The 43,390-nt window shown below is 60.4% G+C and carries 37 protein-coding genes and 4 tRNA genes; 6 read left to right on the top strand and 35 right to left on the bottom strand.

Annotated elements, in window-relative coordinates; genetic code table 11:
- The 7 genes from DXD16_RS08735 to purF form a co-directional block, all read right to left on the bottom strand.
- A partial coding sequence (locus DXD16_RS08735; protein WP_233502690.1) for a transposase occupies positions 1 to 559 on the bottom strand: 559 nt, incomplete at its 3' end.
- A gap of 162 nt (positions 560 to 721) precedes the next feature.
- Positions 722 to 1,186, bottom strand: a complete 465-nt coding sequence (locus DXD16_RS08730; RefSeq protein WP_117634664.1) for a PTS sugar transporter subunit IIA — start codon at positions 1,184 to 1,186, stop codon at positions 722 to 724.
- A 65-nt stretch (positions 1,187 to 1,251) separates the two neighbouring features.
- Entirely contained in the window at positions 1,252 to 1,719 is a 468-nt protein-coding gene (locus DXD16_RS08725) for a PIN domain-containing protein (protein WP_199408196.1), read from the bottom strand.
- A complete protein-coding gene (locus DXD16_RS08720) occupies positions 1,716 to 2,060 on the bottom strand; it encodes a type II toxin-antitoxin system RelB/DinJ family antitoxin (RefSeq protein ID WP_117655825.1) in 345 nt (114 codons plus the stop codon). The genes DXD16_RS08725 and DXD16_RS08720 overlap by 4 nt, the downstream gene beginning before the upstream one ends.
- Before the next feature lie 151 nt (positions 2,061 to 2,211).
- The gene (gene purN / locus DXD16_RS08715) at positions 2,212 to 2,910 is read right to left on the bottom strand and encodes a phosphoribosylglycinamide formyltransferase (protein ID WP_117655824.1); all 699 of its coding nucleotides are present in this window, start codon (positions 2,908 to 2,910) and stop codon (positions 2,212 to 2,214) included.
- On the bottom strand, positions 2,900 to 4,003 hold the full coding sequence (gene purM, locus DXD16_RS08710; RefSeq protein WP_117655823.1) for a phosphoribosylformylglycinamidine cyclo-ligase: 1,104 nt from the start codon (positions 4,001 to 4,003) through the stop codon (positions 2,900 to 2,902). Before purM ends, purN begins: the two co-directional genes overlap by 11 nt.
- Before the next feature lie 156 nt (positions 4,004 to 4,159).
- Positions 4,160 to 5,830: an amidophosphoribosyltransferase gene (gene purF / locus DXD16_RS08705; protein ID WP_117655822.1), complete on the bottom strand. Its 1,671-nt coding sequence runs from the start codon at positions 5,828 to 5,830 to the stop codon at positions 4,160 to 4,162.
- 285 nt (positions 5,831 to 6,115) lie between these two features.
- On the opposite strand from purF, the gene DXD16_RS08700 reads away from it, so the two are divergent.
- Positions 6,116 to 7,345, top strand: a complete 1,230-nt coding sequence (locus DXD16_RS08700) for a putative ABC transporter permease (protein ID WP_117655821.1) — start codon at positions 6,116 to 6,118, stop codon at positions 7,343 to 7,345.
- 90 nt (positions 7,346 to 7,435) lie between these two features.
- Here DXD16_RS08700 and DXD16_RS08695 read toward each other — a convergent pair whose 3' ends face one another.
- From DXD16_RS08695 to DXD16_RS08650, 10 genes are all read right to left on the bottom strand, one after another.
- The gene (locus DXD16_RS08695) at positions 7,436 to 7,855 is read right to left on the bottom strand and encodes a molybdenum cofactor biosynthesis protein MoaE (protein ID WP_233502689.1); all 420 of its coding nucleotides are present in this window, start codon (positions 7,853 to 7,855) and stop codon (positions 7,436 to 7,438) included.
- Between the two features lie 64 nt (positions 7,856 to 7,919).
- A complete protein-coding gene (locus DXD16_RS08690; RefSeq protein ID WP_117655820.1) occupies positions 7,920 to 8,924 on the bottom strand; it encodes a class B sortase in 1,005 nt (334 codons plus the stop codon).
- A 35-nt stretch (positions 8,925 to 8,959) separates the two neighbouring features.
- Positions 8,960 to 9,424 (bottom strand): 5-(carboxyamino)imidazole ribonucleotide mutase, encoded by a 465-nt coding sequence (gene purE / locus DXD16_RS08685; protein ID WP_006235810.1) that lies wholly within the window; start codon positions 9,422 to 9,424, stop codon positions 8,960 to 8,962.
- Between the two features lie 217 nt (positions 9,425 to 9,641).
- Positions 9,642 to 16,022, bottom strand: a complete 6,381-nt coding sequence (locus tag DXD16_RS08680) for a discoidin domain-containing protein (RefSeq protein WP_158606182.1) — start codon at positions 16,020 to 16,022, stop codon at positions 9,642 to 9,644.
- A 543-nt stretch (positions 16,023 to 16,565) separates the two neighbouring features.
- Positions 16,566 to 17,006, bottom strand: coding sequence for a MarR family winged helix-turn-helix transcriptional regulator (locus DXD16_RS08675; protein WP_158550938.1), 441 nt, complete (start codon positions 17,004 to 17,006; stop codon positions 16,566 to 16,568).
- 104 nt (positions 17,007 to 17,110) lie between these two features.
- Positions 17,111 to 17,437, bottom strand: coding sequence for a hypothetical protein (locus DXD16_RS08670; RefSeq protein ID WP_089572607.1), 327 nt, complete (start codon positions 17,435 to 17,437; stop codon positions 17,111 to 17,113).
- A gap of 195 nt (positions 17,438 to 17,632) precedes the next feature.
- The gene (locus DXD16_RS08665) at positions 17,633 to 18,460 is read right to left on the bottom strand and encodes a PTS system mannose/fructose/sorbose family transporter subunit IID (RefSeq protein ID WP_117655818.1); all 828 of its coding nucleotides are present in this window, start codon (positions 18,458 to 18,460) and stop codon (positions 17,633 to 17,635) included.
- Complete coding sequence (locus DXD16_RS08660) at positions 18,460 to 19,317, bottom strand: PTS sugar transporter subunit IIC (RefSeq protein ID WP_089572605.1); 858 nt, start codon at positions 19,315 to 19,317, stop codon at positions 18,460 to 18,462. Before DXD16_RS08660 ends, DXD16_RS08665 begins: the two co-directional genes overlap by 1 nt.
- 72 nt (positions 19,318 to 19,389) lie before the next feature.
- Positions 19,390 to 19,878: a PTS sugar transporter subunit IIB gene (locus DXD16_RS08655; protein ID WP_089572604.1), complete on the bottom strand. Its 489-nt coding sequence runs from the start codon at positions 19,876 to 19,878 to the stop codon at positions 19,390 to 19,392.
- Positions 19,879 to 19,957: 79 nt separating this feature from the next.
- Positions 19,958 to 20,392 (bottom strand): PTS sugar transporter subunit IIA, encoded by a 435-nt coding sequence (locus DXD16_RS08650; protein WP_117655817.1) that lies wholly within the window; start codon positions 20,390 to 20,392, stop codon positions 19,958 to 19,960.
- Positions 20,393 to 20,700: 308 nt separating this feature from the next.
- Here DXD16_RS08650 and DXD16_RS08645 point away from each other — a divergent pair, with 308 nt between their 5' ends.
- Complete coding sequence (locus tag DXD16_RS08645; protein ID WP_158551165.1) at positions 20,701 to 21,483, top strand: GntR family transcriptional regulator; 783 nt, start codon at positions 20,701 to 20,703, stop codon at positions 21,481 to 21,483.
- 217 nt (positions 21,484 to 21,700) lie between these two features.
- Here DXD16_RS08645 and carB read toward each other — a convergent pair whose 3' ends face one another.
- From carB to rpsF, 12 genes are all read right to left on the bottom strand, one after another.
- A complete protein-coding gene (carB, locus tag DXD16_RS08640; protein WP_117655816.1) occupies positions 21,701 to 25,015 on the bottom strand; it encodes a carbamoyl-phosphate synthase large subunit in 3,315 nt (1,104 codons plus the stop codon).
- Between the two features lies 1 nt (position 25,016).
- Positions 25,017 to 26,456 (bottom strand): glutamine-hydrolyzing carbamoyl-phosphate synthase small subunit, encoded by a 1,440-nt coding sequence (gene carA, locus DXD16_RS08635; protein ID WP_117655815.1) that lies wholly within the window; start codon positions 26,454 to 26,456, stop codon positions 25,017 to 25,019.
- 208 nt (positions 26,457 to 26,664) lie between these two features.
- The gene (locus DXD16_RS08630) at positions 26,665 to 27,630 is read right to left on the bottom strand and encodes a hypothetical protein (protein ID WP_117564028.1); all 966 of its coding nucleotides are present in this window, start codon (positions 27,628 to 27,630) and stop codon (positions 26,665 to 26,667) included.
- Positions 27,631 to 27,649: 19 nt separating this feature from the next.
- Positions 27,650 to 29,422, bottom strand: a complete 1,773-nt coding sequence (locus tag DXD16_RS08625) for an ABC transporter ATP-binding protein (protein WP_117655828.1) — start codon at positions 29,420 to 29,422, stop codon at positions 27,650 to 27,652.
- Between the two features lie 184 nt (positions 29,423 to 29,606).
- The gene (locus DXD16_RS08620; RefSeq protein WP_187361906.1) at positions 29,607 to 30,302 is read right to left on the bottom strand and encodes an NUDIX domain-containing protein; all 696 of its coding nucleotides are present in this window, start codon (positions 30,300 to 30,302) and stop codon (positions 29,607 to 29,609) included.
- Positions 30,303 to 30,323: 21 nt separating this feature from the next.
- Entirely contained in the window at positions 30,324 to 31,628 is a 1,305-nt protein-coding gene (gene purD, locus DXD16_RS08615; RefSeq protein ID WP_117655814.1) for a phosphoribosylamine--glycine ligase, read from the bottom strand.
- Positions 31,629 to 31,746: 118 nt separating this feature from the next.
- Positions 31,747 to 33,033 (bottom strand): adenylosuccinate synthase, encoded by a 1,287-nt coding sequence (locus DXD16_RS08610; RefSeq protein WP_055251352.1) that lies wholly within the window; start codon positions 33,031 to 33,033, stop codon positions 31,747 to 31,749.
- A 93-nt stretch (positions 33,034 to 33,126) separates the two neighbouring features.
- Positions 33,127 to 34,524, bottom strand: coding sequence for a replicative DNA helicase (gene dnaB / locus DXD16_RS08605; RefSeq protein ID WP_006235827.1), 1,398 nt, complete (start codon positions 34,522 to 34,524; stop codon positions 33,127 to 33,129).
- Positions 34,525 to 34,742: 218 nt separating this feature from the next.
- On the bottom strand, positions 34,743 to 35,282 hold the full coding sequence (gene rplI / locus DXD16_RS08600; protein ID WP_117655813.1) for a 50S ribosomal protein L9: 540 nt from the start codon (positions 35,280 to 35,282) through the stop codon (positions 34,743 to 34,745).
- A 15-nt stretch (positions 35,283 to 35,297) separates the two neighbouring features.
- On the bottom strand, positions 35,298 to 35,564 hold the full coding sequence (rpsR, locus tag DXD16_RS08595) for a 30S ribosomal protein S18 (RefSeq protein WP_006235829.1): 267 nt from the start codon (positions 35,562 to 35,564) through the stop codon (positions 35,298 to 35,300).
- A 72-nt stretch (positions 35,565 to 35,636) separates the two neighbouring features.
- Positions 35,637 to 36,092, bottom strand: coding sequence for a single-stranded DNA-binding protein (locus DXD16_RS08590; protein ID WP_117655812.1), 456 nt, complete (start codon positions 36,090 to 36,092; stop codon positions 35,637 to 35,639).
- Positions 36,093 to 36,140: 48 nt separating this feature from the next.
- Positions 36,141 to 36,434 carry a 30S ribosomal protein S6 gene (gene rpsF / locus DXD16_RS08585; protein ID WP_006235831.1) on the bottom strand — a complete coding sequence of 98 codons (294 nt, stop codon included), beginning with the start codon at positions 36,432 to 36,434 and terminating at the stop codon, positions 36,141 to 36,143.
- Positions 36,435 to 36,928: 494 nt separating this feature from the next.
- Between rpsF and DXD16_RS08580 the strand changes: the two genes are divergently transcribed.
- The 4 genes from DXD16_RS08580 to DXD16_RS08565 all read left to right on the top strand — a co-directional run bounded on the left by DXD16_RS08580 (position 36,929) and on the right by DXD16_RS08565 (position 39,530).
- Positions 36,929 to 37,019: transfer RNA gene (locus DXD16_RS08580), tRNA-Ser, on the top strand.
- 48 nt (positions 37,020 to 37,067) lie between these two features.
- Positions 37,068 to 37,158: transfer RNA gene (locus tag DXD16_RS08575), tRNA-Ser, on the top strand.
- Positions 37,159 to 37,588: 430 nt separating this feature from the next.
- On the top strand, positions 37,589 to 38,278 hold the full coding sequence (locus DXD16_RS08570; protein ID WP_233502688.1) for a trimeric intracellular cation channel family protein: 690 nt from the start codon (positions 37,589 to 37,591) through the stop codon (positions 38,276 to 38,278).
- Between the two features lie 106 nt (positions 38,279 to 38,384).
- On the top strand, positions 38,385 to 39,530 hold the full coding sequence (locus tag DXD16_RS08565; protein ID WP_117655811.1) for a polymer-forming cytoskeletal protein: 1,146 nt from the start codon (positions 38,385 to 38,387) through the stop codon (positions 39,528 to 39,530).
- Positions 39,531 to 39,659: 129 nt separating this feature from the next.
- On the opposite strand, the gene typA is transcribed toward DXD16_RS08565, so the two are convergent.
- From typA to DXD16_RS08535, 6 genes are all read right to left on the bottom strand, one after another.
- Positions 39,660 to 41,498, bottom strand: coding sequence for a translational GTPase TypA (typA, locus tag DXD16_RS08560; protein WP_117655810.1), 1,839 nt, complete (start codon positions 41,496 to 41,498; stop codon positions 39,660 to 39,662).
- Positions 41,499 to 41,615: 117 nt separating this feature from the next.
- The gene (locus tag DXD16_RS08555; protein WP_089572580.1) at positions 41,616 to 42,065 is read right to left on the bottom strand and encodes a hypothetical protein; all 450 of its coding nucleotides are present in this window, start codon (positions 42,063 to 42,065) and stop codon (positions 41,616 to 41,618) included.
- A 30-nt stretch (positions 42,066 to 42,095) separates the two neighbouring features.
- Positions 42,096 to 42,452 (bottom strand): hypothetical protein, encoded by a 357-nt coding sequence (locus DXD16_RS08550; RefSeq protein WP_117638157.1) that lies wholly within the window; start codon positions 42,450 to 42,452, stop codon positions 42,096 to 42,098.
- 30 nt (positions 42,453 to 42,482) lie between these two features.
- The gene (locus DXD16_RS08545) at positions 42,483 to 42,983 is read right to left on the bottom strand and encodes a bifunctional nuclease family protein (protein WP_117655809.1); all 501 of its coding nucleotides are present in this window, start codon (positions 42,981 to 42,983) and stop codon (positions 42,483 to 42,485) included.
- A 183-nt stretch (positions 42,984 to 43,166) separates the two neighbouring features.
- Positions 43,167 to 43,243, bottom strand: a tRNA-Ile gene (locus DXD16_RS08540).
- A 4-nt stretch (positions 43,244 to 43,247) separates the two neighbouring features.
- Positions 43,248 to 43,323, bottom strand: a tRNA-Ala gene (locus DXD16_RS08535).
- Between the last annotated feature and the right edge of the window lie 67 nt (positions 43,324 to 43,390).

The following is a 43,390-nucleotide window of genomic DNA, read 5'->3' as shown; positions in this document are numbered from 1 at the left end:
CCCCCTCCGCGAACCTAATCGACTCGATCCAGGACCAGTGCGCCCGGGTCCAGTTGCCCTTCCTGCGGCCGGTGGGCGTCCTCTCGTCGAAGACGAGCCCGTGCCTTAGCAGGAACTTGGAGAGCCGCTGCTTCGAGCGCGAGAGGTCGTCCCTCGCGTCCTCGAGCGCCCTGGTCAGGTCGCGGGCGGCCTCGCACTCGTCGTCGGGGACCCACACCTCGACCACGTTGCCGACCGACAGCATGCGGGCGAGGAACTCGGCGTCGTTGCGGTCGTTCTTCCTGCGCCTGTCCGCGCTGGGCTTGATCATCTTCGAGACGGCGCCGACCACGCAGTCGACCCCCAGGCCGGAGAGCCTCTTCTGCAGGTCGAAGCCCGTGACCCCGGACTCGTACACGCACCTGGCCCCGGGGTCCACGGAGCGGACCCACTCCGCGACGGCGCCGGCGTCGTAGCCGAAGGTCGCGGCGCGCACCTCCCCGGTCATGACGTCGAGGGAGACGGCCTTTATCGAGCGGGCGTGGACGTCGAGGCCGACGAAGGTGGTAGTATCGAGCATGGGAGCCCCTTCCATGAATGCGGCGTGGCCGCCGCGGCTGAATTAGACACTCACCATTGTCGGCCTAATCCGCGGTCTTTCATGCAGCAGGGGCTCTCAATGTTTTATGTCCTGCTCATATCGTCTCTGCCGGCAGTTAGGGACAGTCCCCAAGTGCCGGCTTTAAAAGTGGCGGCGGATAGCGTCGACCATGCCTTGGGGCGTGGTCTGGCCGAGCACATCGGCTGCGACGTCCGCGTCCATAAAGATATTCATGAGCGCTTGCAGGGCCTCGACCTGGCCGCCCGGCTCGGCAATACCCAAATTGATGACGATCTGCGCCGGCACGGGGGCACCCATGCCGGCCATAGCATTGAACGTCACGGGCGCGGCGGGCTTTACCACCGCGATATAGGGCTTGGCCACAAACCCCGGGTCGGTGTGTGGGATGGCGATGTTGGCCGCCGGCATGGCAAGGCCCGTGGGATAGGCATCCTCGCGCGTGCGGACGGCGTCGAGCCAACCGGTGCAGATGTAGCCGCGTGGGGCAAGTTCGCCTTCGAGTCGCGCAAACACCTCGGCGGGCGTCGCGCACTCCCAATCAAAAAACACCAGCTCAGGCGTAAACAGTGCTTCGTTATCCGCCATACCGTCCTCCAAAGTTGCATGAGGGCCACAATGCTCAATATGATAGCGAAACGGGGTATGCAAGGTTAGCCGAGGATCCCGATGAGCTCGAGTGCGCGCGCGGGCGTCAAGCATACCTCGGGCATCGTCTCCAACATGCGTCGGTCGCTCGTGACTACGTAGTCAACATCCGCCGTATCGCCCGAGGCGATAATGAGATTGTCCTCGAGGTCCGGCATACGCTTGCCAAGCATGCGTGCCATCTCGCACTCTGCCAACGAAAGTGGAGAGGCCGTTGCTACCTGCATCATATGCTCGATGCAGGCCCATGACGCCGAGGCAAACGACACGCTAATCCCGTTCGCATTCCGCCGGGCTAGACGCCGAGGCAAAATGTAGAACACATCCTTTGCCGTCGTGGGCGCATAAAGAAGGTCGATCTTTCCCGCCTCGGCCAGTTCAACCAATCTCTTCGCTTCGTCGAATGCCCCCTCTTGCAGGTAATAATCGAGCCAAACGTTCGTATCTACAAGCAGGCGTTTTGCCTCGATCATCGGCAATTCGCCTCGATGTCGGCAATCATCGCGTCATACATATCATCTCGTACGGCATCCCAGTCTTCCGCAGATGATCCACCTGGCGCAAAATCCGAAGCGCTTAGCCCCAACGAGGAAAAAGCTAGGCCACACCCCTGCTCGGCCAGGCTCTCCGCACGGGGCGCCTCGCGCTTATCCGCCACCATAAATCCCGGCAACGTTTGATGCTCGACAAGATAGGCCCAAAGCGCACGAATAGCATCGCTCGCCCCCAATCCATTGCGAGTTAGGACCGCGTCGCCACCAGCCTTGAGCATAGGATCGATTCGCGTGTTGAGCTGCACCGTTGCTGTACCCATAGCGGCTCCTCTCTATCTGCTAGCAGTATAGCAAACATGAAAGGCCACGCAAAAGGGCCCCGCCCGCACACGGACGAGGCCCTATCAGATTTCTTGGTTCTGATGAAGCTTTTACATCTCAAGGAAACCAAGGAGACCCTTTTTCAAGCGACTAGCGCGCCGGGTCAACTGCCACCTTGCCGTTCTCCAGCACGTGGATGCGACCGTCGGCAAGCATTTGCACGACCTCGGGATACAGTACATGCTCGATCGCGTGGATGTGCTCCTCGAGCGTGTCGACGTCCCAGCCCTCCTCGACAGCCAGCGCGCGCTGGGCGATGATGGGGCCGTTGTCGTAAATCTCGTTGGCAAAATGCACGGTCACGCCAGTTACCTTGACGCCGCGCGCAAAGGCATCGTCAATCGCATGCGCACCGGTAAAGCTCGGCAGCAGCGCCGGATGCAAATTGACCACGCGATTGGGAAACGCCGCCAGCAGAGGCGTGTGCACCATACGCATGTAGCCGGCCATGACCACATACTCGCAACCGCGTTCGAGCAGCTCATGCGCGATGATCTCGTCGGCGGCAATAGGGTCGGCATAGACGTCCTTGGAAAGCGTGAGCGTCTGGATGCCCGCGCGCTCAGCGCGCTGCAAACCCTTAGCCGAAGGACGGCTCGACACCACAAGCTCAATCGAAGCGTTGAGCTTGCCGGCGGCGATCAGATCGATCAGCGCCTGCAGGTTGGTACCCGAACCGCTGATGAGCACACCGATCTTGAGCGGCTCGTCCGTATCGGTGCCGGTCGGACGGGTATAGGGCACAAAGTCCAGGCCCTTGGCGGCAGCCATCTGCTCGTTAGCGCTCATCGGAGTACACGACCTTACCGGAACCCTCGACGCACTCGCCCACGCGGAACGGCTTCTCGCCCAGCGCGACCAGGGCCTCGGTAACCGCGGCCTCGTCCTCTGGGGCGACGATCAGGCACAGGCCAACGCCCATGTTGAAGGTCTTGCACGCCTCGTTGGGCGCGAGCTCGGCCTGGCGCGACACGTAGGTGATGACGGGCGGAACGTCCCAACCCATCTCGGCGCCGTTGCGGGTGACCACGGCGTCGACGTCGTCGGCGAGGGCGCGGTTGAGGTTCTCGGTGATACCGCCGCCGGTGATGTGAGCAATTGCGTGGACCGGAGCACCACCGCGCAGCAGCTCAAGAATCGGCTTCACATAAATGCGCGTGGGGGCCAGCAGGGCGTCTGCCAGCGATGCGCCGCCGAGCTCCTCGAGCGGACGGCTCAGCTCCTCGGCCTTAGCGGCGGCCTCGGGCGTGCCCGGCTTAATACCGTCGACGCCGATGACCTTGCGCACGAGCGAGTAGCCGTTGGAGTGCACGCCGGTGGAAGGCAGGCCCAGAATCACGTCGCCGGGGCGGACGTTTGCGGGGTCGAGCATCTTGGGACGGTCGACGACGCCCACGGTAAAGCCGGCGAGGTCGTAGTCGGCCGGAGCCATGACGCCCGGGTGCTCGGCCATCTCGCCGCCCACGAGCGCGCAGCCCGCGAGCTTGCAGCCGTCGGCAACACCCTTGATGATCTTTGCCATATGCTCGGCCTCGATGTGGCCAATGGCAACGTAGTCCAGGAAGAACAGCGGCTCAGCGCCCGAAGCCAAAATGTCGTTGACGCACATGGCGACCAGGTCCTGGCCCACCGTCTCGTGACGGTCCATGATCTGGGCGAGCACGAGCTTGGTGCCGACGCCGTCGGTACCGCTGATCAGAATCGGGTCTTCCATATCCTTGAGCGCGGCAGCCGAGAACAGGCCACCAAAGCCGCCGATGCCGCCGATAACCTCGGGGCGATTGGTGTCCTTGACCATCTGCTTAATAGCGTCAACGGCGCGGCCGCCCTCGGCGGTATCGACGCCGGCATCCTCATACGTCACATGCTTGCTGTCGCTCATCTGAGCCTTCCTCTCCCACTACCGTCCGCCGCCCGGGCGCCAAACGGTGCTCATAGTTGCGTTCATTTCGGCGCGCGCCATAACAACGCGCGCCGCTCAATCAACAAAACAGCAGGTGAAACCTACCAAAATAAACCTGTCCCTAAATGGCCGGTTTTAGGCCTCGCCGTGCTCCTCTTCCCAGCTGCGGTCGTCGTATTTCTCGACCACGGCGTCGTCGTCAAAGTGCAGCGGCTTGTCCAGGTTGCGGGGCTTAAAGCCCTCCATAAACTTATCGCGGCCAAAGCTCTCTGGAATCGCCACGGGGTAGCGGCCGGTAAAGCACGCATCGCAGTAGCCGCCCTTGGGCATGACCTTAAGCAGGCCCTCGACCGAAAGGAAGGCCAGCGAATCGGCGCCGATATACTCGCAAATCTCGTCGACCGTCTTGTTGGCGCTGATAAGCTGCGACTGCACGTCGGTATCGATACCATAGAAGCACGGCCAGATGACCTCGGGCGAGTTGATGCGGATATGAATCTCCTTGGCGCCGGCGTTGCGCAGCATCTTGACGAGCTGCACCATGGTGGTGCCGCGCACGATGGAGTCGTCGATGACGACCAGGCGCTTGCCCTCGATGTTGTCGCGCAGCGGGTTGAGTTTCATACGCACGCCCATGGCGCGCAACTCCTGCGTAGGCTCGATGAATGTACGGCCCACGTAGCGGTTCTTGATGAGGCCCTCGCCAAAGGGAATACCGCTCTCGTGCGAATAGCCCTCCGCGGGCGGCAGGCCGGAGTCGGGCACGCCGATGACCAGGTCGGCCTCGACGGGCTCCTCGTGCGCCAGCTGACGGCCCATGTCGTAGCGGCAGGCATAGACGCTCTTGCCGTTCATGATGGAATCGGGACGGGCAAAGTAGACCTGCTCAAAGATGCAGTTAGCAGGCTCTTCGGCGGCAGGCACGCCCTGCTCGGACACAAGACCCTCGGCGCTGATGCGCAAGATCTCGCCGGGACGGACGTCACGGACGTACTCGGCACCCACGATGTCGAGCGCACAGGTCTCGGAGGCAACGACCCAGCCGCCGGCACGGGTGACATGGACGGCGGAGTCGACCGTCGCGGCGCCGTCTTGCGAGGGCAGCTGCGAAACAGAAGCAGCGTCGGCCTGATCCAGGCCCTCGTCCACGAGCTTGCCAAGCACCAGCGGGCGAATGCCGTGAGGATCGCGGAATGCGTAGAGCGCCTGCTCGTTGATGAGCGTCATGGCGTAGCCGCCGCGCACGAGCTCCATGGTCTTACGAATGCCCTCGCGCAGATGGCCTGTACGCTGAGTAAAGTAGCCGATAAGCTTGGTCGCGACCTCGGAATCCGAATTGGAGAGGAACGGCACGCCCAGCTCGATCAGCTGGCGGCGCAGCTCGTCGGTGTTGACCAGAGTGCCGTTGTGAGCAAGCGCGATAATGACGCTGTTGATGGTAGAGAGATGCGGCTGCGAGGCTTCCCAGCTCTTGGCACCGGCGGTGCCATAGCGCACGTGGCCCACGGCCAGCTGACCGGAGAGCGTCGACAGGTCGGCGTTGGAGAACACGCGATCGAGCAGTCCCAGGTCCTTGCGAACCATAACCGTGCCGCCATCACCCACGGCGATTCCCGCCGATTCCTGGCCGCGATGCTGTAGCGCGCGCAGACCAAAGTACGTCAGTCGAGCCACGTCGCGATCGGGCGCCCACACACCAAAAATGCCGCATTCCTCATGCAGCTGGTCGGAGTCCGGATCATACGTCGACATGGCGTTCACCTGTCCCGCGGCACGCTCGGCCGCGCGGATGGTTTCTTGAGACATGGCATCCCCTCAGAGCCTCGTATTTTGGCGTTACCCGCCTTATTATACGCACGGTGCGACGCGCTCCTCAGCGCATGAGCAGCGCTTTTTAAAAGCCCACCGAGCTAATAATCCGTTTTGCGGCCAAACATTTTATCGGTCTGTCCAGCGCAAGCGCCCGCGCCCCCAGATGGCCGCCGCGTCCGCCGTTGGGGATTACAAAGTTGCAATTGGGACGTTCGTCCTGTCTTTTGGCAGGTCGGCGACGTATCCTTATAACCGACAACAAAGCGAGAAAGGTTCTGTATGGATCGAAACGAACTCGACCCCAGCGTCCCCAGCGCCACGGAGGTCAAGAAGATTCCCCTCATCATTAAGGTGTACGCCGTCCTGTGCATCCTATCCGGCGTGGGCACACTCCCGTCGGTCGCTGCCTTTATGTGGCAGGTCATCACCGCGCTCATCAACGGCAACGCCGCCGAAAAGCTCGGCGACAATATGCTGGTCTCGGTTGGACTCATCGTCGCCGGCATCATGCTCTCTGCGGCAAGTGCCGTCATCCTGATCATCTTTGGCCTGGACCTTATCAAAAACCAGCGCCGCAACGCCGCTCGCCTGTCCTATATCCTTATCGCGTTTACCGTCGTCGAGCTTTTGGTTGACGTGATGCTCCAGGGCATCGGGCCCTTCTTGCTTCGCCCTGCCATCCAGCTCGGCATCCTCGTCGCGCTTTCGGCCACCGTCGACCCCACGCTGCGCCAGGAGCGCGAGCTGCAACGCCGCCTGCAGGAGATGCTCGATCGCGACGCCGCCGCCGAGGGCATGCTCGGGCGCGATGAAACCGGCGAAGGCTACATCAAGCTCAACTACTTCAACCTGTTCTGGGTATTCTTTGTCTGCTGCATACTCGGCCTGATCGCCGAGGACATCTGGCACATGACGGTCGACGACCCGGGCGTCTACCAGAACCGCGCCGGCATGCTGTTTGGCCCCTTCAGCCCCATCTACGGATTTGGCGCCGTGCTCATGACCATGGTGCTCAACCGCTTCTACAAAAAGAACCCCATCATTATCTTTTTGGTGAGCGCACTGCTCGGTGCAAGCTTTGAGGTGTTCGTGGGCTGGTTTATGCAGACCTCGTTCGGTGTGGTCTCGTGGAGCTACTCGCATATGAAGCTCTTTGGCATGCCCGATCCGCTCGCCGTCCTTACCGGCGGACGTACCTGCACAGGCTTCGCCTGCCTGTGGGGCCTGGGTGGCCTCATCTGGATCAAGCTGCTGCTGCCGAGGCTGCTCAAGCTCATCAACATGATTCCGTGGAAGAGCCGCTACTCGGCTACTGTCATCTTCACCATCATTATGCTGGTCGATGGCGTTATGACGCTGCAGTCGCTCGATTATTGGTATCAGCGCGTCAACGGCACGGAACCGGATATTCCCGTTGCGCAGTTCTACGGCAAGTACTTCGATAATGACTTTATGGAGAATCGCTTCCAGAGCATGACCATGAGCCCCAAGAATGCGACGCGCGTGTAGCACCCACCGCGCCCAAAACGCAAAACGCCCGCCGGTATCACACGTACCGGCGGGCGTTTTTATAAACGAGCCTTCTATCGACGCAAGCCTCTACGCCTCGCGCTCGACCTCACTCACGCATTCGTTCTTGATGGTGCCAACGAGCGCCTGCAGCGCATCGACCACGTGCGGGCGAATGTCCCCGCCGATGAGCACGAGCATGATGTCGTCACCTACGGCAAGCTCGCCGCTTGCCAGCCACACGCGCACATAGCCGATACCCGGCATCGCGCGCGCGGCCTCGATAGCAGCCTGCACCTTCTGAGCATCGAAGCCGAACATCATGCCGCCCACCTTGTGGCCTGGCGCCACGCCATCGGTCTCGACACCGCGCGCCTCGGACTTGGGAGTCGCGCGCACCACACCGTTATGTGTCAGATACATACCGCACGCAGGTGCCGACGAATCGGCCTTGGCCTCGCGAAGCCAAGCATCAATCGAAGGCATCGTTTTGCCGTTCTCAAGCATCATTTCTCCCTTACCGTCATCGAGTAGCCAATTTGGAACGGGGCTTTTTTAGCTACTCTCGAACAACTTATTCCTCGACCGGTGTGAGCACCATGACGGCACGCGTGTTGCTCAGCGATAACGAACGACAGGTCACAAGCGTTACGACCTTGGTTGCCGAAGCAGCACGATCGGTGGCATCACTCGCCACGGCAGAGGCACCGTCAAGCATCTCGGACAGGTAATTTTTCAGTCCGTCATCGCCCTCAAAATTGGGCGTGCGCGCCTTGGCATACGTGTCCTCGACAACTTTGGTCGCCAGCGGTCGCAGCTTATACGTAGCATCCCGTGTGATGTAATACACAAACTCAATGCTGTCGAACGTCGCCTGGTCGGTGGTGTCCGAAATCACATTGAACATCGATCCGTCGTTCATATGGTGGCCGTAAATCGTGGTCTGCTGGTCGACCATTCCCGGCGCGGTGTCATCACTATCCAAGAAAATGGCACCGGACGCGTTAGATGTACCGTCAAACAGCGTGTTGAGGTATTTGGAGTTGTTGTTGGTCTGCACCACGGGATAGTTGATGTTGGTTCCCGGCACATAAATCCAACCCACAATCTCGGGGTTTGTCTGAGCAAGCGCATCGAAGTCGATAATCGGCACGCCGCTGGCGTCCTTATCGCTTACATATTGCTTCTCGATTTTCTGGTACGAATCGCTCGCCTGCTTATAGCCAATCTGAGCATTGATAAAGATGGCAGCGGCGGCGACAATCAGACCGATGCCCACGATGATGAGCAAGATGGGAATGATGGATCGGCGTTTCTTACGCGGCTGCTCGGCATAGTTGGACGGCGCGTCACTCAGCTGCCTCGTCGTCCGAGCCTGCTTCTTTGCCGTGCCATATGACGAAGGGCGATACGCAGCCGGCGTATCCTGGCGGCGATGGGACGTCGGCGTTACGGAACGCGGCGTGCGCGGCTGCTGAGGAGAGGATGTCCGACCCTGCTGTGCCGCATGGGCAGCACCCGGCTTCGACGGATCGGGAATCTGAGAAGCCTTGAATCGTTTTCCCTGATAGTCGGACATGGCTCTCCTTATACTGCGGTGAAACGGCGGAACGCCTAGGCGTCAGCCATCTCCTGCTTCATCTTCTCGATAACCTTGCGGTACTCGGGGTCGCATGCGCCCAAGATCTGCGTGGCATAGATGGCGGCATTCTTGGCGCCGTTGATGGCAACGCAGGCCACGGGTACGCCCGAAGGCATCTGCACCATCGACAGCAGCGAATCCATACCGCCCAGGTCACTCGTCTTCATGGGCACACCGATAACCGGCAGCGGCGTAAAGGCAGCCACGACACCACCCAGGTGAGCAGCCTTGCCGGCGGCGGCGATAATCACTTTGATACCGCGATCGGCGGCAGTCGAGGCCCACTCGTGGACCTTCGCCGGCGTGCGGTGTGCGCTCGCAATGACGAGCTCATAGGGCACACCGAGCGCCTCGAGCTCGGCGGTGCAGCCTTCCATAACACCCAGATCGGACTTGGAGCCCATGATGATCCCGACAACCGGCTTTTGATCTGCCATAAACAAAGACCTCCTGTTGAGAGCGGTGACGCGGCGAATCCGCGACCCTTAACTGCAAATAATTCAAGTATAGCCGCCGATGCTGATGTGTTCGGCGGGAGACGGAACGCTTTGCGAGATTAAGGCCGAAGGGTCGGAGCTTTCCGCCTACATTCAAAAAGCGTGCCCACCGTCCTTGGGTGGGACGGCGGGCACGCTTGCTTAGCTGTTGCTGGGGCTACTTAGCCTTGCTGCGACGATGGAAGAAAGCGCCGATTGCGGCGATGATGGCGCCAAGACCACCGACGGTCGCGACGGTCGCCGCCGTCTGGTCTCCGGTATTGGGAATCGCCGAGCCGTTCTTCTTGCTGCCCTGGGCCTTGTCGCCTGCGGGCTTGCCCGCCTGGTTGCCGCCGTTCGAGCCATTGCCGGAACCCTGGTTGCCCGAGCCGCCCTGGTTGCCGGAATCGGCATCCTTGAGGCTCTCAATGGCCAGCTTGAGCTGGCCATAGGCCGCCTGGATCTGGGTGTCGGAAGCATTCTCATCACCCAAGACGTCCTCGGCGTAGGTAATGGCATCCGTCAGGGCCTTGACAGACTCGGCCGTCTTGCCCCTGGTGTCAGTCTCCTTCGCCTGCTTGACCAGGGCCTTGAGCTGCTTCTTAGTCGGATTCTCGACCGGGGCCACCGGGGTCTTCTCGAGCGCGCCGCGGGCGCTCTCGAGCGCTCTGAGCGCCTGGTCGACCTCGTCCTGCGTGGCGTTCTCGTCGCTCAAGATGGCGCGGGCGCTCGCCAGGGCGTTCTCGAGCGCCGTCCAGGAGGCCTCGGTGTAGTCACCGGCCTTGAGGTCGCCGGCAGCAACCTCGGCATCAACCTTTTCGATCGCGGTAGCGAGATCATCCTTCGCCACCGGATCGAGGACGGCCGTACCGTAGAACTTGAGCTCTGCCATGCTGCAGTAGGCATCAACGTCGCCTCCGCCGGCGTGAATCACCTTGACGGTCACGTAGCGACCGCGCGCGGCGCCAAAGCTCATCTGTTTCCAGTCGCCACGGTCGGTGAGCACGCGGCCGTCGTTGTCGAAGGCGAACGTACCCATCGACGCGGCGGTGCCCATCTCATAACCGTCGGCAGTGTCGGAGACCAGTATCTCGGCCTCGAAGATATCGCCGTTAGTGCCGCCGTCCTGGCGCGGCAGGAATGTAACGTCGGTGAGATCGTAGTCGCGGCCCAGGTCGACACTCAGATACTGGGGCATACCGGTCCCATGGGCCCAGTCGCTGTGCCAAAGCGTCCGCTCGTCGCCGTCGAGAGCGTTGACGGCGTTGCTGCCCTCGTAGTCGGCCTCACTCGAGAAGCGGGCCACCTTGACGTTCTTGCGGTTCTCGGGCGTGTTGATGAGAATCTTCTCATCGACAGGGCGCATCTTGAGGCCGTCGATTGCCTTCTCGATCTTGACTGTGGCGTCTGCGACATCCTTCTTGCTATAGCTGCCTTGGCCGCCGTCGAGGAGCTTCTGAGCCGCCTCGACCGCAGTGGTGAGAGCTGCATAGGAATCCTTAGTGTAGACGGACTCGCTGTAGCCCGCGGCCTTGGAAAGCGCTGCCACGAGCGCAGAGGTATCGACACCAGCCTTGACCTCGACCTCATAGGATGCGGTCTTGGAGGGGTCGAGTACCGACGCCACCGTGATCTTTGCCTTGCCGGCCTTGTTGGCACGCAGGTAGTAGCTCACGCTATCGCCAGCCTGAACAGCGGAGACGCTTACCACAGAGGGGTCGGAGCTCTCGACCGTCACATAGGGGTAGCCGGCGCTCTCAGGCGTGGCCTTGGCGTCGACGAGCGTAACGTCGCCTTCAAAGAACTCGGTCTGGTTCTTGCCTAGCTCGACACCCTCGATGGCCTCGACACCCTGCGTGTAGTTGAAGTTGACCTCACGCAGTGTGAGCATCTGGTCACCCGATGCCTCAAGCGGCGTGACCTCGACCTTGGTCGCCTTCTTGCCCTTGTTCTCGGCAGAGAGGCCAAAGGCGTAGCGAGCCCGGAAGGAATCGTACTCCCCGCCCGCGAACTCTTGGGTCGAGCCATCCTCGAACGTCACGACAGCCTTGATCTTCTGCACGGTTCCGTTGCCACCGTTGCGGTTAACGACCTCGACACTATCGAGTTTCGACGGCGTCTTAAATGCGAATGTCATCGTGGTGGGAAGCTTCACGTAACTCGGAAGCTTACCCTCGCTGTCCCAGTTGCCGCTCCAGTTCCATAGGAACTCAAAGCCGTTGTCGCCCTCGTTATTATCGAACAGCGCGTTATAGCTCTTCTGCTGGATAAGTTTCTCGACGTTGGCCCCGTCGTCGGTCGTGAGCTCATCGTTGGTCATCGTGATGTTGAAGGCATCCTGACCGTACTCGGCGACCGTTGGCTGAGGAACATCCGGCATCGTCACCGTGCCGTCGCTCGCAAACTCAAGTGCGTCGCATGCCGGACCGATGAGCCAAGATGTCGAGGGCAGTTCGACCTTGCCGGCGGTCTTGGCCTTGAGCTTGAAACTCGCCACCGCGCCGGTACCGTTGTAGAGCTTGCCATCGCCGCGGTTGGCAAAGGCGAGATTGATAGTCTGCGTTCTGTCCGCGAACTGGACCTTCTCGCGAGACAGGTTCTCCATGCCGGCAGTCGAGCCGTCCTGCGCGATGCTCTCGGACACAAACTCGAACTGGTCGCTCTTGAAGTTGACGAGAGCGCCCAGGGCGTTGACGTTCTTGGCGTCGGCCGCATAGACATCAACGGTGATCTCATCACCGGCCTCGACCTCGGTCTTGCTCGGAATCACCGCGAGCGAACCTGCGAGCTTGCCCTTTTGTTTAGTGCCGCCGTCAAGACCCGCCATGGTGAACGAGTAATCGTAGACGTCGTAAACGCCGTTATCGTTGAGGTCGGCGAAGTGGTCGCGGATCTGCGAACCGAACGTCGGGGTATCGGGCTCGCGGTTCTCGAGGCCCAGATAGTTCTTCATGTTGGAGTAGTCTCCGTCGGAGATCGTGGCCTTGTTGAGGTTGGAGCCCACGGCGAAGCCATCCGTGCCGTCGGTCTTGTAGATGGCAATCTCGGACGCGGAGAAGAAATTGCCGACCGAGGCGAGCGGTGTCATGCGCACGTAACGGGCGGCCACGGTGCCGTCAAACGCTACCGTCTTACAATCAGCGGAACGTGCCCAATCGACCTCCTGGCTCGTCCAGTGGACGCCATCGAGACTCGTCTCAACACGCATCTTGGTCACAGTGCCGTTGCCGGCGTCATCGCGCGGATAGTACTCGAGCTTATCGAGCTTGTAAGCGCGTCCATAGTCAACGGTAAGCGCCTTGCCTAGATCGTTGCCACCGGAGTGGAAACCGCCGTCGCCCGACTGGAACTCATGGTCGAAGGCAAGCTCGGCCTTATGGCTGCCGTAAAGTGAGCCCTCCCAGGTGATTTCCTCGGCGTCGGGGACGTTCCGCCACGGATCGAGTGCGGAGTTCGCCTCGAGCACATCGCTCCAGGCGGAGTAACCCTCGGCGTTGCGTGAACGAATCTGGTAGGTGTGCTTGCTATTGTAGGCGAGGTCGGTGTGCGTGAACTCGGCCGCATCACCCACGGCAAACACAGTGCCGTCGACCTTAAGGTCGTAGGAGGTAGCACCATCGACCTTTCCCCAGGTGAGCTTGATGCTCGTTGGGGTCGTGACGTCCTCGGGGGCAGCAAGGTTCGTGGGTGCGGAGAGGTTCTCGTTGAGGCGATCGGCTGTGAGCGTGGCGTCGGCGTTCACGAAACCGCCCAGCTCAAGCGTCTGCGCCGCTGCAGCAACATCGGTCTTCGCGAACTTGACGTAGACCTTGGGGTTCGTGGTGATCTTGGTGTTGTTGAAGCTCTCGCCCTGCTCGGCCTCGGTGCCGTCCGCATCGCTGCCGTAGTGGTTGAGGTTGGGGGTCTCGCTGTAGAAGTAGACCGCCTGGCCGGCCTCGGGGGTCGCGGCGTCAAAGGCCTCCTGCGAGTCGACCTCAACCACGTTGAGTGCGGATCCGCCGTTCTTGGCGACAACGCTCGTGGGCTTGGCGGACACATTGGCCACGAAGGTCGTGGTGCGGTTGGAGTCGTAGCCGTTGTAGCCGCCCTGCGAGGCCTCGGCGGTAAAGGTCGCGGTGCCGCCTGCGGCCTTGGAGCTGTAGACGGTGCTCACATGCTCACCGTAGGAGATATTGTCGATCGTGCCGTAGGAATCGTCCTCAGTCGTGTTGTTTTCGATGGAGGAGCCGTCGTCCTCGTACTGCGTAAAGGTGCCGTCGCCCTCGGTGGCGAAGAACTCGACGATACGCTGACTGCGGTCGGTACCCTTGGTGTTGGTGTCGCTCACTGCCTCGGGGTTGTTGTTCTCGGCGTACATCGGCACGATAGCGTTGGCCTTCACAAACAGCGGCAGCTTCCAAAGCGGAGCCTCGTAGTTGTTGAGAACCTGGCCGCCGCGATACTGCTTACCCGAGAAGTAGTCGATCCAGATGGTGGGATTCTCGTCGGTGCCGTAGTTGGGGAGGTAGATCCCATTGCGAATGTCGTTGCCGTTCTCATCTGCCTGGGTATCCTGATACACCGGTGCCACTAGGAAGTTCTCACCGAACATATACTGGTACTGTGTCGAAGTGCTTGCGGCGTACTCGGAGTTGTCAGAAAGCAGCATGGCGCGGATCATGGGCAGGCCGGCATCGCCGTTACCCGTGTCGATGTTGGCCGCCGAGGCCGCGCTCGTGTAGATATAGGGCATGAGCTGCGCCTTGAGCTTGAGGTAGAAGCGCGAGATGCCTGTGTAGGGATCGCCGTGCGTCATGGGCGATTTACGGTAGGTGCCCCAACCGTCCATGTCAAGCATAGAGGGCGTGAACGTCTTCCACTGGTAGTCACGCGCAGAGATGATGGGGTCGCCGCCAAAGATGCCATCCATGTCGGAGCCGATGTTGGGGTTGCCCGAAAGACTCTGACCGATATACGTGGGGATATGGAAGCGAATGTACTCCCAGTTACCGCCATACTGGTCTCCGGTCCAAATGCCACCAAAGCGCTGCGTGCCGGCCCAACCATCGAGCGTGATGATGTTGGGGCGCTTGTTAGCGCCGGTCGTCACCGTGTCATAAGCTGTCTTGATGCCATTGAGACCAAAGGAGTAGCCAGATCCAACCCAGGCAACGTCGGTCTTAAGGGTAGTGATGCCTCCCGTCTTGACCTCGGCGTCGAAGTCGCGAAGCAGATGCCACGGGGTCTCAGGGTTGCTGTCGGGCTCAAGGTTGGACTGGGTCCACAAGCCCGTGCTCACACCCTTGGAGTTGGCATACTCGGTGAACTTCTTAAGGTTGTCGACATTGGCACGCACAGCGTTAAGGCGGTCGGCCGAGCTCGCTCCGTCGGAGTTGACGCCGCCGGTCTTGTAGTAACCGTTCTGGCCATAGCCGGCGCCGTAGCCGTCGTTCGGCAGGAACCAGCCGAGCGGCATGTCGTTGTCCTCGTAGTCATCGATAACCTGCCGAGCAGAGAACTGGCGGTCGAAATCGGTCGCTTTCATGTTCTCGGTATCAACCGTAGGGCCCTCACCGTTGAGCGTCTCGGCCGCAAGTGTGCCGTCGAGCTTGTAGCCCGTCGACATGCCAGACTCGTACTTAACGTCGCCCTTCTCGCTCGAGGACTTGCTGCCCTTGGTCTCCCACTTCTTTTGACCCGAGGTCGTTGACCAGCCATCACGGTTATAGGCATTAAGATGACCAAGGTAGAACCCGTACTCGGGCAGCAGTACCGGGTTACCGGTCACCTTGTAGTAGTCCTGCAGCATCTCGGTTGCCACGTTCGAAGCGCCCTCGTTGGTCGCCACGAAGTAGTAGGCATCAAACTCATTCTCGCTGTGCAAAGTCGTGACCGTCGATGAGTCCGTGGAACCGAAGTCGTAGGAACCCTCTGCAAACGTGTTTCGGAGCACGCCGTAGCCGTCACTCGTCCAATAAAACGGGTTGGGCGAGGCAACGCCGCCATCGGTCCAGTTGTTCGTGTTGGAGATGGCGATCGTCTGGTTGGTGTGCAGGAAGCGTCCGTTCTGGGTGCCGCCGCCAAAGAAGTTCTCGGACTTCTCCTTGGCGAGCGTCTGGACGGTACCCTTCTTATCAAGGTCGAGGGACGCGGACTCGGAAACCACGACACGGTCGCCTGACTTGATACTCATCTTGCCAGTCGCCTTGTCCAGGATCACGGTCGCCTTTCCGCCGGTGATCTCGATAGTGTCGCCCTTGTCGGCAACCGTCGCACTCGGCTTGCTGTAGGTGTCCGAGGTATCGGGCTGAGCCTGGATTTTAGCCGTGTGGGACTTACTGCGCGGTGTGGCGTAATCGGAAAACTCACCCTTGGGGTCGACGTTATAACGGAAAATACCGTCCTCGAGGAACGTAATACGGCCCTTGATGCCGTCAGCGAAATCGATGTCGACGACATTCGAGGCAGACTGGGACACGGTCGCTGAGTCGACGCCCTTGAGTGGCGTGGCAATCGCCTGCTGGGGATTGGCAAACACGAGCGTCGCTGCAGTGGCAACGAGGACCGCGCTTCCCTTCACCCACCGTTTCGTAAAAATGGAATTCCTGCGCACCTGGTCTCCTTTCTTCCGAGATGCTGAGGTGCCGAGGACGCCCCCCGGCAGCATGGGAAAACGTATCAAACGGGGATGTTCGGTGCATTCCGCACAATGGGGCCACCCGTTACCAAGGGGCCAACTGGTAGTAACCAGATAGCCACCTACTAGGTCATATCAATATATGGGAGCACTTGCGCAACCAAGTTCGGAAATCCACCAGCGGCAGTAAAATGAGCGTCAACGGCAATGTGGGCTTAATAAGCCATACCAATTGGTTCTTCAGTCAAATACCAATCTAGCAAAAATGTACTGTTTATCTGGTATTACACAGACCATACCTTTCCCTCGGGAACTGGGCTTCGCGAAGTTTCCCGAGGGAAAGGCTCAGCCGCCACCCTGCGACCTACCGGGGATTGCCATGACGTACGTTGGCTGATTTGGTTTGGAATGAGATGCTGACGGTAGTCAATGGGCGCAACTGTCCCGGGTGCATTTCAAGATGCACCTAAATGTCTGCCTTTATCCTTATAGATTGTCCAGGTAGTCGTCGGCATCATAGGTAAGGCTATAGGCTTTATTCAGAATGCGCACGAGCTCCTGGGCATCGTGCTCGCCGAGCGCTGAGAGTTGTTTCGAGAGCGATGCCACACTCTCGGCATTTTTTTTCGCCGCGAAATCACGGCCTTCCTCGGTGATGCTCACCAGCACACGCCGACGATCGTTTGGATCGGTCCTGCGCTGAACGTAACCCTTGCTCTCGAGTGAATCCAAGATATGCGACATGCGCGCACGGGAGAATTTCAGCTTCTTGGCAATCTCGGAGGGAATGACGTCACCGTCAATACCCGATAGATACTGTAAAACCGGTGCCTCGCCCACACTGGCGCCGCCGGCAGCACTCAAGGATCCCTTGGCAAGGGAACGTGAGTACACGATCAGTTTTCGAGCGACGTCATCGTAATCCACTGGGGATATTGTCCTTTGCAACTCTAGAAGGGCCATAAAACCGTCATTTGCCGTACATTAGTTAACATTCGCAACAATTATTTATGATACCCCAACGCGGAAGTCTATTGCTCGTCCTTCTTGCGTCGCATAAGCTCCTCAACGTCGATACCCGCGGCCTCGAGCATGCGCTCGACATTCTTTTTGGCGTTGGTCGTGCCAACCTTAAGCACGATCGAAAGCGGAGTGCCCACCACTAGGCACACGATGCCCACGGGGACACCCCAGCCGGGGCCTCCCTGCATACCCCACATCCCCATCAAAAAGCCAATCGCCACGAGCGAATAGCCCAGGCGCAGCCAAACGTTGAGCCGCTGAATAGCATCGGTCTGCATCTTTGCCTCGCGGATCAAGTCGTCGCGCGAAAGGTCGTGTCCATGTTTCTCGTGCATATGGTCCTCCTCGTGCAAAGCGTGCATTATGCGCAAGTGCATCGTTTATCGAATACGTCATCTTTCAAGAGCAATATAGCGGGTGTCGTATAGGCGATGGAGGTCGCTGGCCATATTGCCCTTGAAGGGCGGCGTAAAATCAGAAGGCCGTGCGGTTGAGGCCGCACGGCCTTACAGGGGGTCAAAGGATGATGACTAGTAGCTCAGCGCCGGGTCGAAGAAACCAATAACAACGCCCACGAATGCGATCACAACGAGGATCAGCATCATGACTATGGGGTTGACCTTCTTCTTGGTCATCATGTACCAGCAGAAGATGATGAAGATCATCGGCAGCAGGTGCGGATAGATGCCGTCGAGCGTGTCCTGGAACTTACCGCCGCCGGGCAGCACCAGGTTGGGGCTGCAGGTGATGGAGACCCAAGTTGCGCCCACGGCACCGATGACCATGGTACCGACCATCACGATGGAATCGCGAAGAGCCTTTGCCTTGGGTCCGACCAGTGCCTCGACCGCCTTGCCGCCGAGCTCATAGCCTTGGTTGTAGGCAAAGCGCATGCCAAGGAACATGAGCAGGTTCCACACGACAATATAGAAGATGGCACCGAGCGGAGAGCCGCCGGTCGAGAGACCGAGGGCGATACCGAGCAGGATCGGGATCAGGGTACCGACGATCAGCGAGTCGCCAAGGCCGGCGAGCGGGCCCATGAGGCCGGCGCGGATGCCGTTGATGGCGTCGTCGTCGATGGCCTCGCCGTTTGCGCGAGCCTCCTCGAGGCCGGCGGTGACGCCGACAATCATGGTGCCGATCTGCGGCTCGGTGTTGAAGAACGCGGAGTAGGTCTGGAGGGCCTGCTTCTGCTCCTCGGGCGTGTCGTAGAGCTCCTCGACGATCGGAAGCATGGCGCACAGGTAACCGAAGGTCTGCATGTGCTCCTGCGAGAAGCAAGTCAGGTTGCCATAGGACCAGTTGCGGAACGACTTGGCAAGCGTTTTCTTAGAGAGCTTTTTCTTCTCTGCCATTAGATGTCCTCCTCTTCCTCATCATCGGAGCCCGAGGCGATAGCTGCCTTGGGAGCGTTTGCGAGGTCGATCTTGAGCGAAGCGATCTCATAGTTGATCAGGGCGAAGAAGCAGCCGATGCCGGCAGCGGCGATCAGGTTGCAGCCCATAACAGCGGACAGGGTGAAGCCGAAGAAGAACGTCAGAAAGTCCGTGGGCTTAGAGATGACCTGCTTGAGCAGGATGGCGATACCGACGGTAGGCAGCAGCGAGCCGACGGTGAACAGCGTCTTCATCGCGATGCCGTCCATGGGCATGTAGGTCTTCATGAGGTCGACCATGGCGGTGCCGCCCATGGTGATGATGAACGTCGGGAGGAACGAGCAGACGATGTGACCGATCCAAGGCAGAACGTTGTTGACCAGGTAGAGCTTGTGGAGATCGCCCTTCTCGAGCCACTTCCAGCCCATGCCCTGCCACACCAGGTTGATGGTGGCGGTGCCATAGAAGAGCACAGTGCCGAGCGTGCCGACGGCGGCACCGAGGGATGCGGCCATGCCGGCAGCCTCAGCGGAGGCGGGATCGATGCCCGAGTTCTTGATGGCGAGGATCGCCAGCGGGATACCGATATAGGACACGGCGCGGACGTCGGCGGAGACGGTTCCGCCGGGGGTCACGAGAGCGATGTAGACAACCTGGATGGCAGCGCCGACGAGGATGCCCGTCTGCATATCGCCCATGATGATGCCGACGATGAGGCCGGCGACCAGAGGACGACCCAGAGTGTAGTTGCCGATCGTCGTGCCGCCCATGCCAGGCAGTGATGCCAGGCAGGCGAACAGGCCGAACAGCGCGGCTTGGAATGCATTGATTGCCATGCTTTCCCCTTTCTTTATTCCTCAGCCCCTTTCACCAAGGGCTGTAGATACCAAAATGCGGCTGGCGCCTAACTAGAAGCCAAACTGACCGCGGAACTTGGGCCACTCACCGATGGACTTCTCCTTGATAAGGGCGAACTCGACCGTGTAGCCGGCGTTGGTGAGATCCTCGAGCGCCTGGGCCTCTTCCTGCGTGATCGACTGGTTGTTGCCAAGCTTGGTGGTGCCGGGACGATCGTTGCAGGGACCGACGATGATGCGGTCCATGCCGGGCTTAAAGCCAAAATCGACGAGAAGTTCCTTCATGTCGAGCGGGTTCTTGGTGATCAGGAAGTACTTGGTGTCGGACTTGAGAACCTTCTCGGAGACCTCCTTGAAGTGCTCCTTGGTCCACACGAACGTCTTCTTGCCCGAGGCACTCTTGTAGGCCTCCTTGAGCACGGGGTTGGACGCTGCAGCGTCGTTGACGGCGATAAGACCGTCGCAGGGATACTCGAGGGCCCAACGGGTAACGGTCTGTCCATGGATCATACGGTCATCAATACGGATGAACGAAATCATGCGTTCTCCCTTTCTTTATCACCGGGGGTCTTTCCTCTTAACCCCCGCTCCATCACGAAAATTTGGGCGGATGCGCTGCCTAGATGTCGTCGTCCTCGTCGTCGGCGTCATCGGTCGGGACAACGAGCTCGGACATACCGTTCTTGCCCTCCTGCAGCATCATCTGCTTGAGGGGATCCAGGTCCATGGTGGCAAGCCCCATCATGGCGGTCATAGCCATGGGCAGATTCATACCGCCGAAGGCAATGGTGTGGGCGAGCAAACCCTTCTCGGCCAGCGTGTTCATGGCATTGGTGAGCGGCGATCCGCCCAGGATGTCACCAAGCAGGACAACCTCGTCATCGGCGGTAACGGGAGCGAGCATCGCCTTGACGTTCTCGACATACTCGTCAGCGCCCATGCCGTCCACGAGACTCGTCGACAAGATGTTCGGGGCGTCATTGCCGAGCATCTTGAGGACACTGTGCAGTCCGGGAGCGAGCGTTCCGTGACTGACCATTACCAGATACCGCATGCGGTCTCCTCTCGACCTGCCGTGTGTCGCACGGCTTTGCTTTTTGCTGAGATTATTGTTGCGCCGGGGCATGTTCGGTACAAGAAAATAGTTGCGAACGGCAACTATTCATCGGTTAACGGTAGCAACTATTTTTGTGCCTAAATTATTTTTTCTTCTAATTATTTTTAAAATAGCAGGTAGATTGCCTGATAAATGTTTTATGTTCCTTATGCACCATACATACCAGCAAGAATCGGGCCTGGCATCTCCGGTTTGCCCCGCAGTGTCAGACCATGTCACGTACGCCCACGACATGGAGGTACCCCATGGATATGATCTCGTTTCTCGCCTCCGAACCCTTCGACCGCAGCGGTGATACGCCGCTCTATGTCCAGCTTAAACATCGAATCGCTCTGCTTATCGCCAGCCAGGCGTTCGACACCAAGACGCCGCTGCCACGCGAGCTCGAAATCTGTGAGCGGCTGGAGTTATCGCGCGCGACCGTGCGCCGTTGCTTCCAAGATCTCGTCATCGAGGGGCGCGTGGTGCGCAAGCGCGGCCAGGGCACGTTCATCAAGCCCCAAACTTCAGCACCCGGCATCGACCTGGCCCTGAATTTCAGCGCGCGGATGCGCGAAGCGGGACGGGTTCCGAGCTCGCAGATTCTCGCCTTTTCAAGCATACCGGCCGTCCGCGGCATCGCCTCCGGGCTCAAAGTGCCCGAAGGGACACCCGTCTGGGAGATTCGCCGCCTGCGTCTCGCCAACGACAAACCCATGGAGCTCAACTACGTCTATATCCCCGTGTCACTTTGCCCCGAGCTCACGCGCAAAGACGTGGATGGCTCGCTCTACGCCTACATCGCGGAAAAGACCGGCATCCTGCCCGCAAGCGTCGATGCCGTCTACGAGACGGTCAACCTCGACAAGCATGAGGCGCGTCTTTTGGGACAGAACACCGGTAAGGCGGCGATGCGCATCGTGCGTTCGACCTACGACAAGACGGGAACCCCGTTCGAGGTGGGCGTGCTCATCAGCTGCGACGGTCAGGCAAAGCTGCACGTGCACATCGCCGCCGACAAAACAACCTTCACCGCCACAGCCCAATAAATCCAAAACGTGGGCGCCGTCGTTCAAACGAACGACGGCGCCCACACTCACTTTTTATTCAGCCCTAGTCATCGCGCAAAGCCCCTTCGGCAGCACACGGTGCAACCGAGTCACCGTAGGCCGGGGCGGAGGGGGCTGAGTTTCTCACTGAGCGACTCTGCTTGCAGCCGGAGCGAAGGGGGAAACTCAGCCCCCCGCCCCGGCCGGCCAGCTCAACCTACACCGTGTGCTGCGGCAGGTCCTGCAGGGCGATGACGTCCATGCCCATGTCGTTGGCGCTGCCGTGACCCTGCTGGTCCTCGCGCACGGCCTCGATGGCACTCACGTACGTGTTGGCCGCAGACATCGCGGTCACGCAAGTCACGCCGCGGCGCACCGCCTCGGTACGCAACAGATAGCCGTCGCCGCGCGAACCCGGGCCATACGGCGTGTTGATGATCACCGCAATCTTGCCGTCGGCGATGAGGTCACCGATGTTGGGGCGCTCGCCGTCGTGCGGGCCGCTAATCTTCTCCACGACCTCGCAGGTCACGTTGCCGCCGCGCAGCACGCGCGCCGTGCCCTCGGTGGAGCAGATATCAAAGCCCAGGTAGCGCAGGATACGCGCGACCGAAAGGATGTGGCGCTTGTCGCGGTCGCACACGCTAATGAACACCTTGCCGGCGCTCGGGTCGGGCAGCTTGTAGTCAATCGCCAGCTGCGTCTTGGCGTATGCCTCGGGATAGCTCTTGGCGATACCCATGACCTCGCCCGTCGACTTCATCTCGGGTCCCAGGATAACGTCGGCTCCCGGGAAACGGCCCCAGGGCATAACGGCTTCCTTCATGCAGAACCAATCGAGCTGACGCTCGTCGCTCGGCAGGCCCAGGCTGGCGATGGAATCGCCCGCCATGATGCGCGCCGCGCACTTGGCCAGCGGCACGCCGGTGGCCTTGGAGATAAACGGCACAGTGCGGCTCGCGCGCGGGTTTGCCTCGATCACGTAGACGGTCTCGCCCTTGATGGCATACTGCACATTGACCAGGCCGCGTACGCCCAGCGCCATCGCGATGCGGCGCGTGGTCTCGCGGAGCTTTGCCTGCAGGCTCTCGCTAAAGCTGAACGGCGGGATGCAGGTCGCAGAGTCGCCGGAGTGAATACCGGCCTCCTCGATATGCTCCAGAATGCCGCCGATGTAGACCTCTTCGCCATCGCACAGGGCGTCGACATCGGACTCAATCGCACCCTCCAGGAAGCGGTCCAGATACACCGGGTAGTCGGGGCTAATGCGCGCGGCCTCGGCCATGTAATCGCGCAGATGCTCGGCATCGTAGGCGATCATCATGCCGCGGCCGCCCAGCACATAGCTCGGGCGCACCAGCAGCGGATAGCCGATGTGCGCGGCCACGGCCTCGGCCTCCTCAAACGAGGTGGCCTGGCCCGCCGGCGGGTACATGATGCCCAGCTTGTCGAGCAGAGCGGCGAAGCACTCGCGGTCCTCGGCAAAGTCGATGGCATCGGGCTTGGTGCCCATAATGTTCACGCCGCTCTCCTCGAGCATGCGCGCCAGCTTAAGCGGAGTCTGGCCGCCGAGCGTCACCACGACACCGTCGGGGCGCTCGACATCGATAACGTCCATGACGTCCTCGTAGGTGAGCGGCTCAAAGTACAAGCGGTCCGAGGTGTCGTAGTCAGTCGAAACGGTCTCGGGGTTGCAGTTGACCATGATGGTCTCGAAGCCGCGAGCCGCCAGTGCGTAGCTCGCGTGCACGCAGCAGTAATCGAACTCGATACCTTGGCCAATGCGGTTGGGGCCGGCGCCCAGGATCATCGCCTTGGGCTTGTCCGCCGGCGTGGTCTCGTCGGGAGCCACGCACTTCTTGGCATCCGGGCTCGTGCGGTAGATGTTCTCGTACGTCTTGTAGTGGTACTCCGTGGCGCTCGAGAACTCGGCCGCGCAGGTATCGACCGTCTTCATGCTGGGAACCACGCCCAGACCCTTGCGATAGGCGCGCACAAAGCGCTCGTCCGAGCCGGTCAACGCGGCGATCTCGGCGTCGCTCGTACCATACTGCTTGAGCAGGCGCATCGCGTTGGCGTCGATATCCTCCACACGCAGGCCGCGGATGCTCTCCTGGACCTGCACCATGTCGTTGATGCGGTTGAGGTACCACGGATCGATACCGCAGATGGCGTGGATGCGGGCGATGTCCCAGCCACGGCGCAGGGCCTCGACCACAAAGAAGATGCGGTGCTCGGTCGGGGTTGCCACGGCCTGAGCGAGCTCATCGTCGCTCAGCTTGTCGGCACCCTCCTTGCCACCGGCACAAATGCCCTGATGCCCGTCCTCCAGTGAGCGCATGGCCTTGCCGAAGGCCTCCTCAAAGGTGCGGCCGATCGCCATAATCTCGCCCACGGCCTTCATGCGCGTGGTGAGCGTAGGATCAGTGCCCTTAAACTTCTCGAAGGCAAAGCGCGGCACCTTGACGACGCAGTAGTCGATTGTGGGCTCAAAGCAGGCGGGCGTTGCCTTGGTGATGTCGTTGACGATCTCGTCGAGCGTGTAGCCCACGGCCAGGCGAGCGGCGGCCTTGGCGATGGGGAAGCCCGTGGCCTTGGAGGCCAGTGCGGACGAACGGCTCACGCGCGGGTTCATCTCGATGACGATCAGGCGGCCGGTCTGGGGGTTCACGGCAAACTGCACGTTGGAGCCGCCGGTCTCGACGCCAATCTTCTCCAGAATGGCGAGCGACGCGACACGCATGCGCTGGTACTCAAGGTCGGAGAGGGTCTGCGCTGGCGCCACGGTGATGGAGTCGCCGGTGTGCACGCCCATGGGGTCGAGGTTCTCGATGGAGCACACGATGATGCCGTTGCCGGCGTGGTCGCGCATGACCTCCATCTCATACTCTTTCCAACCCTCGATGGACTCCTCGACCAGCACCTCATGGGCAGGCGAGAGCTCAAGGCCCTGGCTCACGATGGAGACGAGCTCCTCGTGGGTATGCGCGATGCCGCCGCCGGCGCCACCGAGGGTAAAGCTCGGGCGCAGTACGCAGGGATATCCCACGCGCTCGGCGATAGCCTCGGCGTCGGCCACGCTGTAGGCATAGCCCGAGCGCGCGACCTCCAGGCCGATCTCGGCCATGGCCTCGTTAAAGAGTTTGCGGTCCTCGCCGCGCTCGATAGCGGCCAGGTCGCAGCCGATCATCTCGACGCCGTACTTGTCGAGCGTGCCGTCCTTTGCCAGCTCGACGGCGGCGTTCAGACCGGTCTGGCCGCCCAGCGTGGGCAGCAGCGCGTCCGGGCGCTCTTTCTTGATCACGCGCTCGATAAACTCGGCGGTGATAGGCTCAACATAGGTGCGGTCGGCCAAGCCCGGGTCGGTCATGATGGTCGCCGGATTGGAGTTGACCAGGATGACCTCAAAGCCATCCTCCTTGAGCACCTTGCAGGCCTGGGCGCCGGAGTAGTCGAACTCGCAGGCCTGGCCAATAACGATGGGGCCCGAACCAATAACGAGGATGCGCTTGATGTCGGTACGTTTCGGCATGTTAGTTCTCCTCGGTCGCAGCGTTCTCGGACTCGGCGAAATTCCAGCCGGCGAGGCGGTCCTTCGCGGTGTCGATGTCCAGGTAGTTCTCCTCGCCGTCCATGAGTCGCGTAAAGGCGGTAAAGAGATAGTGGGCATCGGTGGGGCCAGGCGAAGCCTCGGGGTGGTACTGGACCGAGAAACACGGGGCGTCGAGCAGCTGGATGCCCTCGGCGGTGCCGTCGTTGAGGTTCACATGTGTCAGGCGAATGCGACCAAAGCGCTCGTTCATCACGACCGGCGCGATGCCGCGACGCACCCAGGCACGCAGGTCGCCGCCGGCCGCATGCTCGGTTTCGCCGCCGGAAAGCTCCGGAATCAGTTTGCCCAGACTGGGGAACAGCAGGCCAAAGCCGTGGTTTTGCGCGGTGATCTCCACGCGACGGCTCACCAGATTCATAACCGGCTGGTTACCGCCACGGTGACCGAATTTAAGCTTTTCCATTTGGGCGCCGCAGGCCAGGCTGATCATCTGGTGACCGAGGCAAATGCCAAAGACCGGCACCTTGCCGATCAGCTGCTGTACCTGCTCATAGGTCTCCACCACGGCATCGGGGTCGCCGGGGCCGTTGGACAAAAAGACGCCATCGGGATTCATGTTGAGCACCTGCTGGGCGGGCGTATCCCACGGCACGACGGTGAGATCGCAGCCGGCACGGACCAGGCCCTCCAGAATACCGCGCTTCACACCGCAGTCGTAGGCGACCACTTTGTGACGGGCAGGAGCGGCAGCCGCAAGCGCAAAGTCATGCGTGGCAGGCAGGTCGGCGGCCACAAACTCGTGAGGCGCGGGGCAACTTACGGTCTTGACCAGGTTCTCGCCTACCAGCGTGGGCGCAGCGGACAAGCGCTCGGCAAGCTCGTCGACGTCGAAGATCTCGGTCGAGATAATGCCCATCTTGGAACCATTGTCGCGCAGATGGCGCACCAGAGCGCGGGTGTCGATACCCTCGATAGCGACGATGCCGTGAGCGCGCAGGTACTCCGGCACGCTGACGGCCGAGCGCCAGTTAGAAGGCGTGGCGCACATATCGCGAACGATCATGCCGCGCATAGCCGGAGCGCTCGCAGGGCGCACGGCGTCGCCGGGGAAGGCCGACTGGACATCGGTCTCGTCGATACCGTAATTGCCGATCTGCGGATAGGTCATGGTTACAATTTGGCCGGCATAACTCGGGTCGGTCATGACCTCAAAGTAGCCCTCGAGCGAGGTGTTGAAGCAGACTTCGCCGGTCGCGGTGCCCTCGGCGCCGCATGCACGTCCATAAAAAATGGTCCCATCCTCAAGATACAGGATACAGGGACCGCAGGTGCCCTTGCTGGTTTTGGCCAGCATACGCTGGCAAAGCTCGCTGGGCGCGAAGGTGCGGGCGGCAGCGCCCGCGGTATGGTTGTTCGCCATAATTCTCCTTCCCGGTCTCACAGGACCGGCTTAAAGGTGTGTAGTTAGGCCTCGCGGTATTGTAACCGCAAGCATGCCTCATGGCGTTAATTTCATCGAAATGTTTACGAAATGATAATTATGACTTTCTATGCATAATGATTATTTAATCCCCGTCCCAGAAAATTTATCCCGCGTGGGCTTGTGGCTCACGCGGGATAATGGCCTCTTACTTTTGCTTGTCCTGTTCCAGCAGATCGGACGGTGAGCGATCGGGCTTGCCGCCGCGGAAAATCTCGCGGCCATGCAGACGATGCTCCAGGTCACGTTCGGCCTTTTCCTCGTCAATCTTGGTCTGGCTCACCACCGGGTCCTCGATCAGCGACGAAACCGAGTTCACCTGTTTTTGAATGCGCTCGGCAATGGTGTCGTCCATGCTTACGATGCGCATCTTCCAGTCGATACTCGTGGCGTTGGATGAGCTCTTGGTCCACACGAACGTCAAAATGGCGCTCTGATGACCCCGCGCGGGAAACATGCCAAAAAAGGAATCGTGCTGAATGTTGCTATCCTCGTCGATATAGGCGTGAACGTTATACACCACGCGGTCGATCTTATCGTTGAGCAGGGCGTTGGTCGCAAGCGCCGCGGCCTGGATCTGCCCGTTGGACAGCAGCTCGAGCTCATTGGCAGACGATGTGTCCAACACCGTCACCTCAACCGTGCCCGTGCGCTCATCGGCCTCGTCGACGGTAAAATCGAGCGGAAACTGCGTAAAGCCGTTGCCCCACTCAAGGCCGCCCTTCAGCGCCGTCGAGACGGTATCCACCGAAACGCTCTCGGACAGGTTGGCGGTATTCAGACGGCGCATCACGCCGTAGCCAATCTGCATGCCCACGATCAGCACCAGAATACCGATGACCACGGCCATCGCGGTCTTCGTAATGGTATGGCTCACCTGCGAGCCCGAAGGATCGTCCTCAGACAGCGGGTCGATATGTTTTGCCTGGCTCGCACGGTCCTCGCTGCGCAGCTGCGCTAGCGCCGCTTTGTCACCGCGCTTGGCCGCAGCCTCCTTCTCACGCATGCGCTCGGTTCGCTTTTTGGCAAGCGTGGGATCCAAGACGCCGGATGCATCGATTTCGGAGAATAACTCCGTCACTTCTTCCGGAGTCAAAGGGTTCTTGTCAGCCATAAACTTCCTGTCATATCAATCAGTCGAGCTCGTGCGCACGCGCACCTTCGAACTGCATTCGATAGTAACGGGCATAGGTGCCGCCACGGGCGAGAAGCTCCTCGTGCGTGCCACGCTCCACAACGCGACCATGCTCAACGGTCGCAATCTCATCGGCATGCTTAATGGTCGAAAGACGATGGGCAATGATAATCGTGGTGCGGCCGCGTGCCAGCTCTTCGAGTGACTCCTGCACCGCCTCCTCGCTCTCGTTATCCAAAGCACTCGTCGCCTCGTCCAAAATCAGGATCTTGGGGTTCTTGAGAAACACGCGCGCGATGGCAACGCGCTGTTTCTGTCCGCCCGAAAGACGGCTGCCGCGCTCGCCCACGACCGTGTCATAGCCCTGTGGAAGCGACTCGATAAAGGCATCGATGTTGGCGCGACGGGCGGCCTCGGCGATCTCTTCTGCCGTAGCGCCCGGCTTGCCGTAGGCGATGTTCTCGCCGATTGTTCCGTCAAACAGGTAGACATCCTGCTGCACCAGGCCGATAGCGCGGCGCAGGCTCTGCTGCGTCACATCGCGCACGTCCTGACCGTCGATGCTAATGGACCCAGCGGCAACGTCGTAAAAGCGCGGCAGCAGCGAACAGGTCGTCGATTTGCCACCGCCCGAAGGGCCAACCAAAGCGATGGTCTGCCCGGGCTTGATAGACAGATCCATATGGTCGATAACGGGACGCTCGTCGGCATCGCCCTCGCCCAGCTCAACATCCTCGTAGTTAAAGCACACGTCGTGATACTCCACGGCGCCGGCAGTCACCTGCAGATCCGTGGCGCCCGGCTTGTCCTGGATATCCGGCGCGGTCGAGAGTACCTCGTCCATACGCTTAAAGCCGGCGATAGCCTTCTGATACATTTCGGCCGAATTGACGAGTGTCTCGAGCGGCGTGCAGAACAGCGAAATGTAGAGCGCGAAGGTTGCCATATCGACTGCCTGCAGCTGGCCTTGGGCAACCAGCCAACCGCCCAGCAGCACCACGATCACATAGAGCACACCCGAGAGCAGGCCATACGTCGCGGTATAGACGCCCATGGCGTGATACATGTTCTCCTTGGACGAAAGATAGCGATTGTTGGAGGCGCGGAACTTGAAACGTTCGGTCTCCTCATTGGCAAAGCTCTTGACCACGCGCATGCCCGCCAGCGAATCCTGCAGCTGCGCATTGATGCCGCTGATCTTTTTGCGGTTGTCGCTAAAGACCTCGCGCATGCGCATGTTCTGCCAAAACATGATGACCGCAAACGCCGCCGTCACCACGGCCATGGCGAGCGCCAGCACCGGGGCGATGGTAAAGAGGATCACAAACGAGCCGATAATCTCGATGCCGCAGATGATGATCCACTCGGGCACGTGGTGCGCCGCCTCGCAGATATCGAACAGGTCGTTGACCACGCGGCTCATCATGTCGCCCGAGCTGTTGCGGTCGAAGTACGCAAAGCTAAAGCGCTCATACTGGTCGAACAGGTCCTCGCGCATTTTGGACTCCATACGCGCGCCCATCACGTGACCCCAATAGCTCACAAAATAGCGGCAGGCGCAGCGGATGGCATACATCAGCACCAAGCCCACCGCGATCATGCCGAGCGCCTGCATAATGGCAGCCTGACCCTGGGTAAACAGCCCACCGGTCAGATTGCGCAGGATAATGGGGAACGCCAGGTCAATGGCGGCAAGCACCAGAGCACAAACAGTATCAGCAACAAAAAGCCCCATCTGGGGCTTGTAATACGAAAGAAACCTCTTCAGCATAATCACCTTACGCGGTTTTACCAAACCGCGTTTCATCTCGACGCTGCAAGTGCTCCATTTGGACAATCTGGCCTTCAATCGTCGGTCGCGTATACCCATACGCTTCCCTCCTCTTTTAGGCCACCTTGTCTCAAATGGAGCACTTTCGCTGACTTACACAAACCTGCGGGATCATTCCCGCTCGTTAAATCTCCGCTCCGCCCAGCCTGTGTGCGATGCTGTCGCAGGCAAGCGCGCCTACAACGGTCTTGGCGTCTTCGATCTTGCCGTCGAGCACGGCGTCGATCAGCTCGTGCAGCGGCACCAGGTCCACGTTGACAAACTCGTCATCATCGGGGTTGGGCGCATCAAACTCGAGCTTGGTAGCCAAGTAGATGTGGATGATCTCATCGCAAAAACCGCATGACGTGACAATCGACGTCAAAAAGCGAATACGACCGGCCCTAAAGCCCGTCTCCTCATGCAGTTCGCGCTTGGCGCAATCGAGCGGGTCCTCGCCCGGGTCGAGCTTGCCGGCGGGAATCTCGACCGTCACGCGGTCGATGGCGGTGCGGTACTGACGCACCAGTACGATCTTGCCGCTCTCGGTCAGTGCCACAACGGCCGCCGCACCCGGATGGCGAACGATATCGCGGGCGCTGCGGCGACCGTTGGGCAGCTCAACCTCAAGACGGTGGACGTCGAGGATCTTGCCCTTCCAGGCGCACTCCTCCGAAAGAATCTTCTCGTGCAGCTCGGCATCGTGCGGGTCGTCGTCGCCCAGCACCAGCGCCGGCTCGTCAGCGACCTCGCCACCAGGCTCGCCCTCGGCGTGCCCATACATGCGGCTGTCCTCCTCGACGATCTGCGCGTCCACGAGTTCTTCGTTCTTCTCGTCCATCCGTCTCATTCCTCTCGGATTTTAGGCATCCCAGGCGTCGCGGCCGCGCAGCGCGCGCAAGCCGATGTCGTGACGCAGGGTCTTGCCCTCAAAATCAATCTTCTCGCAGGCCTCGTAGGCAAGGTTGCGAGCGTTCTCGAACGTGTCGCCCAGAGCGGTCACGGCAAGCACGCGGCCACCATTGGTCACGAGCTGGCCGTCCACCACGGCAGTGCCCGCGTGGTACACCGTCACGTTCTCCTTGGCCTCGGCATCCTCAATACCGGTGATGACCTTGCCTTTCTCGTAGCTGCCGGGGTAGCCCGCGCTCGTCAGGACAACGGCCACGGCCCACTCGTCGCGCCAGTCGAGTTCAATCTGGTCGAGCTCGCAGTTGGCGCAGGCGAGCATGACCTCGACCAGATCGTTCTTAAGGCGCGGCAGCACGACCTGCGTCTCGGGGTCGCCAAAGCGGGCATTGAACTCCAGCACCTTGGGGCCGGCAGGCGTGAGCATAAAGCCGCCATACAGGCAGCCGCGGTAGTCGATGCCCTCGGCAGCAAGCTCGGCCACGGTCTGCTCCATGACCTTCACCATGGTGGCGTGTTCCTCGTCAGTCACGATGGGCACCGGGCTGTAGACGCCCATGCCGCCGGTGTTGGGGCCCTTGTCGCCCTCGAGCGCGCGCTTGTGGTCCTGCGAGGTGGCCATGGGGCGCACGGTCTTGCCGTCGGTAAAGGCCAAAAGCGAGCACTCGGGGCCGGTCAGCATCTCCTCGATGACCACGGTGTTGCCGGCGTCGCCAAAGGTGCCGCCAAAGCACTCGCGCACGGCCTCCTCGGCCTGCTCAAGTTCGGTCGCCACGATAACGCCCTTGCCCGCGGCAAGGCCGTCGGCCTTGACGACCAACGGAGCGCCCTGCTCACGCACGTAGGCGAGAGCCGAAGCCTCGTCGGTAAATGAACCATAGGCTGCCGTCGGGATACCGGCGCGCTCCATGAGCTGCTTGGAGAACAGTTTGGAGCCCTCCATCTGGGCGCCCTCGGCACCCGGGCCAAAGCAGGGAATACCCGCCGCGCGCACGGCGTCGGCCACGCCCGCCACGAGCGGAGCCTCGGGACCAATTACCACGAGTCCGCATCCGTGGCTCTGAGCAAACGCCGCCACGGCCGCAGGATCGCAGTCGTCGAGAACAACGTTCTCGCCGCAGCTCGCGGTGCCGCCGTTGCCCGGCGCGATGTAGAGCTTGCCGGCGCGCGGTGATGCTGCGAGCTTTGCTGCCAAAGCATGCTCGCGGCCGCCGCTGCCCAACAACAGGATGTCGATGGTTTGAGTGTCAGCCTTCAAGGGTGCCTCCTCTATGGATGAATAGCCCGCTCCGCGCGAGCCCTTTGCAAGCAAATATACCCCTCGGCCGCCCACTTGGGCTGCAAAGGGGTATATCGCAATAACCAAATAGTCCCGATTACTTCCAGAATCGGTTGATAATCTGCTCGCGACCGGCGCCAACGCCAATGAACGTCACGCGGGTGTGTGCCAGATCCTCGATAAACGCCACGTAGTCCTGAGCCTCCTGCGGCAACTCGTCAAAGCTGCGGCAACCGGTAATGTCGCACTTCCAGCCGGGAAGCTCCTCGTAGATGGGCTTGGCATGCTCAAAGCGCACCTGATGCTCGGGCACGCTGGTGTAGCGCTCGCCATCGACGTCGTAGGCCACGCACACCTTGATGGTGTCGAAAGCCGAAAGCACGTCGAGCTTGGTCAGGGCGATATCGGTGAGGCCGTTGACGCGCGAGGCGTAGTTGGCGATGGGGCCGTCGAACCAGCCGCAGCGACGACGGCGACCGGTGGTCACGCCGTACTCATAGCCCTCCTCGGTCAGCGTGTGGCCGGCCTCGGACTCGTAGGAAAGCTCGGTGGGCATGGGGCCCGAACCGACACGGGTGATATAGGCCTTCATGACGCCCAGCACGCGGTCAACGTTCTTCATGCCCACGCCGGAGCCGGTGATGGCGCCGCCGGCGGTGCAGTTGGAAGACGTCACGTACGGATAGGTGCCGTGATCGATGTCGAGCAGCGTCGCCTGGGCGCCCTCAAACAGCAGGTCCTTGCCCTCATCGATCATGTTGTTGAGCAGCAGGCTCGTCTCGGTGATGTAGGGACGCAGGCGCTCGGCCATGGGCAGGTACTCGTCGCAAATCTGGTCCACGGTGTAGGTGGGCAGGTTGTAGATGAGCTCGAGCTCGGGGTTCACGCGGGCGAGAGCGGTCTCCAGCTTGTCGCGGAACAGTGCCTCGTCCAGCATGTCCTGCATGCGCAGGCCGATGCGGGCCATCTTGTCCTGGTAGCACGGACCGATGCCGCGCTTGGTGGTACCGATGTTCTTCTTGCCGAGCTTCTGCTCAAAGGCGCCATCCAGATCGATGTGGTACGGCATGATGACATGCGCGTTGCCGCTAATCTTGAGGTTCTTGGTGGTGATGCCGTCGGCCTCAAACATGTCGATCTCCTCAAGGACAACCTTGGGGTTGACGACGCAGCCGTTACCGATCACCGACACATGGTCGGAATACATGATGCCGGAGGGCACCTGGTGCAGGCCGTACTTCTTGCCGTTGACGACGATGGTGTGGCCGGCGTTGTTGCCGCCCGAGTAGCGCACGACGGCATCGAAGTCGCCGGCGACCAGGTCGCAGATCTTACCCTTGCCCTCATCGCCCCACTGGGCACCGACCAAAACGGTTGACGGCATGTTTACTCCTTACATTCATGGACTGTCTACGCGCCACGCCGGCACGCAGAAGCACAAAACATTCCCAGTATACCCGTGCAACGGGCGCCTGTCCTACTCCTCGGCGTGTGCCCCATCAAGCTCATAGAACTTGGTGGATGCCGGCAGGAACATCAGGTCGACGTCGCCGATCGGGCCCGAACGGTTCTTGGCCACGACGATACGCGTAACGCCCTCGTCGGGTCGATCGTCGCGCGAGGCTTCGGCCTCGTCGGCGGAGCGGTCCAAGAACATAACGATATCGGCGTCCTGCTCGATGGAGCCCGATTCACGAAGGTCGGAAAGCTGCGGGCGCTTGCCGGTACGGGATTCGACCTGACGCGAGAGCTGCGACAGCGCGATGAGCGGGATCTTGAGTTCCTTGGCCATGATCTTCAGACCACGCGACATCTCGGAGACCTCGACGGTACGGCTCTCGGAGCGGCGTCCCGGCGGAGGACTCACCAGCTGCAGGTAGTCCAGGATGATGATGGCCTTCTCCTTGTTGTGGAGCATGCGGCGGCTCTTGGCGCGAATCTCGGTCACTGTGGTGCCGGGCGTATCGTCAATCAGAATATCGAGCTTGGACAAGGTCTGCGTGGCCTCGTTGATATTGGCCCACTGCTCGGGGCTAATGCGGCCCATGCGGAAGTCACTGATCGAAATCATGGCGTAGGCGCAAATCAGACGCTGGGCAATTTCCTTGCCCGACATCTCCAGCGAGAAGAAGCCGACGGTATAACCGGCCGCGGCAGCGTTGAGCGCCAGATTCAGGGCGAACGACGTCTTACCCACAGCAGGGCGGGCGCCGATGATGATGAGCTGGCCCTCGCGAAAACCCATGAGCATGCGGTCGAGCGACGGGAAGCCCGTGGGCACGCCCGCAGCCTGGCCGCCTGCCTGGCACACTTCCTCGGCCTCGTTATAGGCCTCGACCATAAACTCGGTCAGCGTCTTGTAGCTCGACTTGACCTCGCGCGCCGTGACCTTGAGCAACTTGCTCTCGGCCAGCTCCACGACCTCTTTGGTATCGGTGGGAGCGTTATAGGCCAGCGCGTTGATCTCGTTGGTGGCGCCGATCAGCTCACGCAGCATCGAATCGCGGCGAACGATAGCGGCATGGTGCTGCCAGTTGACGAGCGACAGGGTCTGACCCATCAACTCCAAAATGTAGGCCTCGCCGCCCACGGCATCAAGCTTGTTGATGCTTCGCAGGTAATCGATCAGCGAGATGGAGTCGATGGGAATGCGGCTGTTGTACATATCGACCATCGCGGTATAGATGGTCTTATGAATGGGCCGGTAGAAGTCATCGGGCTGCAGCTCGACCTGGGCCTCTTCGACCACCTCGGGCGATAGCAGCATAGCGGCCAGTACATTGGCCTCTGCATCTTGGTTTTGGGGAAGACCCAACTTGGAGCCGCGGTCCTCAACCGTCAGCCCGGTCTCCCTATCGTCATATGCCATGAGCATCCTCATTCATATCGCTTGCGAGCATCCATAGTATCAGCCACGGTCCCAAAACGCGCCGCGCGCCGCCAATCATCACCGAACCAAACGGATGAACGGTCCTGTATATAGGACTTCGACGCAACGTTCACCATGACACTCACTCAGCGCAAAAAACAAAAGGGCGCCCTGGTTTCCCAGAGCGCCCTTCTTAGAACAAGATTGTTGCGTTGCAGCAAATGCTACTCGGCAGCAGCCTCAGTCTCGACCTCGGCGGTCTCGGCCTCGGCGACCTCAGCGGTCTCCTCAGTCTCAGCCTCGGCAGCGAGCTCCTCGGCGGTAACGCCAACGAGAACGACAACCTCGGCCTTGATCTCGCGGTACAGCGAGATGGCAACGGTGTGGGCACCGGCAACCTTGATGGGCTTACCGAGCTCGACGCGCTTGCGGTCGATGTCCATACCGAGCTGAGCCTTGATGGCGTCAGCGATCATAGCGGCGGTAACGGAGCCAAAGAGGATGCCCTCGTCGCCGACCTTGACGTCAACGGTGACCGTCTTGCCCTCGAAGGCAGCCTTGGTCTCGTTGGCGGTAGCCAGACGGACGGCCTCGCGCTTGGCGATGTTGTTGCGACGCTCGTCAAGCTGCTTAAGGTTGCCCTTGGTGGCGGCAACAGCGAGCTTCTTGGGGAACAGGAAGTTCTCAGCGTAACCCTGAGCGACCTCTACGACGTCACCCTCGCCGCCCTTGCCCTTGATCTCATCGAGAAGAATAACCTTCATGATGCGTCTCCCTTCTTAGCCGCGGTCGCGGTTGCCACGAGAGGAAACCACGGGGACGGTGTACGGCAGGAGAGCCATCTCGCGGGCGCGCTTGATGGCGTTGGCGATGTCATGCTGATGCTGCGTGCAAGCGCCAGTGACGCGACGGGGCTTGATCTTGCCACGGTCGGTCATGTACTTACGGAGAAGCTGAGTGTCCTTATAGTCGATGAACTCAGTGTTCTCCTTGCAGAACTGGCAGTACTTACGACGCGGCTGACGTGCAGAAAAATCATTAGCCATGTCAAAATACCTTTCGTTTGGCAACTTCGGCGAACCGAAGCCGCCTCTCACTCAAAAATAGGTGAACAGCCCTTAAAACGGGATGTCCTCATCGTAGACGTCGACCGCGGGCGGCGTAGCCACCGGTGCGGCAGGACGCGGTGCGGGCGTCGCAGGGGCTGCGGGGGCGTAACCGCCCTGATCGTAGCCACCCTGGCCACCGCGGGAGCTCATAAACTCGATCTCATCGACGATGACCTCAAGCTTGCTCCGGCGCTGGCCGTCGCGCTCCCAAGAGCTGTAGCGCAGCTTGCCCTCGATCGCGACCTTGTTTCCCTTTGCCAGGAAACGGCTCACGGCCTCGGCGCGCGTGCCGAACATGGTGCAGTCGACAAAGTTGGGATAGTCCTCCCACTCGCCAGTCTGCGGGTTGCGGCGACGATCGTTCACGGCTACGCCAAAGGACAGAACCTGGGTTCCGCCGGCAGTGGCGCGCAGCTCGGGATCACGCGTGAGGTTACCGGTGATGTTCACTCGATTGATGCTCATAACTCACTACTTCCTCTTGGGGCACAAGCCCAGTCCAAAACGACAGTCTTACTCCTGGTCGTCGCGACGGACGATCATGTGGCGGACCACAGCGTCGGTGATGCGCAGGACGCGATCAAGCTCGGCGATCTGGGTAGGATCTGCGTGGAAGTTGATGAGGGTGTAGTCACCATCGGTGAGGTCGTTGATCTCGTAGGCGAGCTTGCGCTTGCCCCACTCGTCAACGGAGTCGACCTTGCCAGCGCCCTCAGCGATCGTGGTATCGATACGCTTCATAACAGCGAGACGAGTCTCGGGGTCGAGCGACGGGTCAACAAAGAACAGCAGTTCATAAGCCTTCATATTGTCACCTCCTCTGGGCAAATGTGGCTTCAGGTCGTGAAGGTGCGCCTGAAGCAGGAAAAGACTTGGTAATAATATCTTTCAACCTCCCAGGCTGCAAGAATATGCAGCTACAACCTCATGACCTCCACATATGTCCATACTCACACGGCACTTCATGCGTCTTCCAACCAAATGCTGACCAAATGCTTGACGGATCTGTGGACAAGATACGGCGCCACGGGGACAAACCAAATCAAACTGCAGGTCAGCAATTGCAAGGCTGTGGTCGCAAAATGCATACCAGTGGCTCACAACACCGTTCAAAGATTTTTAAAATTGCTGCCACGTCGTTTATAAATACCTATTTTGAACAATTTGCTGCATGCTGCCATGCTGGTCAGAGCCCGTTTTTGGCCTCCTAGATCCCGTCACGAAGCCAAGCGTTTCAAAAAATGCCAAGTTTTCTGTTTGCACTTTGCGATTCCTCGTGTATACTGACTTTCGCATTTAACGGAGAGTTGTCCGAGTGGCCGAAGGAGCACGATTGGAAATCGTGTAGGCGTCAAAAGCGTCTCCAGGGTTCAAATCCCTGACTCTCCGCCAGTTAATTCCAAAGCAGGCCTTTGAGCCTGCTTTGTTTTTACCCCACGCGGAGGGGTGGCAGAGTGGTTGAATGCGGCGGTCTCGAAAACCGTTTGGCCTGTATAAGGTCACGAGGGTTCGAATCCCTCCTCCTCCGCCATTTTGCTTGAGAAAGCTCCCAACAATGGGAGCTTTTTTGTTATCGAGTCATGTTCAAGCAAATACGGCGGAGGAGGAGGGATTCGAACCCGCCAGGGCGCGGAGCGTAAAGAAAACGCGCCAGCGGCGCGTTTTTAGCGCAGCGCGGTCGGCGCCAGCCGACCGGATAAATTTTGAGCTTCGCTCAAAATTTGGACATCCCTCCTATTCAACCCGCGCCCGTATCACGTTCGATCCCGGCCCAAAATCACAAATGTGTACACCACCCTCCAAAACCGACATTTTTCGACATCTTTGGAGGCTGACGTGCACGTTTGGTGCTTACGCCCGCGCCCAGTCCCGACCGTTTGCCGAGGAATGAGGGCGCGATGCCCGCCAGCCATGTACTATGTACGGGCATTGTCTAAACTCGCAACTCAAAGGACCCCATCTTGCCCGTCGTCGCCGCTATGACCGTTACCTCACATGCCTCGGATGCCATGGTCGCTATCCCCTTTTGGCTCGAGATGTTCGCTGTTGTCGCGGCATCGATCTCGGGCGTGCTGGTCGCGCGCGAGCATAAGCTTGACCTGGTGGGCGCGGTCGCACTCGCGGTGGTCTGCGGTCTGGGCGGCGGTCTTTTGCGCGATATGACACTGCAAGTGGGCAACGTCTACATCCTCAACCAACCGATGGCGCTGCCGCTCTCCATCGCCACGGCGGCCATCATCTACATCTTCCCGGCAATCGTCGATAAACCCGAGAAACTCATTCCCCTGCTCGACATCATCTCGGTCGGCATCTATGCGGCAACTGGCGCAGACAAGGCGCTGGTCTACGGCTTTGCGCCGGCGGTGTGCATCATGATGGGCTTCTTCACCGCGGTGGGTGGCGGCATGTTGCGCGACGGCTTTATGGGCGTGGTTCCGGGCATTTTCCAACGCACTAACTTTTATGCCATCGCGGCCATCGCCGGATCGGCAAGCTATGTAAGCCTCGTCATGAGTGGCTTGGTCAGCAATGTCGCCGCGCTAGTCGTATGCGTTGTCGTGACCATGGGTCTGCGCTGGCTCTCGCTGCGCTTTGACATCAAAAGCCCCACCGAGGACGACATCGCACGTTTTTTGCATCGCAAAAAGTAGACAGCACGGCACAGCCCTCCGAAATGCAACCGAGAGGTTCTTTTAGAGCACCCGCGCGTTGGGTACCCTGTTAGATACATGTCGAGTATCTAACGAAGGATTCACTATGCCTTGCAACCTAGCACCGTCGTCCCGGCGCCGTAAAGCGCGTGGCCGCATCGCCCTCCTGTTCGCACTGATTGTGCTTGCGCTGACCGTACTTCCCACGGCTTCGTTCGCCGGCACAGACACCGCCGGCAACGTACTCACGACCGACGAAGGCTCCACCCCGTCCGGGGTCGAAGGCGACCTGTACTGGGCCGGTCAGAGCCTCAACCTGGACGACACCTCCATCGGCCGCGATATCATCGCGGCGGGCGAGACCCTCTCGATTCGCGACTGCACCGTGGGTGGCGCCGTTCGTCTTGCGGCACGCACCATCGACATCGCCAAAACCACGATCGATGGCAGTGTTACAGTGGCCGGTCAGCACGTTGTACTCAACGCCGACAGCACCGCCAGCTGTTTCTATGCGATAGGCGAGACGGTTGCCCTGCGCGGTTCTACCAAGTCGGCAGTGCTCGCGGGCGACACCGTGACCATCGATGGCACCGTCGACGGCGATGTCGAGGTTTGGGCCGAAAAGCTCATCTTGGGTAAAAACGCACACATCACCGGCACCGTGAACGCGCATGTTTCCGAGGACCCCGAGCGCGCCGCAGGAGCCGAGGTCGGCGCGCTCAAGATCGACCGCACCGAGAACGAAGATACTTCCACCCTTAACGATATCGTCGGCGGCATCGTCGCCGCAGCGCTCTCGACCTGCTTTATCGCCCTGTTGCTCGAGCTCGTCTTTCCGCGTGCGACCGCCAGCGCCGCCGGAATGCTCCACCAACGCCCCACGCCCCTGTGGGTGAGCGGTCTTCTGGGTACGATTGCTGTCGTCCCCGCCGTCCTGCTGCTGATTATCTCGATTGCCGGCCTGTCGCTTGCCGGAGCCCTCTTGTGCGGCGTTATCGGCATCGCGTTGGTGTCGAGCGCCTTTGCGGGGTGCGCGATCGCCCGCATGATCGGACACAACCAGAACCGCTACGCCATGGCAGCCGTCGGCGGTGTGGCCGCAGGCGCCCTCACAGGACTTCCCCTCATCGGCGACTTCATCAGCGGCGTGGCATTTGTCTTTATGCTCGGCTACGTTATCCAGATCATCTGGCGCAACGCCCACCTCAAGCCCCAACAAGCCTCCAACACGCCAGGACTCCCCACCGCCTAGCCGCCAACCACCACAAAAGGGCCAGGCACCTTTGTGGTGGCGCAAAGCAACCTGACCCCATTGAAACAAAAAGGGCGCCGACCATTGCGGTCGACGCCCTTTCTTATTGGCGGTTATAAGCCCCAGCACTTATTTGTTGACCTGGCCAGCGCGGACGGCTGCCTTCTTGCGGTCGGTGGCGTTGAGCAGACGCTTGCGCAGGCGGATGTTCTTAGGAGTGATCTCCACCAGCTCGTCGTCAGCGATGTACTCCAGCGCCTCTTCCAGCGAGAAGGTGCGAGGCGGCACCAGCTGGACGGAGATGTCGGAGGTCGAGGAACGCTGGTTGCCCAGGTTCTTGGTACGGGCGATGTTGACGACCATGTCGCCGGCCTTGCTGCGCTCGCCCACGATCATGCCCTCGTAGCACTCGGTACCCGGCTCAACGAACAGCTGGCCGCGCTCCTGCAGCGTGCCCAGAGCGTAGGCAACGGCCTTCTCGGTGGTCATGGAGATCATGGCGCCGTTCTGGCGATTGCCGATCTCGCCGGCGTAGGGGCCATACTCCAGGAAGGTGTGGTAGAACACGCCCTCGCCGTGGGTGACGTTCATAATGCGGTTCTTAAGACCCATGATGCCGCGTGTCGGGATCTTGAACTCAAGATGGGTCACGATGCCCGAGGTGTCCATGCTCGTCATGATGCCACCGGAGGTGCCGAAGACCTCGACGACCTTGCCCGAGTACTCGTCCGGGCACTCGACGACGGCCTGCTCGACAGGCTCCAGCTTGTTGCCGCTCTCGTCCTTCTTAAACAGAACGCGGGGACGGCCGACCTGGAACTCAAAGCCCTCGCGGCGCATGGACTCCATCAGGACGGACAGGTGTAGAATGCCGCGGCCCGAGACCTCGACGCCGCTCTTGTCCTCGAGCTCCTCGATCTTCATGGTCACGTTGTTCTCGGCCTCGTTGAACAGGCGCTCCTTGAGCTGACGGGCACCCACGATGTCGCCGTCACGGCCGACGAGCGGGGAGGTCGAGGCCTCAAAGACGATGGACAGGGTCGGCGGGTCGATCTCAATGGGCTCGAGCTCGACGGGGTGCTCGGGGTCGGTGTAAACATCGCCGATATCGGTGCGGTCGATACCCACGACAGCGGCGATATCGCCGGCGCCGACTTCCTGGCACTCGGTGCGGCCCAGGTAGTCGAAGGTGAAGAGCTGCTTGACGGTAGCGGTGGCGCTGGAGCCGTCGTTCTTGACGACCAGAATCTGGTCGCCCTGGTGAATGGCGCCGGAATACACGCGACCGATGCCGATGCGGCCGACAAAGTTGGAGTGGTCGATGGTCACGCACTGCATGGCCAGCGGGGCGGTCTCGTCAACCTCGGGCGCAGGCATATCGTCGATGATCATATCGAGCAGCGGGTACATATCCATGTTGCCGTCGTTGGGGTCGAGGCGGGCAAAGCCATTCATGGCGCTGGCGTAGACCACGTGCTCCATGGCGAACTCGAGCTGGTCGTCGGTGGCGCCCAGGTCGGCCATAAGGTCGAGGCAGTCGTTGTAGGCCTTCTCGGGGTTGGCACCCGGACGGTCGATCTTGTTGATGACGATCATGATCTTGAGGCCGGTGTCGATAGCGTGACGCAGCACAAAGCGGGTCTGGGGCATGGGGCCCTCAAAGGCGTCGACCAGCAGCAGGGCGCCGTCGGCCATACGCAGCACACGCTCGACCTCGCCGCCAAAGTCGGCATGGCCCGGGGTGTCGATGACGTTGATCTTGACGTCCTTGTACTCGATAGAGATGTTCTTGGCGAGAATCGTGATGCCGCGCTCGCGCTCCTGGTCGTTAGAGTCCAGGACGCGGTCCTCGACCTGCTGGTTGGCACGGAAGGCGTCCGTGGCACGCAGGAGCTTGTCAACCATCGTCGTCTTGCCGTGGTCGACGTGGGCGATGATGGCGATGTTCCTCAGATTGTCTACGCGCATGTAGTTCCCCTATCTTCTATCCATATACAAACGGCACGCGTATGCGACCCACCCAGCAATGCAACGCTCGGCGGGAATATTGAGCCTTTTACCGAAAACTCGTTTATTTTAGCGATTTTAGATGAGAGGGGTTTCCTCACCTGCAGGTTCAGGGTCGCTCCACATAAAACCATCGCCGGCACCCATGCCCTCATACAGCACATATGCCGAAAAGCCGCTCTCGAGCGTGGTTTCGAAGAAGCTCACGAGCAGGGCGTCGTGATAGCCGCCGTCAATCTCGACGCAGCCGGTATAGCCGATGGCATAGCGGGCGATACGGCCCAGGCCCTCATCCTTAAGGCCCATCTTGTGCTCGGAGATAAAGTTGGTGGCAGCCTCCAGGCACGCCTCTTCGCCGTCCTCGTCGAGTGCCGCCAGATAGCGGTTGGAAGCAGCGTCCTCGATCGCCACAACTACGCCCGGATTCTCGCCGGCGGCAAGGTCGTCCAAGAACGCACCAATCAGGTCACACACCATGGCGTCGAGCTCGGCGGAGACGTTACCGGCGTCCTGCATATCCTGTGCCATCTCTAGACCTTCCCATCGAATCCGGCGTCGTTACAGTTCTTGTGCCTCGGCAGCGATCTTGGCGGCGGCGTCGCGGGCGCGCACCATATCCATCGCGCGCTTGTCGAGCACCTTGATCTGGTTGGTCAGCATTACTGCATCGACCACACCCCAGATTACCAAGCCTGTTGAAATCGAAAACCCAAGCGCACCAACTGTACCACGAAGACGAGAACAGATTACCGCGACAAGGGCGGAGATGATAACCATCTTGATATAGGAGCCGCGGCGCTCGCGAAGCGTGCGGGCCTGCGTCACATAGGCGATGCGAGCCGCCTCGGATGCCTCCGAGCGCATCTGGGCTTCACGCGCGATGGCGGCCGCTTCAGCCGATACGCGGGTACCCATCAGCGACCTCTCCGCTCGCGTACCAGACATTTAGAAATCATCGGGGGAGAGCGTATGGACGAACTCGTCGAACTTCTCGAACTCTTGCTCGTCGTCAACTTCCTCGGCATGGGCAGAAACGGTACCCAGGCGATTCATGATGTCGTCCTCCACAAACATGGGGGCATTACTGCGCACGGCAAGGGCAATGGCGTCACTGGGGCGGGCGTCAACCTTGCGCTCGCCACCATCGACCAGCACGACAATCGTCGCATAGAACACCGGCGGCTCGGCGCGAACGATCTCGATGCGCTCGAGCTTGGCGCCCAGGGCATCGACGGTGTCAAGCAGCAGGTCATGCGTTATCGGGCGCTCGGCGCGACCGTTATCGATGCCACGGCTAATGGCCGCGGCCTCAAACGAGCCGGTCTGAATGGAAAGCGAACGCAGGGGTGCCGTCGAATCCGACTTGCCGCAGCGCTCGCGAAGCACGATAAGCGATGGCACGGGACCGGCGGCCATGACGATGGTCTCTATGTCGACACGAACCATGGAACACCTCCGGTACATAGCGGTTAACACACGGCAGGGTCGCCGCATTGAATAGCTATACTACCCAATCTTTCGCCCAGCACACAAAATCAAAGTAGTTAATTTGGGACGGGGCTATTTTGACTACTTTGTTGGATAAGAAAAAAGCCCCGAGGCAATGCCCCAGGGCTCTTAACGTTTTGATGGTGGACCTGACAAGATTCGAACTTGTGACCTCCCGGTTATCAGCCGGACGCTCTAACCAACTGAGCTACAGGTCCATCATGGTGGAGGTTAGGGGGATCGAACCCCTGACCTCAGGCTTGCAAAGCCCGCGCTCTCCCAGCTGAGCTAAACCCCCACGGAGAAAGTAATAAACACCCCAGCGGCGACTCGGCTCTCGCTGGGGTGTTTATTGCGAAAGAAAG

This window comes from Collinsella sp. TF11-5AC, from assembly GCF_003436775.1.
GTDB lineage: Bacteria > Actinomycetota > Coriobacteriia > Coriobacteriales > Coriobacteriaceae > Collinsella.
Note: the sequence above shows the minus strand (reverse complement) of the source record. Positions and strands in the feature narration are given on the sequence as shown.

Bases quoted from the DNA above. Each gene is read 5' to 3' on its own strand.
- DXD16_RS08650 (WP_117655817.1), bottom strand. From the start codon at position 20,392: ATGCGGTATCTGGTAATGGTCAGTCACGGAACGCTCGCTCCCGGACTG.
- purF (WP_117655822.1), bottom strand. From the start codon at position 5,830: ATGTCTCAAGAAACCATCCGCGCGGCCGAGCGTGCCGCGGGACAGGTG.
- DXD16_RS08700 (WP_117655821.1), top strand. From the start codon at position 6,116: ATGGATCGAAACGAACTCGACCCCAGCGTCCCCAGCGCCACGGAGGTC.
- DXD16_RS08645 (WP_158551165.1), top strand. From the start codon at position 20,701: ATGGATATGATCTCGTTTCTCGCCTCCGAACCCTTCGACCGCAGCGGT.
- DXD16_RS08665 (WP_117655818.1), bottom strand. From the start codon at position 18,460: ATGGCAGAGAAGAAAAAGCTCTCTAAGAAAACGCTTGCCAAGTCGTTC.
- DXD16_RS08690 (WP_117655820.1), bottom strand. From the start codon at position 8,924: ATGTCCGACTATCAGGGAAAACGATTCAAGGCTTCTCAGATTCCCGAT.
- purM (WP_117655823.1), bottom strand. From the start codon at position 4,003: ATGAGCGACAGCAAGCATGTGACGTATGAGGATGCCGGCGTCGATACC.
- DXD16_RS08610 (WP_055251352.1), bottom strand. From the start codon at position 33,033: ATGCCGTCAACCGTTTTGGTCGGTGCCCAGTGGGGCGATGAGGGCAAG.
- DXD16_RS08670 (WP_089572607.1), bottom strand. From the start codon at position 17,437: ATGCACGAGAAACATGGACACGACCTTTCGCGCGACGACTTGATCCGC.
- DXD16_RS08545 (WP_117655809.1), bottom strand. From the start codon at position 42,983: ATGGTTCGTGTCGACATAGAGACCATCGTCATGGCCGCCGGTCCCGTG.
- DXD16_RS08590 (WP_117655812.1), bottom strand. From the start codon at position 36,092: ATGAGCATCAATCGAGTGAACATCACCGGTAACCTCACGCGTGATCCC.
- DXD16_RS08695 (WP_233502689.1), bottom strand. From the start codon at position 7,855: ATGATGCTTGAGAACGGCAAAACGATGCCTTCGATTGATGCTTGGCTT.
- DXD16_RS08565 (WP_117655811.1), top strand. From the start codon at position 38,385: ATGCCTTGCAACCTAGCACCGTCGTCCCGGCGCCGTAAAGCGCGTGGC.
- DXD16_RS08620 (WP_187361906.1), bottom strand. From the start codon at position 30,302: ATGGACGAGAAGAACGAAGAACTCGTGGACGCGCAGATCGTCGAGGAG.
- DXD16_RS08630 (WP_117564028.1), bottom strand. From the start codon at position 27,630: ATGGCTGACAAGAACCCTTTGACTCCGGAAGAAGTGACGGAGTTATTC.
- carB (WP_117655816.1), bottom strand. From the start codon at position 25,015: ATGCCGAAACGTACCGACATCAAGCGCATCCTCGTTATTGGTTCGGGC.
- rpsF (WP_006235831.1), bottom strand. From the start codon at position 36,434: ATGAAGGCTTATGAACTGCTGTTCTTTGTTGACCCGTCGCTCGACCCC.
- rpsR (WP_006235829.1), bottom strand. From the start codon at position 35,564: ATGGCTAATGATTTTTCTGCACGTCAGCCGCGTCGTAAGTACTGCCAG.
- DXD16_RS08720 (WP_117655825.1), bottom strand. From the start codon at position 2,060: ATGGGTACAGCAACGGTGCAGCTCAACACGCGAATCGATCCTATGCTC.
- DXD16_RS08730 (WP_117634664.1), bottom strand. From the start codon at position 1,186: ATGGCGGATAACGAAGCACTGTTTACGCCTGAGCTGGTGTTTTTTGAT.
- DXD16_RS08660 (WP_089572605.1), bottom strand. From the start codon at position 19,317: ATGGCAATCAATGCATTCCAAGCCGCGCTGTTCGGCCTGTTCGCCTGC.
- rplI (WP_117655813.1), bottom strand. From the start codon at position 35,282: ATGAAGGTTATTCTTCTCGATGAGATCAAGGGCAAGGGCGGCGAGGGT.
- purN (WP_117655824.1), bottom strand. From the start codon at position 2,910: ATGAGCGCTAACGAGCAGATGGCTGCCGCCAAGGGCCTGGACTTTGTG.
- typA (WP_117655810.1), bottom strand. From the start codon at position 41,498: ATGCGCGTAGACAATCTGAGGAACATCGCCATCATCGCCCACGTCGAC.
- DXD16_RS08555 (WP_089572580.1), bottom strand. From the start codon at position 42,065: ATGGCACAGGATATGCAGGACGCCGGTAACGTCTCCGCCGAGCTCGAC.
- purE (WP_006235810.1), bottom strand. From the start codon at position 9,424: ATGGCAGATCAAAAGCCGGTTGTCGGGATCATCATGGGCTCCAAGTCC.
- dnaB (WP_006235827.1), bottom strand. From the start codon at position 34,524: ATGCTCATGGCATATGACGATAGGGAGACCGGGCTGACGGTTGAGGAC.
- DXD16_RS08725 (WP_199408196.1), bottom strand. From the start codon at position 1,719: ATGATCGAGGCAAAACGCCTGCTTGTAGATACGAACGTTTGGCTCGAT.
- carA (WP_117655815.1), bottom strand. From the start codon at position 26,456: ATGGCGAACAACCATACCGCGGGCGCTGCCGCCCGCACCTTCGCGCCC.
- DXD16_RS08550 (WP_117638157.1), bottom strand. From the start codon at position 42,452: ATGGGTACCCGCGTATCGGCTGAAGCGGCCGCCATCGCGCGTGAAGCC.
- DXD16_RS08625 (WP_117655828.1), bottom strand. From the start codon at position 29,422: ATGCTGAAGAGGTTTCTTTCGTATTACAAGCCCCAGATGGGGCTTTTT.
- DXD16_RS08655 (WP_089572604.1), bottom strand. From the start codon at position 19,878: ATGATTTCGTTCATCCGTATTGATGACCGTATGATCCATGGACAGACC.